Raw genomic sequence first — 57,671 nt, 5'->3', positions numbered from 1 at the left:
TCCTGTAGCAACTGTTGCTTTAAACGGAGCGAAAAATGCGGGAATCTTAGCGGCACAAATTATCGGAAGTTCTGATAAATGTGTGTTAGATAAAATCATCGCTTACAAAGAAGGATTGAAACAAGCTGTAATTAAAGCTTCTGAAGGATTGAAATAAAAAAAGAAAATCCCGTATTATTACTAATTCGGGATTTCTACTCACAATTAAGTGACAACTATAAAAAAATTCTACTCTCTCTTAATTCGGGGGAAAAAGGGATTTTCATCTTCATTTCGTCGACAAAATTATACACTTTATCGATAAAAACAAATTTTTATGGAACTTTTTTTAAAAAAATTTACAACAAATCACAATACTGCTCCTTTTTGTAAGATAAAACTTTCAGACTATAAAGTTGCTTTTGAAAAAACAATTGCATTAGCTAGAAATGAAATTAGCAATATCACAAACAATATTGAAGCACCTACTTTTCAAAACACCATCGAAGCTTTAGATTATTCAGGTGAACAATTGGATCGTTTATCGTCTATTTTCTTCAATTTGAATTCGGCTGAAACTTGTGATGAAATGCAAAAAATCGCACAGGAAGTTTCTCCTTTGTTGACCGAATTTAGCAATGATATTGCCTTAAACGAAGAGTTATTCAAAAGAGTTAAAGCCGTTTATGATCAAAAAGATATTTTGGAATTAACTACAGAGCAAGCTACTTTATTAGATAAAAAATTCAAAGGTTTTTCTAGAAATGGAGCATTACTTTCGGAAGAAGATAAATTAAAATTACGCGAAATTGATACCGAATTAGCAAAATTAAAATTGACTTTCGGAGAAAATGTTTTGGCAGAAACCAATAACTATCAATTACATATCATCAACGAAGCCGATTTAAAAGGTCTTCCTGATGGCACAAAAGAAATGGCGTCGAGTTTGGCCAAATCGAAAAATTTAGAAGGTTGGATTTTTACTTTAGATTTTCCAAGTTATTTACCTTTTGTAACGTATATCGAAAATCGTGAATTGCGAAAAGAAATTGCTATTGCTGCTGGAAAAAAATCGTTTCAAGATAATGAATTCGATAATAAAGAAAACGTAAAACGCATTGTCGAATTACGTCATAAACGTGCTAATTTATTGGGTTATCAATCGCATTCGCATTTTGTTTTGGAAGAACGAATGGCGCAAAATCCAGAAAAAGTACAATCGTTTTTGAATGATTTACTGGAAAAAGCAAAACCAGCAGCTCATAAAGAATTTGCTGAATTAACCGCTTTCGCGGCAGCATTAGACGGAATTGATCAATTAGAAAAATGGGATGGCGCATATTATTCGGAAAAATTAAAACAAAAATTATTCAGTTTGGATGATGAGTTGTTGAAACCGTATTTCAAATTAGAAAACGTCTTAAACGGTGCTTTCACCATTGCTGAAAAGTTATTCGGAATCACGTTCAAAGAAGTTTTTGATATTGACAAATATCACGAAGATGTGCAAACTTTTGAAGTGTTAGATTTCGAAGGCAAATTAGTGGCTATCTTCTACTCCGATTTCTTTCCAAGAAAAGGAAAACGAAACGGAGCTTGGATGACATCCTACAAACCACAATATATTAAGGACGGAATCAACGAACGCCCTCATGTTTCTATTGTTTGTAATTTCACACCACCAACCGAAACGAAACCATCATTATTAACTTTTAATGAAGTAACGACATTGTTTCACGAATTTGGGCACGCATTACACGGCATGTTAGCCAATACGACTTATCCTAGTTTATCCGGAACTTCGGTGTATTGGGATTTTGTGGAATTACCAAGTCAGGTAATGGAAAACTGGTGTTACGAACCTGAAGCGTTGGCATTGTTTGCAAAACATTACGAAACAGGTGAAATTATTCCGCAACAATATGTAGAAAAAATCAAAGAAAGCGCGAGTTTCTTAGAAGGAATGGCGACTTTAAGACAATTAAGTTTCGGAATTTTAGATATGACGTATCACGGGAAATCGCAAACTATTGCCGATGTAAAAGTTTTTGAAAAACAAGCTATGGAAATTGCATCTTTATATCCAGATGTGGAAGAAAATTGCATGAGTACTTCGTTTTCACATATTTTTCAAGGTGGTTATTCTTCGGGATATTATAGCTACAAATGGGCAGAAGTTTTAGATGCTGATGCGTTTGCCTATTTCCAAGAAAAAGGAATTTTCAATAAAGAAGTCGCAACCAAATTCAAAGACAACGTACTTTCAAAAGGTGGCACCGAATTACCAATGGAATTGTATAAAAAATTCAGAGGTCAAGAACCGAAAGTAGAGGCTTTGTTGAAGAGAGCTGGGTTGATTTAGATTATTGGAATTTTAGATATTTAGAAACCGAAACAAATCACTTCGGTTTCTTTTTACAACAAACTTTCATTTTTTTTTGAAACTTTAAAAACTTTGTTGTACATTTGTCTCATGGAATTCAAAGAAGCAAAAAATAAATTCGTTCAAACATGGGGAGCCTTAGGTTCTCAATGGGGCATTAACAAAACCATGGCACAGATTCATGCGTTGTTGATGGTTTCGCACGAACCCGTTTCTATGGAAGACATTATGGAAGAATTACAAATTTCGCGCGGTAATGCTTCTATGAATTTAAGAGCTTTGATGGATTGGGGCATCGTGTACAAAGAATACAAAGCAGGCGAAAGACGTGAATTTTTCACTGCCGAAAAAGATTTAGACGAATTAGCTGTAAAAATTTCGAGAGAACGTAGCAAACGCGAAATTAAACCCGCTTTGAAAATCTTAAAAGAAGTTTCTTCTATTCAATCAGATAACACAGCAGCGGAAAAACATTTCGTAAATCAAACTACAAAATTATACGATTTCGTCTTACAAGCCGACAATGTATTAGATAAAATCACAGAATACAAAGACAATTGGTTGGCACAATTGTTAGTAAAATTCATGAAGAAATAAAAAAATTTAACCTAAACTTTCATTTTTTTCTGAAAGTTTAAAATAATGGATACTTATGAGACAGCTTTCTTATTACCTAAATTTAATCCTTACAATTGTAGCTTTTATTATTGTTTTCATTGAAAATATTATTGGCTACAATTTAGATAGTAGCGTTGGATTCTTATTGATTCTTGGATTTTTTCAAGTATTTATATCATTTATATTAACTTTTTATGCTATTGCATATAACAGACTCTTGCTTATTTTCTACATACTTTATTGGTTTATTGTAACCCTGTTTTTTAAGTTTTTTATAGGTGATTTCTTCTATATGTGTCTTCTCATAGCAATTTATAATTTATATATAAATTATTGTAGTTTCTCAAATTCTAAATTTAATATTATAAAAGCATGAGTTTCCTAACCGCACAATGGAAAAACTTAGCATTATTCAATTATGAAATTGATGCTAAAATCTTAGAACAATATATCCCAAAAGGAACAGAGATAGATATTTGGAATGGAAAATGTTACATAAGTTTAGTCGGATTTATGTTTGAAAATGTAAAATTATTAGGATTAAAAATTCCGTTTCACATCAATTTTGAAGAAGTCAATTTGCGATTTTATGTAAAACGCTTTGAAAATGGTAAATGGAAACGCGGAGTAGTTTTTATTAAAGAAATTGTTCCAAAACCAGCGCTAACAATTGTAGCAAATACAATCTACAAGGAACATTATCAAACATTACAAATGAACCACTCAATTACAGAAAACAAACTAGAAAAAGTAGATTATGTTTATCAATGGAAAATTGAAAACAAGTGGAACACCATTTTAGTAGAAACTGAAAAAAATCCGATAGAAATTGAAGCGAACTCTGAGGCTGAATTTATAACCGAGCATTGTTTTGGCTACACGAAAGTAAACCAAGAAAAGACGTTTGAATATGAAGTTAAACATCCAAGATGGCAGCAATACGAAGTAACCAATCATTATTTAGATGTTGATTTCCACAAAACTTATGGTAAAAGGTTTGAATTTCTAAACAATCAAAAACCAATTTCAGTCATGCTTGCAGTTGGCTCTGAAATAAGTGTTGAAAATAAAAAACGAATAAAATCATGAACTATAATATCCCAAATTGTCTAATAATTCTAAGTGGAATTGGTCAAATATTTACAGCTTTAATTTACCCTTACATTCGCCATCAAGTTTTTGATTGGTATAACGATGTGAAACAACTAAAACCATTAAATCAAGAAATTGCAAAAACTTACGGAAGATATATACAAGGTTTAAATTTCTCTTTCGGATTAATTGCAATTGTATTTACTAATGAATTAAAAGAGCAATCTGCTTTGGCTGTGGCATTAACTGGATTAATAGCTGCCTATTGGGTTGGAAAAGTAGCCACACAAATTGCTTATTATCCAATGTATGATATTCCAAAAAGAAAACTATTCAAAGTTGGAAGCTATTTTATGAATACGCTATTTGTGCTTTTTGCAGTGGTGAATACTATTCTTTTTATTAATAATTTGATAAATCATTATAAATTATAAAATTATGAATTGGTCATATCTTATCAAACACTGGTTTTCAACATTACTTGTTGCGCCAATAATTTCAGATATAATAAATTACTATTATACCGATACCCGTACTTTGTTCAATCTAACTTCTGTCTATCCAATTACAGTAATATTTGGATTATTTTTTTCGCTACCAACTTATATAATACTTGGAATAATATATTACAAATTGGATAAAAAAAATACAAAACCTCTTTACATAAAACCCATATTACTGAGTATATGTACAATTGGAATTATTATATCATTCTCTATCGCTTTCAACAATAGAGAAGAAAACATCGCTCTATCTTATTCAATAACATCAATATTTTTTGGATTGATTTATAAAATAGAAAATAATGACACAAATAAAAATCTCAACAACAATTAACGCACCAATTGAAATTGTTTTCAACAATTGCAGAAATATCGATGTTCATCAATATTCAGCAAGTAAAACAAATGAAAAAGCAATTGAAGGAAGAACTTCAGGACTAATCAACAAAGGAGAAACTGTAACTTGGAAAGGAAAACACTTTGGTATTTATCTCAAACATCAAAGCATTATTACAAAAATGGATTTTCCAAACTATTTCGTTGACGAACAATTAAAAGGACATTTTAAAAGCTTCAAACATCAACATTTTTTTACCCAAAAAGAAAACCAAACTATAATGACAGATATTTTAGAATATAAAACGCCATTTGGATTTTTTGGTAAAATCTTCAATAGATTATTGTTAAAAAATCATTTAACTAAATTTATTCAAAATAGAAATAAAATAATAAAACAGATAACCGAAAAAGATAGCTACGCTAAAATATAACCCATTATCGCTTGTGTGGCTCCTTTATTCATTTGTACAAAAGTGCTACAAATATGCCCTTTTTCAAGTCGTTCGTCTTCGTTTTGGAGTAACAAATCAAAAACTTCATTAAGCTGGGTTTGATTTTGAATCGAAATACAACCTTCCATGTTAACCAAGGCCGTAGCTTCAGCAAAATGAGCATAATTTGGTCCAATGACAACAGGAACTCCAAAAGTTGCAGGTTCTAAAATATTGTGCACACCAGGATTTCCAAAACCTCCACCTACGTAGGCAATATCAGCATAAGAATATATTTTGGTTAAAATTCCAATTGTATCAATGACAAAAACAGAATAATTTGATACATCAACAGTATCTTTTTCAGAAAACAAGATCGTTTTTTTTGTAATTGCTTTTTTTAGCTCTTGTATTTGCTCTAATTTAATATTGTGTGGTGCTATAATAAATTTTACATTTTCAGCACTATTATTGATATAATCAATTAACAATTCTTCATCCTTAGGCCAAGAACTTCCAATTACAATTGTAGTTTTATCAGCTTTAAATTGTGCTATAAAATCCAGTGAATTATCGCGCTCTAAAATAGAAACTACTCTATCAAAACGAGTATCTCCAGAAACTTTCACATTGTTAAATCCAATGCTTTGCAATAGTGTTTTCGAACTTTCATTCTGCACAAAAAAGTAATCAAATGTTTTAAGTGCATTTCTATAAAATCCGCCATACCATTTAAAAAAAGCTTGGTTTTCTCGTAAAATTCCTGAAATCAGATATGTTTTTATTTGTTTTTTCTTAAGTTCATTTAAATAGTTTGGCCAATATTCATACTTAATAAAAAAAGCCATTTCTGGATGAACTATTCTTAAAAATTGCTTTGCATTCGAAATTGTATCCAAAGGCAAATAAACAGTAACATCTGCAAGGTTATTGTTTTTTCGCACCTCATAGCCTGAAGGTGAAAAAAAAGTAACTACAATTTTATGATTTGGATACTGTTGCTTGATAGCTTCAATTACAGGCAAACCCTGTTCATACTCTCCCAAAGACGCAGCGTGAAACCAAATTGTTCTATCAGTCGCTTGAATTTTATTTTCCAAGGTTTGAAAGACAGCCTTTCGTCCTTCAACAAAAAGTTTCATTTTAGGACTAAAAAGCGTAATAATTTTTAGCAATTGTGAAGCTAGAATTACAATTAAATTATATATTTGATTCATGCCAATATTTAAGGTTATAAAAGTACGATTGTTTCATCAAATAAAAAAAATATGAAATTGTTTTCAATAAAAATGGGGATTTTTGTAAGTGTATTTTTTATTGTAAATTTAGCAATAAAGAAATATTTGTTTGAAGAACAGCTAGATAGCAAAGCTGTTATATCAACACTAATAGGCACAATAATCGTAGGAATAGTCTATTATTTTTTAAACAGAAAAAAAACCACATCAAAAGATAATTAGTAATTTTGCAAACAGAAAATTTCAATCATGAGAAAATTACAAATGGTTGACTTAAAAAGTCAATACGAAAAAATAAAAGAAGAAGTAAATGCTTCTATTCAAGAAGTTTTAGACACAAACACTTATATCAATGGCCCTTTGGTACACCAATTTCAGGCTGATTTAGAAAAATATTTAGGTGTAAAACACGTAATTCCTTGTGCAAACGGAACTGATGCCTTACAAATTGCGATGATGGGATTGGATTTACAGCCAGGTGATGAAGTAATTACAGCTGATTTCACTTTTGCTGCTACGGTAGAAGTGATTGCTTTGTTGCAATTGACTCCTGTTTTAGTAGATGTTGACATGAACAACATGAACATTTCACTTGACGGAATTCGTAAAGCAATTACACCAAAAACAAAAGCAATTGTTCCAGTGCATTTGTTTGGTCGTGCTGCGAATATGGATGCAATTATGGAAATTGCCAAAGAACATAATTTATATGTTATCGAAGATAATGCACAAGCAATTGGTGCTGATTATACTTCAAAAGATGGTTCTAAAAAGAAAGTTGGAACAATTGGACATGTAGCAGCAACTTCATTTTTTCCATCAAAGAATTTAGGTTGTTATGGAGATGGAGGTGCGATTTTTACTAATGATGATGCTTTAGCTCACAAAATCAGAGGAATTGTCAACCACGGAATGTATGAAAGATACCATCACGATGTAGTAGGCGTAAATTCTCGTTTAGATAGTATTCAAGCAGGTGTTTTGAAAGCAAAATTACCGCATTTAGACACTTATAATAAAGCGCGTCAAGATGCAGCTAGAAAATATAGTTTGGCTTTAGCGCAAAATTCAAACATTTGGGCACCAACCATTTGTGAATCATGTGATTGTCATGTATTTCATCAATATGTAATCCGAATTTTAAATGGAAAACGCGATGGGTTATTGGAACATTTACAAGCTAAAGGAATTCCTTGTGCCATATATTATCCAATTCCGTTACACAGCCAAAAAGCATATGCTGATTCGAGATATAAAGAAGCAGATTTTCCCGTTACTAACCAATTAGTAAAAGAGGTAATTGCATTGCCAATGCACACAGAATTAGATGACGAACAAATTAAATTTATCACAGATTCTGTTTTAGAATACGTATAATAGTATTCAGTCTCAGTATTCAGTCTCAGTTACTGTCTACTGTGACTGTAGCTGAAAACTAAAAGATGAAAATATTAGTCACAGGAGGTTTAGGATTTATCGGCTCACACACGGTTGTAGAATTGCAAAATGAAGGCTTTGAAGTTGTAGCAATTGATAATCTTTCCAATTCATCAATTGATGTTTTAGATGGTATTGAACGCATTACCCAAAAAAAACCTTTATTTGAAAATATTGACTTGCGTGATAAATTAGCTGTTCAAGATTTTTTTAAAAAACACCAAGATATTGCTGGAGTAATTCATTTTGCTGCTTCAAAAGCGGTGGGAGAAAGTGTTGAAAATCCGTTATTATACTATGAAAACAACATCAATTCATTAGTATATTTATTGCAAGAGTTACAAAAAAAGCCAGAATCATATTTTATTTTCAGTTCGTCTTGTACGGTTTACGGTCAAGCCGAAAAAATGCCAATTACAGAAAATGCTCCTGTACAACAAGCGATGTCGCCGTATGGGAATACCAAACAAATTGGGGAAGAAATTATTACCGATGTTGCAAAAGTGAGTAATATTAATTCCATTTTACTGCGTTATTTTAATCCAATTGGCGCTCATGATTCAGCTGAAATTGGAGAATTACCTATAGGAGTTCCTCAAAATTTAATACCTTTCATTACACAGACAGCTTATGGATTAAGAGAGAAATTAGCTGTTTTTGGAAATGACTACCCAACAATCGATGGAACTGCTGTAAGAGATTACATTCATGTAGTTGATTTAGCAAAAGCGCATGTAGTTGCATTAAAACGTCTGCTCAACAAACAAAATACAGACAAAGTCGAAACCTTTAATTTAGGAACAGGAAAAGGGAGTTCAGTTTTAGAAGTAATCAAAGCTTTCGAAAAAGTTTCAGGTCAAAAATTAAATTATCAAATCGTAGGCAGACGCGAAGGTGACATCACTGAGGCCTATGCAAATACTGAAAAAGCGAATTCAATTCTTGGTTGGAAAACAGCATTGTCGCTCGAAGAAGCACTAGCTTCCGCTTGGAAATGGGAAAATAAGGTTAGAAACAAACAACAATAAGGCTATCCCCCAAAATATAGGAATGCTTTCTACCCAAAAATTCGAATAATATTTAGACCGATTTCTGTTTGAAAAATATATAAAAACAGCAATTAAACCCACAAAAAACACATCAATCCTAGTGAATTGATTTGTTACAAAAAATTCTAAAATTAAGAAAACTGTCAAAAAAGCAAATCCTACTAATTTTGTTTGCTTTACCCCTATTCGCTGAGGAATCGTTTGCAATGAAATCGCATCAAATTGCAAATCTACAATTTCAAAAACACACATTAGCGCATAAATCAAAACAAAGCGTTGCAATCCATATAAAAATAATTCTTGAGTAAATTCAAGCTTTGCATTCACTATAGGAAGCAAAAAAGTAATTATTGTCCAACTTAAAACAACTAAAAAAACTTTAAAACCAATCCAATTTCGCGCTGACTTTAGTTTTCCAAAAAAAGAAAATCCGTAAACTAACACTACCCCAAAAGCAAGAAAAGATAGTAATTTTGAGCTAATTTCTAGTTGCAAAAAGTAGAAAATTGATGCAAAAAATGAAATCAAACTTACTACAAAGATCAATTTCATTTTTATTGTTTTTTGTGTTTCATTTTGAATAAAAAATCGAAAGTACTTAATACAATTATAAGCAGTAATCGTTCCATAAAACCCAAAATAAGCGACAGACTCTTCATAAGAAATGTTTAATAACAGTATCGTTATTCTAATAAAAGCATAAGCAGCTAATGCCACATGAATACTACTATCAATATAAAAATCTATTATTTTCTTAAAAAGCATCATTCAACAAAATTAATCAATCTGTTAATAAGATACTGTTTTAGTTGATAAAATCACAAAATTTCACAATTTAAAAGCAAATTATTACAAGATTAATAATTACTTTTGTTGTCCAAAACAACACATAAAAACACTTATACATTTTATCAATAAATGAGAACAGACGCATTCGCTTTGAGACATTTAGGTCCACGTGAAACAGACTTAAATCACATGTTTAAAACCATTGGTGTAGACTCTTTAGACCAATTAATTTTTGAAACTATTCCTGATGATATTCGTTTAAAAAACGATTTAAATTTAGAAGCTCCAATGACAGAATATGAATATTTGAATCATATTCAAGAATTAGGCAAAAAAAATAAAGTTTTCAAATCCTATATTGGTTTAGGCTATCATCCAGCAATTGTTCCTGCTGTAATCCAAAGAAATATTTTTGAAAATCCAGGATGGTACACAGCTTACACACCATACCAAGCAGAAATCGCACAAGGTCGTTTAGAAGCAATTTTAAATTTTCAAACGACAGTTATGGAATTAACTGGAATGGAAATTGCAAATGCATCATTATTAGACGAAGGAACTGCCGCTGCTGAAGCAATGGCGTTATTACTAGATGTACGTTCTCGTGATCAGAAAAAAAATAATGTAAATAAATTTTTTGTTTCTGAAGAAATTTTACCACAAACACTTTCTGTATTACAAACGCGTGCTACACCTTTTGGAATTGAGTTAGTTGTTGGAAATCATGAAACTTTTGATTTCTCAAGTGACTTCTTTGGAGCTATGTTACAATATCCAGGAAAATATGGTCAAGTTTATGACTATGCTGGTTTTATCGCAAAAGCAAAAACAAACGAAATTAAAGTTGCCGTTGCAGCAGATATTTTATCATTAGTAAAACTGACTCCTCCAGGCGAAATGGGTGCTGATGTTGTAATAGGAACAACACAACGCTTTGGTATTCCAATGGGTTATGGTGGGCCTCATGCAGGATATTTTGCAACTAAAGAAGAATATAAACGCTCAATGCCAGGAAGAATCATCGGTGTTTCTATTGATGCAAATGGAAACCGCGCGTTGCGTATGGCATTAGGAACTCGCGAGCAACATATTAAACGCGAAAAAGCAACTTCTAACATTTGTACTGCTCAAGTTTTATTAGCAGTTATGGCCGGAATGTATGCTGTATATCACGGACCAAAAGGCTTACAATATATTGCCGATAAAGTACATGCTTCTGCAACAACAACAGCTGAAGCTTTAAACAAATTAGGTGTTTACCAAACAAACTCCGCTTTCTTCGATACAATTTTAGTAAAAGCTGATGCTAACAAGGTAAAAGCAATTGCTGAAAAACAAGAAGTGAATTTTTATTATGTTGATTCAGAAACAATTTCAATTGCTTTCAATGAAACTACTTCAGTTGCTGACATCAATCAAATTATAGCAATTTTTGCTGAGGCAACAGGTAAAAATACTGAATCAATCAATCAATTAGCTAAAGAATCAATTCTTTCCGAAAATTTAATTAGAAAATCATCTTTCTTACAACATGATGTATTTAACAACCATCATTCAGAAAGCCAATTGATGCGTTATATCAAAAAATTAGAGCGCAAAGATTTATCATTAAATCATTCGATGATTTCTTTAGGTTCTTGTACAATGAAATTAAATGCTGCTGCCGAAATGTTACCATTATCAATGGCAAACTGGAACAGCATTCACCCTTTTGCTCCTATTGAACAAGCTGAAGGTTATATTACAATGCTTAAAAAATTAGAGCAGCAACTAAATGTGGTTACTGGTTTTACTGGCACAACATTACAACCGAATTCTGGTGCTCAAGGTGAGTATGCAGGTTTAATGGCTATTCGTGCATATCATCAATATCGTGGTGACAATCACAGAACAGTTTGTTTAATTCCTTCCTCTGCTCATGGAACAAATCCAGCATCAGCCGCTATGGCAGGAATGGATATAATTGTAACAAAAACAACTCCAGAAGGAAATATTGACGTTGAAGATTTAAGAGCTAGAGCTATTGAGTTTAAAGATAAATTATCTTGTTTAATGGTAACTTATCCATCAACCCATGGCGTTTTTGAAAGCTCTATAATTGAAATTACAAACATTATTCACGAAAATGGTGGATTAGTATATATGGATGGTGCCAACATGAATGCCCAAGTTGGATTAACAAATCCTGCTACAATTGGTGCCGACGTTTGTCACTTAAACTTACACAAAACGTTCGCTATTCCTCATGGTGGTGGTGGACCTGGTGTTGGACCAATTTGTGTGAACGACAAATTAGTTCCGTTCTTACCAACAAATCCAGTAGTAAAAGTTGGTGGAGACAAAGCAATTACAGCTATTTCTTCAGCTCCATACGGATCAGCTTTAGTTTGTTTAATTTCTTATGGCTATATCTGTATGTTAGGCGCAGAAGGACTAACAAATGCAACAAAATATGCTATTCTAAATGCAAATTATATGAAAGCCCGTTTACAAGAACATTATCCAGTTTTATATTCTGGAGAAATGGGACGTGCTGCTCACGAAATGATTTTAGATTGTCGTGCATTTGAAGATAACGGCATTAAAGTAACTGACATTGCTAAACGTTTAATGGATTATGGATTCCACGCTCCTACAGTATCTTTTCCTGTAGCTGGAACCTTAATGATTGAACCAACAGAATCAGAAGATTTAGCAGAATTAGATCGTTTTTGTGATGCTTTGATTGCGATTCGTAAAGAAATTGCCGCTTCATCTAAAGAAGATGCTCAAAATATATTAAAAAATGCACCGCATACTTTAGCAATGGTAACTGCTAATGAGTGGACTTATCCTTATACTAGAGAGCAAGCCGCATACCCATTAGAATACATTGCTGAGAATAAATTTTGGCCTACTGTTCGTCGTGTTGACGAAGCATATGGCGATAGAAATTTAGTTTGTTCATGTGCTCCTATTGAAGCTTATATGTAATTTATAAGCAAAATTAAAAAACTCCAAAAAAGGTTTCAGGTTTATAACTTGAAACCTTTTGTTTTAAAATGACATTTATCAATAATACACACATTTGAAAATTGTAACTTTGAACTTTATTCTCAAGTAAATGAACGATATAGAAACACGAGAAGACATTTTATTGATCATGCAAAAGTTTTATGATAAACTATTAGCCGATGATGCAATTAATTTTTTCTTCACCAAAATAACAACAGTTGACCAACATTTAGAGGAACATTTTGAAACATTAGCCACATTTTGGGAACAATCCTTGTTTTTAAAAGGTGGTTATTACAACAATATGTTTTCAATTCACAAAGAAATACATGAAAAATCGGCTTTTACAAAAGAACATTATACTATTTGGTTGAATTATTTTTATGCAACAATAGATACGTATTTTGCAGGAAAAAATGCAGAGCAAATGAAAACACAAGCACTAAGCATGGCAACTATAATGCAAATAAAATTTACATAAAAAAGCAATAAAAAAGTCAATTTCGTAATTTTTTAACCATAAATTGACAATTCGATAATTACTTCAAACAATTGAGTTGTTTTTATCTTATGTTAAGAAATAATTAATAATTTCGTTACACTAACTAATATGTTATGAATATAAAAATAACTGGTTCTGGAAGTTATATTCCAACTGAAACAATATCCAATATTGATTTTGCAAAGCACTCATTTTTAAATGATGATGGAACTCCATTTCCTTATCCAAATGATGTTGTTGCTGAAAAATTTTTAGAAATTACAGGAATTAGAGAACGAAAATATGTTTCCGATGATTTATGCACGTCTGACATTGCTTTCATTGCCGCAAAAAAAGCCATTGAAGATGCTAAAATAGATCCCGAAACATTAGATTATATTATACTTGCGCACAACTTTGGTGATGTAAAAAAAGGAGCCATTCAATCTGATATTTTACCAAGTTTAGCAACTCGTGTAAAACATCATTTAAGAATTAAAAACCCAAAATGTGTTGCCTATGATATCCTTTTTGGTTGCCCTGGATGGGTTGAAGGAGTAATCCAAGCTTATGCCTTTATTAAAGCTGGTATGGCAAAAAAATGTTTAGTTATAGGTGCCGAAACCCTGTCAAGAGTAGTCGATATGCACGATAGAGATTCTATGATTTATTCTGATGGAGCTGGAGCCACAATAGTTGAAGCAACAGAAGAAGAAGGTGGAATATTAGCACACGAAACAGCTACTTTTACTTATGATGAAGCTTATTATTTATTCTTCGGAAATTCATTCAATAAAGATCATGATCCTGATGTTCGTTACATCAAGATGCACGGTAGAAAAATTTATGAGTTTGCGCTAAGTCAAGTTCCAAAAGCAATGGCTGCCTGCATCGAAAAAAGCGGCGTTGATATTAGTAAAGTTAAAAAAGTATTGATTCATCAAGCCAATGAAAAAATGGATGAAGCTATTATTCATCGCTTTTTTAAACAATACAAACAAACTCCACCCGAGGGTGTTATGCCGATGAGTATTCATAAATTAGGAAATTCAAGTGTAGCTACTGTTCCAACACTTTTTGATTTGATGATTAAAGGTCAATTAGAAAATCAAAGCCTTGAAAAAGGTGATGTTATTTTATTTGCTTCAGTAGGCTCAGGCATGAATATTAATGCGATTGTTTATCAAATGTAATCTTTTTGTTTCAAGTTTGAGGTTTCAGGTTTCAAGTTAAATCACTAATTTTACCAACTGTTTTCAACTTGAAACTTTAAACTTGAAACAAAATTTACAATGTACGAAAAAACATATCCTAGCAAGCGATTCAATATTACTTTAGATTTTCTAAAAAAACACATCAAAACTTCCGAAACTATTTTTGATTTAGGTGTACCAAATCCTTTTTCAAAAATCATGGTAGATAATGGCTATACCGTTATCAATACAAAAGGAGAAGACATTGATAACGACCAATCGACGCTTCAAAATGAGAGTTATGAAGTGTTTACAGCTTTTGAAATTTTCGAACATTTATTGAATCCTTATACGGTTTTGCAAAATGTAAAATGCGATAAAATTTTAATTTCTATTCCATTGCGATTATGGTTTTCTCCAGCATATAGAAGCAAAACAGATATGTGGGATAGACATTATCATGAATTTGAAGATTGGCAATTAGATTGGTTATTAGAAAAAACAGGATTTAAAATTATTGATAGTACAAAATTTACGCATCCAGTAAAGAAGATTGGTTTTAGACCTCTATTAAGATGGTTTACACCAAGATATTATTTAGTTTATGCAGAAAGAAAGTGATTAGTAATTAGTGAATAGTAATTAGTCAAATGCGATACTACATAATTATACCAACTTACAACGAGGAAAAATTCATTTCATTAACACTACAATCGTTAGTAGAACAAACTGTTTTACCAACAAAAATTGTAGTCGTGAACGATAATTCTACCGATAAAACTCCTGAAATTGTTTTAGCTTTCACCGAAAAGCATCCTTTTATTACTTTAGTAAACAAAAAATCAGATAATGTTCATTTACCTGGAAGTAAAGTAATTCAAGCATTTCATGAAGGAGAAAAACACATCGATGACAATTACGACATCATTGTAAAAGTTGATGCTGATTTAATTTTTCCAGCAAATTATTTCGAAACTATTATTAAACATTTCAAATCTGATGAAACAATTGGAATGGTTGGAGGATTTTGTTATATCGAAAAGAACGGTGACTGGGTTTTAGAGAATTTAACCGATAAAGACCATATTCGTGGTGCTTTAAAAGCATATCGTGCAGCAACTTTCAAACAAATTGGAGGCTTAAAACCAGCTATGGGATGGGATACTGTTGATGAATTACTTTGCAAATTCTATAACTGGAAAGTAGTTACAGACGAAAGTCTACATGTAAAACACCTTAAACCAACAGGCGCCAGCTACAACAAAGCTGCAAGATACAAACAAGGCGAAGCATTTTATAGTTTAGGTTATGGATTCCTAATCACTACAATTTCATCATTAAAACTAGCCATGCGCAAAGGAAAACCTCTACTATTTATCGATTATTTAATGGGCTTTTGGAAAGCAAAATCATCCGGAAAACCTTTATTTGTAACCCATGAACAAGCTAAGTTTTTCAGAAAATACCGTTGGAAAAAAATGAAAGAAAAATTATTCTAAAATTATATATTTACAAAAAACACTATTTTTGTTATTGTCTTAATGTATGAATTACAACCATTAAACAATAATTTAAACTTTTAAACTAAATTTATGAAAGCATACGTATTCCCAGGACAAGGAGCACAATTTACTGGAATGGGCAAAGATTTATATGAAAATTCAGCTGTAGCCAAAGAATTATTTGAAAAAGCTAACGAAATATTAGGTTTTCGAATTACAGATGTTATGTTTGAAGGAACAGCTGAAGAACTAAAAGAAACTAAGGTTACACAACCAGCCGTTTTTTTACATTCAGTAATTTTAGCCAAAACATTAGAAGATTTTAAACCAGAAATGGTTGCTGGACATTCATTAGGAGAATTTTCAGCGTTAGTTGCTAATGGTACTTTATCTTTTGAAGACGGATTAAAACTAGTTTCTCAAAGAGCTATGGCAATGCAAAAAGCTTGCGAAATCAAACCTTCTACAATGGCAGCTGTTTTAAATTTAGACGACAATATTGTAGAAGATATATGTGCTTCAATCGATGGTGTTGTGGTGGCGGCAAACTATAACTGCCCTGGACAATTAGTAATTTCGGGAGAATATAAAGCGGTAGAATTAGCTTGTGAAAAAATGAAAGAAGCTGGTGCAAAACGCGCATTAATTTTACCCGTTGGAGGAGCTTTTCATTCACCAATGATGGAACCAGCAAGAGAAGAATTAGCAGCAGCTATTGAAGCAACTACTTTTTCAACTCCTATTTGCCCAGTATATCAAAATGTAACTGCTAGTGCTGTTTCAGATGCAAATGAAATCAAGAAAAATTTAATTATTCAATTAACAGCTCCAGTAAAGTGGACACAATCTGTAAATCAAATGATTGCTGATGGCGCTACAAGCTTTACAGAAGTTGGACCAGGAAAAGTATTAGTAGGTTTAGTAAATAAAATCAACAAAGAAGTAGCAACTATTTCTGCATAATCTTGGATAACCGGGATACTATTTTGGCATTTATTTTGTATTAACCCTAGAAACAAAACTATTTTATATGAAAAGAATAATTTTATCACTTGCCATTGCTGTATTAGTAATGTCTTGTAAAGAAGAAACTAAAGAAAAAGTAAAAGAAGCTTCAAAAGCAGTAGGTGCCGACATAAAACAAGCTGCTGACTCTGCAAAAGTAAAAGCAAAGAAAGTACTAGACTCATCAAAAGTAGGCGAAAAAGCAAAAGAAATTGTAGCTAAAGGCGCTGAAAAAGTTGAAGAAGGCGCTAAAAAAGTAAAAGAATCTGCTAAAAAATAATTCTAAATCCTCATGAAAAACATGAGGATTTTTTTATTCCTCTACGTGTAGAACAAAATCTACAAAAATTGTATCTTGCAATCGATTTTAAATGCATTATGAAAAATAACAACTACATCATGAAATTTTTAAGAGTTCTACTTATTTTATTTGTTCTTCCAACATTTGCTCAACAAGGAGGCATGTGGATTCCTAGCATGTTAAAAGGAATGAACGAATCTGAAATGAAAACACTCGGCATGAAATTATCTGCCGAAGAAGTGTATTCTGTAAACCAGTCTAGTTTAAAAGATGCTATCGTTCACTTTGACGGCGGTTGCACATCTGAAATTATTTCTCCAAAAGGATTAATGCTAACTAATCATCATTGTGGTTATGATGCTATCCAAAGTCATTCCACAGTAGAACACGATTATTTACAAGATGGATTTTGGGCAAAAAACAATGCTGAAGAATTACCAAATCCTGGTATGGTTGCTACACTTATTGTAAGCATTCATGATGTAACAAACGCTGTTTTGGAAGATGTTCTATCATCAAAATCTGAAGCAGAAAAACAAAAGAAAATTCAAGAAAATATAGCTAAAATTCAAGCTTCTTTTCCAAAAGAAAAATGGCAAGAAAACAGAATTAAAGTATTCTACGAAGGAAATCAATATTTATTATTTGTTACCGAAACATTTAAAGACATTCGATTGGTAGGAACGCCTCCATCATCTATTGGAAAATTTGGCTCTGATACTGACAACTGGGTTTGGCCACGTCATACAGGTGATTTCTCACTTTTCAGAATTTATGCCAACAAAGACAACAAACCTGCAGAATATGCCGCAGATAATATTCCATATACACCAAAACACTTTTTACCAATATCTTTAGATGGAATTAGTGAAAATGATTTTACATTGGTTTTTGGTTTTCCAGGAAGAACTCAGGAATACTTGCCTTCACACGCAGTTGAACAAATTGTAACTACCTTAAATCCAGCAAAAATTGAAATTCGTGACGCCGCTTTGAAAGTACAAGATGGCTTCATGCGAAAAGACAAAGCAATTAAAATCCAATACGCTTCAAAATATGCTAGTGTTGCTAACTATTGGAAAAAATGGATTGGAGAAAGCAAAGGATTAAAAAAATCAAATGCTGTAGCATTAAAACAAAATTTTGAAAAACAATTTTCAGAAAAAGTAATTGCTCAAGGAAAACAAAATGAGTATGGTAGCTTATTGACCGATTTTGATAAAAATTACAAAGCCATCAATGATTATGCGCTTGCTAGAGATTATTTTGTAGAAGTCGTTTTAAGAAATACAGAATTATTAAGTTTAGGATTTAAAATATACCAATTAGAGCAAGTATACAAAACAAAAGGGGAACAAGCTTTTACCGATCGTAAAAATAACTTTATAAAAGAATCTGAAGGATTTTATAAAGATTTTAGCGCTAAAGTAGATGAAAAAGTTTTTGAACAATTAATTGCTTTATACGGAACAAAATCTCCATTGGCACCTGAAGTATTAAAAAACAAAGATTATAAAGCTTTGACTACTGAAGTATATTCAAAATCAAAACTAACTTCTTATAACACACTTAAAAAGTTATTTGAAGGTGATTCAAAAACAATTTTCAAAAAACTTAACAAAGACAAAGGCTATTTATTAGTTAAAGAATTAGCAGATAATTTCTACAAAAACATTTCACCTAAGTATGATGAAATCAACTTACAAATAGCAGCATTACAACGCAACTATATGAAAGCTCAATTAGAACTTTTCCCTAATGCACGCTTTTTTCCAGATGCAAATAGCACCTTACGTGTAACCTATGGAAAAGTAAAAGGGTACAATCCAAGTGACGCCGTTTATTATGAACCAGTAACTCATTTAGACGGAATTGTTGAAAAATATGTACCTGGAGATTATGAATTTGACGTTCCAGCTAAATTATTAGAATTAGAAAAAAACAAAGATTACGGAATCTATGCAGATGCATCAGGAAAAATGCCAGTATGTTTCATTGGAACAAACCACACAACTGGAGGAAATTCTGGAAGTCCTGCTATAGATGCAAACGGAAATTTAATTGGATTAAATTTTGACAGAGTATGGGAAGGCACAATGAGTGATATCAATTATGACCCTGAAATATGCAGAAACATTATGGTTGACGCTAGATATGTACTATTCATAATTGACAAATTTGCAGGCGCAAGTCACTTATTAGACGAGATGAAATTAGTTCATCCTAAAAAACAGACAGCCAAATAATTACAAAAAAAATATCAAAACAATAGTTTGGCACGAGATTTGAAATATAGCATTTCGGAATCCAAAGAAAAAAAATTAAAAAAATTTGTCTAAAAATATTTTGACATGTTAAAAAATTTATATCTTTGCTCCGAATTAATAATTAACCTTTATAATTTAGTAAGATGAAAAAAGTTGTTTTAAGTTTAGCAATCGTTGCTGCAATGTTCGTTTCTTGTAAAGAAAATGCTGCTGAAACTACAGAAGCTGTAGATTCAACTGTAGTTGAAACTCCTGCTGTTGAAGAAGCTCCTGCTGCTGATTCTACTGCTGTTGATAGCGCTGCTGCACCTGCTGCTGAAGCTGCTGCACCTGCTGCTGAAGCTGCACCTGCTAAGTAATTTATTGCTGACAGAAAAAATTAAGCTCCACAAGGTGGGGCTTTTTTTAAATAATATAAAAAAAGCAGAATAGTGAAAGTCTATTCAAAACAAAATTTTAACCTTTTATAATTAAAAAAATGAAAAAAGTTGTATTAAGTTTAGCAGTTGTTGCTGCTATGTTCGTTTCTTGTAAAGAAGCTGCTGAAAACACTGAAGCTGCTGCTGACTCAACTGTTGTTGAAGCTCCTGCTGCTGATTCTACTGCTGTAACTGCTGATTCTACTGCTGTTGATAGCGCTGCTGCACCTGCTGCTGAAGCTGCTGCACCTGCTGCTGAAGCTGCACCTGCTAAATAATTAGCTACTCACAGAAAAAAATAAAACCCTGCAATGCAGGGTTTTTTTATTATTACAAATTTCCAAATATATCTTCAGCAGATGAAAAATCCAAGAATTCTGCTTTATCTGCATACTTAATTATTTCATCTATTCCTTTTTGAAGTAATAATTGCGTTGTATATCTTCTACTCACTGCGATTTCATGCTCATCTAATATCAATCTAAAGAAAAACTTACCGCTAGAAGATTTAAAACGCATAAAAACACATCTATCCAGAGAACTTTTAAGTAGTTCTATTTGATCTTCACATTCAAACCGCAATTCAAAATCGTTACTTGTAAAAATCGTTTTGCCTTTTCTAGAAACAAATTCATATTTATAAGCTCCGCTTAATCGTTGTGCGATTACAAATGTACCCATAGATTGATAATTTTAATAAAGAATTCTTTAAAGATAATAGAAAAATCTAGACTAAGTATCTATAAACAAAAAAAGCTCCAAACATAGTTTGAAGCTTTTTGTACTCAAGGCGGGACTTGAACCCGCACGGGCATTACTACCCACTGGATTTTAAGTCCAGCGTGTCTACCAATTCCACCACTCGAGCAAATATTTTTGGTAGTAGAGCGAAAAACGGGGTTCGAACCCGCGACCTCGACCTTGGCAAGGTCGCGCTCTACCAACTGAGCTATTTTCGCGTTTCGTTTCGTTATCTCTTAAAGAACGTCGCCATACTTGTTCCGTATTGCGAGTGCAAATATAGCACATATTTTCATTATTGCAAGTACTTTTGAAATAAAAATTAAATCTTTTTTATAACCTTTTGATAACTAATAATTTATTTTTAAAATTATTTTTTTACCAACATTCGTTTTATTTCGTTTAGCTTCATTAATGCTTCCACAGGCGTTAATGTATTGATGTCGATATTCATAATTTCTTCTTTAATATCTTCTAAAAGCGGGTCGTCTAAATTAAAGAAACTCAGTTGCAACTCATCATTTGCCGATTTAATTCCAGATAATTCTTCGCTGGAATGTCTTTTTTCTAATTGCTTTAATAGTTTCTGTGCTTTTTGAATTACAATTTGAGGCATTCCTGCCATTTTTGCTACGTGAATACCAAAACTGTGCGCGCTTCCGCCTTTCACTAATTTACGAATGAATAAAACCGTATCTTTTAATTCCTTTACCGAAACATTGAAATTCTGAATTCTGTCAAACGTAACTTCCATTTCGTTTAATTCATGATAATGCGTAGCAAAAAGCGTTTTCGGTTTGTTTGGGTGTTCGTGCAAATATTCTGAAATCGCCCAAGCAATCGAAATTCCGTCATAGGTTGAAGTTCCTCTTCCAATTTCATCTAATAACACCAAACTTCTCTCGGAAATATTATTCAAAATCGAAGCGGTTTCGTTCATTTCCACCATAAAAGTAGATTCGCCCATCGAAATATTATCGCTCGCCCCTACTCTAGTAAAAATTTTATCCACCACACCCATTCTAACGCTTTCTGCTGGAACAAAACTCCCCATTTGCGCCATTAACACAATCAAAGCCGTTTGACGCAAAATAGCCGATTTCCCCGACATATTTGGACCAGTAATCATGATGATTTGCTGGGTTTCTCTATCTAAATAAACATCATTAGAAATATACGGCACACCAACAGGCAATTGCTTTTCAATTACAGGATGACGACCTTCTTTGATTTCCAAATCAAAACTATCATCTAAATCAGGACAAACGTATTTGTTATCAATCGCTAATTGCGTGAAAGAAGTCAAACAATCTAATTGCGCAATTAAATTCGCATTCAACTGAACGTGTTTGATGTAAGTTGCAATCCAATTCACCAATTGCTCAAACAACTGCGTTTCTAACTGATGAATCTTTTCCTCAGCACCTAAAATCTTCGATTCGTATTCTTTAAGTTCTTCCGTAATATAACGCTCAGCATTCACAAGAGTTTGCTTACGAATCCATTCGGCAGGAACTTTATCTTTATGCGTATTTCGAACTTCGATATAATAACCAAAAACGTTATTAAACGAAACTTTCAACGAAGGAATACCAGAAGCAGCGCTTTCTCTTTGCTCTAATTCTTCTAAATATCCTTTTCCTGTTGATGAAATCGCTCGTAATTCATCTAACTCAGAATGAACTCCAACCGCAATTGCATTTCCTTTATTCACACTTACTGGAGCGTCTTCTTGAATGGTTGTTTTGATTTTTTCTCTCAACAATTCACAAGCGTGCAAACTATCACCAATCACTCGCAAAGCTTCATTATCGCTACCTAAAGCCAAAGTCTTAATCGGAATAATGGCATCTAATGAATCTTTTAGAAAATTAACTTCTCTTGGAGAAATTTTCCCTGTGGCAACCTTCGATATCAAACGTTCTAAATCAGAAATTTGCTTGATTTGATATTGAATTTGTTGTAAAACTTCTGGATTAGTTTTTAGATACGAAATCACCTCATGGCGACTTCTAATTTTTGAAATATCTTTCAAAGGAAGTGCCAACCAACGTTTCAACAACCTTGCACCCATTGGCGAAAGTGTTTTATCAATTACATCTAAAAGCGTTACTGCATTGGGATTATAACTGTGATATAATTCTAAATTTCGAATCGTAAATTTATCCATCCAAACGTAAGCATCTTCGGCTATACGTTGAATATTTGTGATATGTTGAATCTTGTTATGTTGTGTTTCTGACAAATAATACAAAATCGCACCCGAAGCAATCAAACCCTCCGTTAATTCTTCCACACCAAAACCTTTTAGTGAATTGGTTTGAAAGTGTTTCGTCAAACTTTCTAAAGCATAATCCTCTTTATACACCCAATCTTCCAAAAAGAACGTATGAAAATCATCTCCAAAAACCGAGTTAAACTGATTTTTAAACTGTTTCGGAATTAAAATTTCACTCGGACGGAAGTTTTGCAATAGTTTATCAATATATTCTTCATTGCCTTGCGAAACTAAAAATTCACCTGTTGAAACATCTAAAAACGAAACCCCAACTGTTTTCTTTCCAAAATGAACTGATGCTAAAAAGTTGTTCGACTTCGATTGCAACACCTCATCATTCATCGAGACTCCAGGCGTAACCAACTCTGTAACGCCACGTTTTACGATGGTTTTAGTCATTTTTGGATCTTCTAATTGATCGCAAATTGCCACTCGAAGTCCGGCTTTAACTAACTTAGGTAAATACGTATTAATGGAATGATGTGGAAATCCTGCCAACGCAGTTTCAGTTTCAGAACCAGCGCCACGTTTTGTCAAAGTAATCCCTAAAATTCCGGCTGCTCTAACTGCATCTTCTCCAAAAGTTTCATAAAAATCGCCCACACGAAACAACAAACAAGCATCGGGATATTTGTTTTTTATCTCGTTGTATTGCTTCATCAAAGGTGTTTCCTTGGGTGCTTTATCGGGAGTTGCTGCAGATTTCTTAGCCACAATTTCAAATTTTAAGTATGATTGCGAAGGTAAGAAAATCAATAACAATTTCAAGGGCAAGGGCAAGAACAATTTTTAAGTTCAAATGCAATTTCAAGTTCAAGTTCAAATATTAACGTAAAGAGGCAAAGTTTTTCGCAAAGTTTGCAAAGACTTTAATGAACTTAAATGACTTACATGTTTAAAAATTGACATATCGACTAATTGCCTAATTGCCACATTATATCTATTTTTGTCCCATGAGAAAATTAGCCAACGCAGAATTAGAACGCAAAAACATTAAAGAGTTTAAAGAAGCTCAAAAAACACCAATAATCGTAATTTTAGACGACATTAGAAGTTTGCACAATATTGGTTCGGTTTTTAGAACTTCGGATGCTTTTTTGATTGAAAAGATTTATTTGTGTGGTATTACGGCTACTCCGCCCAACAAAGAAATTCACAAAACAGCTCTTGGCGCTACTGAAACTGTGACTTGGGAATATGCAAAAGACGTTTTAGAAGTGGTGAATCAATTGAAATCAGAAAATGCAAAAGTGTATTCGGTGGAACAAACTGAAAATGCGATTATGTTGGATAATTTTCAACCAGAAACCAATACAAAATATGCCTTAATTTTTGGTAACGAAGTAAAAGGGGTTTCGCAAGAAGCCATTAATTTAAGTGATGGTGTAATTGAAATTCCGCAATTGGGAAGTAAACATTCTTTGAATATTTCGGTGAGTGTAGGGATTGTGATTTGGGATTTGTTTCAAAAAATAATCACAAAAAAATAGTTTTTTAAATTTATCGTTTGCGGTATCTTTACAGAATGATTGCTATTAAAAAATTATTCTTAATCCTACTCTTGTTATCAGGTTTTGTTTATTCGCAAAATATCGCTCCAGTTTTAACCGCTACTGGAAATCAAATATATTGCCCTCAAAGTTCGTTGCCAATAGTTACAAATATGTCAATTATTGACCCCGATGATATTGGAATTCAAGCAATGTATGTTCAAATATCTTCGGGATATGTTTTAGGACAAGACACTTTAACTTTAACAGGCGTTCATCCAACAATAACCACATCTTGGAACGCAACAGAAGGGAAGTTAACATTAAGTGGTGTCAGTGGAAATCCTACTTACTTTGAATTTACTGCCGCTATTGAAGCAATTGTCTTTTCCAATACTTCAATAAACCCAAGTGGTCAACGTGTATTTTCAATTACAGTTGGGCAAGCCAATTACTTAGAGTCAACAGATCATTACTATCAATACATCCCAAATACTGGAATTAGTTGGCTAAATGCAAAAAATGCTGCTGCTTCCTCAACTTATTATGGACTACAAGGTTATTTGGCAACGATAACATCTATGGATGAAGTTCAAATTTCTGGAATTCAAGCTTCTGGAGCAGGATGGATTGGAGGAACTGATGAAGAAACCGAAGGGGTATGGAAATGGGCTTCAGGACCCGAAATAGGAACTGTTTTTTGGAATGGAGGTATAAATGGAAGCACTCCTAACTTTTCTTTTTGGAATACCAACGAACCAAACAATCAAGGGGAAGAAGATTATGCACATGTTACCGCTCCGGGCGTTGGTCAAGCTGGCTCATGGAATGATTTAAGTTTAACAGGTGCTACTAGTGGAAATTATCAACCTAAAGGCTATATTGTAGAATATGGAGGCATGCCTGGAGATCCTGTCTTACATATTTCGACTACTGCTACAATTACAATTCCCCAAATTACAAGCTTTACAAATGCATCAAATTGTGGAAATGGAACTGTAACACTACAAGCTTCAGCTAATATAGGAAACGTTAATTGGTATGCTAATTCAACTGGAGGAAGCCCTATTTTTACAGGAAACACATTTACAACCCCTACCCTAAACACCACCACTAACTATTATGTAGACACATTCCCAATGGGTTGTTCAACTGGAACAAGAACAATGATTACAGCTACAATAAACGAAATACCTACCACCTCTTTCACACAACCTATTCCTATTTGTCAAAATACAAATACAACAATAAATGCCACTTCAACCATTGGAACAATCAATTGGTATGATTCTCTAACAAGTACAACACCCTTATTCATTGGAAATTCTTTTACTACCCCAACTTTAAATACAACAACTACCTATTATTTTGAAGCAAACAATAATGGGTGTCTTTCAAATAGAACTGCGGTTACCATTACTATCCTTCCTATTCCAATAGTAAATGATGATACTATATCTTTTTGTGAAGGTACTTTTACGCAATTGCAATCTGAAATTAATAGTGCGACTTATTTGTGGTCAACTGGTGAAACAACCCAAAATATAACTATCGTTGCAGCAGGAAATTATTCGGTTGTAATAACTAATAGTTTAGGTTGTAGTGCCACAAAGAATTTTTTAGTAACTACTAACCCAATTCCTGAAATAGACTCCGTCAAGGTGCAAATAGATGGAATTACCATTAACACTATAAATTCGGGAAATTTTCTCTATTCTATTGATGGTACAAATTTTTCATCATCTAACTTTTTTTCAATAATAAATGGCGGATTATACAATGCTTATGTAAAAGACATCTACGAGTGTGGTATTGATATTCAATCTTTTGTATTTATTTCAACACCTACATTTTTTACTCCAAACAATGATGGAAACAATGATTCTTGGTTTGTAAAAGGCACTCAGTTTTTTCCAAATGCAAAAACTTACATTTTTGATAGATATGGAAAACTGCTAACAACGCTACACACAAACAACCTTGTATGGGATGGAAGTTTTAATAATGAAAGAATGCCTGCTGCGGATTATTGGTTTTCAACTGAAATACCAGAAACGAATCAAATCATCAAAGGTCATTTTTCACTATTACGCTAATTTATTTTTTCATGTATTTTTTCCAACAAAAAAACATAATCTTCTTGTTTTTTTACGAAATCTAAATCTGAAACATCTATAATCAACACATTCAAATCGGTTTGAGTTTTGATATAATCTAAGTAGCCTTGATTGATTTTTTCTAAATAATCCGCTGGAATTTCTTGCTCGTAACTTCTGCCTCGTTTTTTGATGTTTCCCAATAATCTTTCTGTGTTTTGATACAAATACACGTACAAATCAGGCTTTGGCATTTCTTTATGTATGATGTCAAACATCGTTTTGTACAAACGAAACTCATCCTCTTGAAGCGTTACTTTTGCGAAAATCAAGGATTTAAAAATGTGATAATCAGCCACCACAAAATCCTTAAACAAATCAAATTGTGCTAAATCATCGGATAATTGTTGGTATCTATCCGCTAAAAATGACATTTCTAATGGAAACGCGTAACGACTTTGGTCTTTGTAAAATTTTGGCAAAAAAGGATTGTCAGCAAATCGCTCTAAGACTAATTTTGCATTACAATCTTCAGCTAATTTTGATGCTAATGTGGTTTTTCCTGCGCCAATATTTCCTTCAATGGCTATGTAATTGAATTGTTGTAATTCTAACTGTTCAATTGGCGAAACGATTGACTTTAAAACTTTTATTTCGCTTTTATCTTCTGTTTGAGCAAACAATTGGGTGACAGATTTTTTCAATATTGGATGTTCCCAATTCAACCCTAAATCTAACATAGGTTGCAACACAAACTTCCTATTTTGCATTAAAGGATGAGGAACTTGCAACGTTTCTGTAGAGATAATTTCTTCATCAAAAGCGACGATATCTACATCAATAATTCGAGCTTGATAACCTAGTTCATTTCCACGAACTCTTCCTAACTTTTTTTCAACCTTTAAAACCTGATTCAAAATTTTTTGAGCTGATTTTGAGGTATGAATTAAAATTGTACAGTTATAAAAAGGTTCGCTTTCAAAACCCCAAGCTGGCGTTTCATAAATTTTAGAAACCTTTACAACTGTTGCTACTTCATTATGAATCAAATCAATACAAGACTGAATCGTTTCTAATCGATTGCCTTGATTGCTTCCTAAAGATAAAACTACTTGATGTTGACTCATATTGGCAAAATAACAAACTATTTTAGACTTATAATTTACCTTTTCGGTTTTTTTATGAACATGTAACAATTTTATTCATTTTACTACTTATAGTTAATTAATAAATAAATTGAAATGAGATTTTTAGGAAATGTATTAGCAACTATTGTTGGGATATTTATTTTTTGCATGATTTTCTTCTTCGGAATAATCATAATCGGCGCTATTGCAGGAAGTGGTGAAGATACAGTAAAGGTGAAAGAAAATTCAGTGATTGAATTAGACTTATCAAAAGTATCATTAGACTATGCTGGAAAAACAAATTATAAAGACTTCAATTATTTTGAAGCACACCATGATGGTGTTACTGATATTTTAAATGCAATAGAAGCAGCAAAAAAGGATGATAAAATCAAAGGAATTTCAATTTTAAACAATCAATCACAATTAGGTTTAGCACAAAGCAAATCGGTTCGTGATAAACTGGAAGAGTTCAAAAAATCAGGAAAATTTGTATATGCCTATGCAAACTATTACTCACAAGGTGAATATTATTTGAATTCTGTAGCAGACCAAGTGTATTTAAATCCTGTTGGAGAAGTAGATTTCAAAGGATTATCTTCAGAAATTTTATACATGAAAGATTTACAAGAAAAATCTGGTGTTAAGTTTGAAGTGATTCGCCATGGAAAATATAAAAGTGCTGTGGAACCTTTCTTAGCTCAAGAAATGAGTCCAGAAAATCGCGAGCAAATGACCGTTTTGTTGAATTCCGTTTGGGGAACAATTGTTTCAGACATCGCAAAAAGCAGAAACTTAACAATTGCTCAACTTGATGCCATTGCAAATACATTAGGTGCAAGAACACCAGAATTAGCTTTAGCAAATAAATTAGTTGATAAAGTAGCTTATGAAGACGAATATCATAATGCAATTAGAACAAAATTAAAAGTTGATAAAAAAGAAAAATACAACATTGTAAGCATCACAGATTATGCTAAAACAGCAGCAACATCTGTTGAAGATTATTCAAAAGATGATATTATTGCTGTAATTTATGCACAAGGTGAAATTGCTGGTGGCGAAGGTGATGTAAACGTTATTGGTGAAGGCTCAATCAAACGTTCATTAGAAGAAGCACGTAATGATGATGACGTGAAAGCTATTGTATTACGCGTAAATAGTCCTGGCGGAAGTGCTTTAACATCGGAACTAATTTGGAGAGAAATTGAAATTACTAAAAAGGTTAAGCCAGTTGTTGTTTCTATGGGTAATTATGCTGCTTCTGGCGGATATTATATTTCAGCCAATGCAGATAGAATCTTTGCCGAATCAAATACAATTACTGGTTCTATAGGCGTTTTTGGAATGTTGCCAAACATGAACCAATTAGGAAAAAACATTGGAATTAATGCAGAACAAGTTCAAACTCATGCCAATGCAAGTGGCTATAGTGTTTTTGAGCCAATAAACGAAAACTTCAAAGGATATGTTTTAGAAAGTATTGAAAAAACATACGCCACTTTCTTAAAACGTGTAGCTGATGGCAGAAAAATGACAACGGCTCAAGTAGACGCCATTGCTCAAGGAAGAGTATGGACTGGAGTTGACGCACACAAATTAGGTTTAGTAGATGAAATTGGCGGCTTAGAAGATGCCATTAAATATGCTGCTAAATTGGGAAAAACCACATCATACAGAACAGAAAACTTTCCTGAATATGAAAAGAACTTTGATGATTTACTAGCAAATTTCACCGGAATGGCAATGTTTAAAACTAAAGAACAACTATTAAAAGAACAATTAGGTGAAGAAGGTTTCCAAATGTTAGAACAAATCAAACGTGTAAAAAGCAGAAAAGGTATTCAAGCAATGATGCCTTATGAAATCAGTATCAAGTAATTAAAACCATAAATTATTTCTAATCCCAAAAGCATTTTGTTTTTGGGATTTTTTTTAAGTTTCACATAAAATTAGTACATATTTATATAATTGGTATTAATTTTGTGTCATACAATTCGTCCTACACTTCAAAAAATACAATTATGTTGAAAAAAATCTTAAAAGGAACTGGAATATTCCTATTAGTAACCATCATAGCATTGGCAGCAGCACCATTTTTGTTCAAAGACAAGATAAAAGCAATGATTGCTAAAACATTGAATGAAAACGTAAATGCAACCATAGCCTTTGAAGATGTTGATTTAAGTCTTTTCAAAAGTTTCCCTCAAGCAAATGTTACAATTGATAAATTAAGCATTATAACAAAAGCTCCATTTGAAAACGACACCCTTTTATATGCTGGAGAGACAAATTTAACCATGAGCGTTAAAGAACTTTTTAAAGGTGATGGTGAAGCTATGAATTTAGAAAGTTTTAGCACTATTGATGGAATTGTAAACATCATTTTTAATAAAGATGGCGTTGGTAATTTTGACATCGCACTTAAAGAAGCAGAAGAGAAAAAATCTACTGATAGCAAACCTTTTGCCTTAAACATTCAAAACTATGAAGTTGAAAATTTAAAATTCACTTACATCGACGAAGGTTCAAAAATGAAAATGGTTTTAGACAGCATTAATCATGAAGGAAAAGGAAATTTTGCGGCTCAAAAATTAGATTTGGAAACAAAAACTACTGCAAAACTTTCTTTTGATATGGACAAAATGAACTACATGAACAATGTAGCCATTTCATTAGATGCCATTTTAGGAATCGATTTAGAAAAAAGTAAATATGAATTCAAAGACAATAAAGCCTTAATTAATCAATTACCATTAGAATTCAACGGATTTATCCAAATGGTGGAAGCTGGTCAAACCTATGATTTAACTTTTAAGACACCAACTTCCGATTTTAAAAATTTCTTGGGATTAATTCCAGCTGCCTATTCTGGAGATATCAACAAAGTAAAAACAACAGGACAATTTTCAGTTGATGGAAAAGTAAAAGGCAATTTAACCGAAACTACAATTCCAGCTTTTGATGTGAAAATTGCTTCAAACAACGCTTCATTCCAATATCCAGATTTACCAAAATCGGTTAAAAATATCGTAATTGACACACACATAGTGAACGAAACAGGTTTAATGAACGACACTTATGTTAATTTACATAATTTATCATTTGCTATTGATCAAGATGTTTTCAATGCTAAAGCAACCGTTAAAAACATTGCAGAAAATGCACTTGTTGATGCCGAATTAAAAGGAACTATCAACTTAGCAAATGTTACCAAAGCCTATCCAGTGAAGTTAGACAAACCATTAACCGGAATTTTAAAAGCTGATGTTAAGACAAAATTTGACATGAAATCGGTAGAAGCAAGTCAATATCAAAACATTCAAAATTCTGGAATTGTTAGTTTAACCGGTTTCAATTATGAAGGTCCAGAAATGGCAAAACCATTCAAAATTAATCAAGCAGCAGTTGCATTCAATCCTAGTCAAATTCGTCTAAATCAATTTGATGCAAAAACTGGAACTTCTGATTTACAAGTCACCGGAACTTTAGATAACTTTTATGGTTTTGTATTCAAAAATCAAATTCTAAAAGGGAATTTTACCATGAATGCCAATAAAATAGTTGTTTCCGATTTTATGGCTCCAACTACGACCACTAATAGCGAAGGCAAGAAAACAACAGAAGCTGTAAAAATTCCTTCTTTTTTAGATTGTAGTATTACGGCAAAAGCTAAAACGGTCATTTATGATAATTTAAACCTGCAAAATGTCTCTGGAAATATGGTTATTAGAGATGAAGCTGTATCATTAAATAATTTAAAAATGGGTATTTTTGGAGGAAACATTGGATTAACTGGAACGGTTTCAACCAAAGGCAAAACACCAACATTTAATATGAATTTAGGCTTAGACAAAGTCAATATTGCGGAATCATTTACGCAATTAGATATGCTAAAATCTATTGCTCCAATTGCGGGTGTGGTTAATGGAAAAATAAATTCTACCATAAAACTTTCGGGAGATTTACAACAAGATATGACACCTAATTTAAAAACGATTTCAGGGGATTTATTTGGGCAATTATTATCTACAACAGTAAATGAAAAAAACTCAGAATTACTAACACAATTGAGTTCTAAAGTTAAGTTTATTGATATGAGCAAGGTAAATTTGAACGATGTAAAAGCGGCATTATCATTTAAAGATGGAAAAGTAAACGTTAAACCATTTGATATAAAATATCAAGATATTACAGTAAATGTAGGCGGAACACACGGTTTTGACCAAACCATGAATTACAATTTAAAATTTGATGTTCCTGCAAAATATATGGGAACCGAAGTCAATAATTTAATTACAAAGCTCACTCCAGCAGATCAAAAGAAAATTGAAAATGTTCCTGTAAATGCGGTACTTGGAGGCAACTTCAAACAACCAAAAATCACTACCGATATGAAGCAAGCTTCTACTAACTTGGCCACTCAACTAGTAAAAATGCAAAAAGACAAATACATTAATCAAGGAACTAATGCCTTAAATAATTTAATTAACGGTACAAAAGGAAATAATTCCACAACAAATGCGACTGCAGCGGATACTATCAAAAAAGGAACTCCAAAAGAGGAAATAAAAAATACCGTTAAAACAAAAGCAACAGACGCTTTGAATGGCTTGCTTAAAAAGAAGAAAAAAGAATAATTTAATACTTATTGTAAAAGAAAACCCTTTCAAATTGAAAGGGTTTTCTTTTATAAGCTCATTTTTACCACATAGCCTTCATAGGTTCTCACATTAAAAACAGTTCCATCTTCAAAGAGCAAGTATTGCCCTTTTATTCCTGTTAATGTTCCGGTAAAATTTGGTGTTTTATCTAAATTCAAACTGCTTACTTTTTTAGGATAATTTAACACCGGAAAATCTAATTGGATAATTTTTTCATCTTTTGGAAAATAATCTTTTACCTCATTTGGCAACCAATCAAATACTTTATTGCGTTCTGCAATTAAATCCATGTTAGGAACTTCATTTTTTAGCATTTTTTGCCAATTGGTTTTATCTGCAAAATGATTTTTCAATGCCACCTCAGTAATTCCAGCTAAATATCTGTTCGGAACTTCTACAATTGGAATTGCTTGAACAGCACCTTGGTCTATCCAACGAGTTGGTACTTGTGTTTTTCGGGTTACGCCTACTTTTACTTCACTGGATAAAGCTAAATAAACAACATGAGGTTGCAATTGTACGCGCTTTTCATACGCCAAATCTCTATCTTCAATATCTAGATGTGCGGTACTTAATTCGGGTTTCATAATCCAATCGCCTACCGCTGGGCTACTCATAAAACAATCGTAACAAAAACCTTGACGAAAAATTTTCTTTGCTTTTCCACAATTTAAACATTGGTAACCTTGAAATTCAATTTCGAGATTTTTCCCTAAAAGCTGATTAAGATTCAAAAAACTGTTCTCAAAAACCAAGTAATACTGAATTGGGTTACTTAATTCTGTTTGCATTTTTGAAAGTGTGCCTTGATATATCATTTCGTGTAAAGATTTTCTTTTTTGCTCGATTATTTAAAAAAAATGCTATTTTTGGTAAAGTTATTATTCCCTTTTAATAATTCAAAATTAGAACTAACTAAATGCCATTACAAATCATAAATTCTTTTGCGACTTGGATTTTAAAAAAGCGAATTCATCAAATGGAATTGTTTTTAAAATACCCACATGAAGTTCAAGAAGAATTACTTTTCAGCCTAATAAAATCTGCCGAAAACACTCAAATAGGTAAGAAATATGACTTTTCTTCTATGAAAAGCTACACAACTTTTAGCGAAAGAATTCCTGTTTCTACCTACGAAGATTTAGAACCTTTAATTGAATTAACTCGAAAAGGAGAACAGAATGTTTTTTGGAATTCTAATATTAAATGGTTTGCTAAATCTAGCGGAACTACCAATGCGAAGAGCAAGTTTATTCCTGTAAGTTCAGAAGCTCTAGAAAATTGTCATTACAAAGCTAGTAAAGATTTATTGTGCTTGTATTTAAATAACAACGAAGATTCACAACTTTTTATAGGGAAAAGTCTACGTCTTGGTGGAAGTAAACAATTGTATGAAGATAATAATACTTTTTTTGGTGATTTATCTGCTATTTTGATTGACAATATGCCTATTTGGGCTGAATTTAGTTCAACTCCAAGTAGTAAAATATCATTAATGGGCGATTGGGAAACAAAACTTCCTGCAATTATTAATGAAACAATTAATGAAAACGTTACCAGTTTGGCAGGTGTTCCAAGTTGGATGTTAGTTTTACTTCAAAAAGCTTTAGAAACAACTGGAAAATCAAATCTATTAGAACTATGGCCAAATGCTGAAGTTTATTTTCATGGTGGCGTAAGTTTTGAACCTTATAAAGAGCAATACAAAAAATTATTCCCAAAAGATAATTTTAAGTACTACGAAATTTACAATGCTTCTGAAGGATTTTTTGCCATTCAGGATCAAAATAATTCTGACGAGTTATTGTTGATGTTAGATTATGGCATTTTTTATGAATTTATTCCAATGGACACTTTTGGCACATTGAACCAACGTATTATTCGACTAAATCAGGTTGAGTTGAATAAAAATTATGCCTTAGTTATTACTACAAATTCAGGTTTATGGCGTTATTTAATAGGAGACACTATTCGATTTACATCCTTAAACCCATATAGAGTTAAAGTTTCAGGAAGAACTAAACATCATATTAATGTTTTTGGTGAAGAATTAATGGTAGAAAATACAGATGTTGCCATAGCCAAAACGTGTGCTATGTTTGACTGTGAAATTGTTGATTATACCGTAGCGCCTATTTTTATGAGCGATAAACAAAAAGGAGCTCATGAATGGATAATTGAATTTAAAAATCCTCCAGAAAATATCGAAAAATTTGGTTTAGTGTTAGATGAAAATATTCAAGCACTGAATTCTGACTATGAAGCCAAGCGATACAACAATATGACTTTAAATCCGTTAGTATTAAATGTTGCTCGAACAAATCTTTTTTATGACTGGTTAAAAAAAGAAGATAAACTTGGTGGACAACACAAAATTCCAAGATTATCAAACGAGCGAAATTATTTAGAAAGCTTACTTAATTTATAAAAAATAAAATGAAAAAAACAGTAATTATCTTACTCATCATAATTGTTATAATTTCATCATTTTCATGTGGTCCCAGACGTTATAAGTGTGGTCCATACAGAAGATGTGAATTCAACAAAAATTCAACAAAACAAGAAATTTATAAAGATATTCACAAAACACATATCGTATAATTTTACTTTTTAAAAAAATATCTAAAATTTAATCGATTTCATTTGTCATGAAATCGATTTTTTTTGCAGTTTATCGAATTTTATGATAATTATTATACAAAAGATTTTTTATCTGAAATATAGTCTTAATTTTGCACTCGTTTTTAAGAAAACATTAACCTACTATTAATTAAGTATTTAATTTTATGAATTTCCCTAAAATACTAACTTTATTTTTACTTATTGGAACTTTTACTGCATACTCACAAGAACCTAAACGCTCTGAAGGATTAGACTCAATTATCAATGTAATTAATAAATCTACTAAAGGTTTAAACTTTTTAATCAACGATACGGGGATTAATTCCGAATTGAATGAAGTTGGAACATCGTTTTTTAAAAACAAGTATATTATTTTGTCTAACAAAAAACATAGACATGCTGAAATTACTGTTAATCCAGCAACGAATGAACCAAACAACAACTTATACTGTGTAGATATTAAAGATGATGGCAGCTTATCATTTCCATTACTTTTTTCTCAGGCCTTGAATTCAGACAAAAATGAAGGTTCGTTAGGTTTTTCACCTGACCAAAGAACAATTTATTTCACACAAGAAAATCCAGAAAACCCACAACTTTTCACACTTCACAAAGCTGAATTAAATGAAAAAGACGCAAAAAAGTGGACGAATATAACTAATTTAAACGCCGTACCTGCAAATTACTCTGTAGAAACTCCTAGCGTTTCTCCTGATGGAAAGAAAATCTATATAGCATCAAATATTCCTGGTGGTTTTGGTGGTTTTGATATTTATGAAGCACCAATATTAGAAAATGGAACTATAGGACAATTGGTTAATTTAGGACCAACTATCAATACGGCAACGGATGAAAAATATCCTTTTATATCTTCTGATAATAAATATTTATATTTTTCATCAAAAGGTCATACAAACATTGGTGGATATGACGTTTTTAGATCTGCTAAAGTTAATAACACTTTTTTACCTGCTTTAAATTTAGGTACTGATTTGAACTCTAGAAGAGATGATGTTGCTTTTGTAATGACATCTCCATCTAAAGGGTATATTTCTACTGATAAACACGCCGCTGGAAATTTTGATATTTTAAAATTTGATATCAAAACACAAGAAAATCAATATAATGATTATACGGTTGTTGAAGAATTATCTAGTATTGCTTTACCAAATGCAAAAATTGTTGTTAAAAACGAATTTGGAGATATTATTGCTAACACAAAAACTGACGATAAAGGTAAAGTAAGATTGCAGTTGGAGCCATTATCTCAATACACAACTACAATTGAGAAAGATGGTTATGAACCTAAAACTACTCAAATTTCTACTGGCGACACAAACAAAACACTTACATTAAAACAGAAAAAAGCAGTTGTTACCGAAGATGCGATTGTTATTGAAAACATATACTTTGATTTTGATAAAGCTAGCATCAAACAAGAATCTACATTGTCTTTAAATAAAATTGTTGAGGTTTTAAATAACAATCCAGAAATGTCAATTGTAATTAATGCTCATACTGATAATAAAGGTACTGCTGATTACAACCAAAAACTTTCTGAAAGAAGAGCAAAATCTTCATACCAATATTTAATCAATAAAGGAATTGCCGCTTCTAGATTATCATATAAAGGTTTTGGAGAAAGTCAATTATTAAACAAATGCGACAAATGTTCTGCCGAACAAGACCAAACAAACCGAAGAGTCGAATTTAAAATTATTAAATAACACAATTAATCACAACTATAAAAAACTCTCTAAACAAAAATGAAAAAATTCTCTCTAGTTTTAGCCGTTGCAACTGTATTATTATTAACCTCATGTTCTGGAGGTTGGAGTTGTCAAAAAAGATATGTTCACGCTAAACAAGTAAAAACACTCGAGCAAAAGAAAAATGCTTAAATATAAAAAGGTCGCCAATTGGTGACCTTTTTATTTATATGAATATTGTAATAACTAAGAAACTGCTTTTAAGCGTTGTAATAAATTTTTACTTAAGCTACTTTCGGCATATTCTTTCGTTACTTGTAAATGCTTCTCTTCAGAACTAGGCAATTCATACATTGCATCTGTTAAAATAGCCTCACATAACGAACGTAAACCTCTTGCTCCTAATTTGTATTCTAAAGCTTTTTCAACAATATAATTTAAAGCCTCTTCTTCAACATCAAGAGTTACCTCATCCATTTCAAACAATTTTTTATATTGCTTAATTAAGGCGTTTTTAGGCTCTGTTAAAATTGCTCTTAATGTTTCTGCATCCAAAGGATCCATGTGTGTTAGAACTGGTAAACGCCCAATAATTTCTGGTATTAATCCAAAATCTTTTACGTCTTTTGGAATTAAATATTGCAACAAATTATCTTTATCAATTTGGTCAGTTCCGATAGATGAACTATAACCCACTGCTTGTCTATTCAAACGTTTTGAAATGATTCTTTCAATTCCGTCAAAAGCACCACCTGCGATAAATAAGATATTTTGAGTATTTACCTCAACAAATTTTTGGTCGGGATGTTTTCTTCCTCCTTTTGGTGGCACGTTTACAACCGTTCCTTCTAATAATTTCAGCAAAGCTTGTTGTACTCCTTCTCCCGAAACATCACGAGTTATCGATGGATTATCGCTTTTACGAGCAATTTTATCTATTTCGTCAATAAATACAATTCCTCTTTCAGCTTTAGCTACATCATAATCGGCAGCTTGTAGTAAACGTGTCAAAATACTTTCAACATCTTCTCCTACATAACCCGCTTCGGTTAAAACAGTTGCATCCACAATAGCCAAAGGAACATTCAACATCTTAGCAATAGTTTTTGCTACTAATGTTTTACCTGTTCCGGTTTGCCCTACCATTAAGATGTTACTTTTTTCAATCTCAACTTCGTCTTCTAATTGAACTTGCATCAAACGTTTGTAGTGATTGTATACTGCTACACTCATTACTTTTTTCGTTTGCTCTTGTCCAATAACATAATCATCTAAAAACGCACGAATTTCTTTTGGTTTTAAAAGAACCAAATCGGCAACCAAGTTGGAATTACCTGATTGTTTTAATTCTTCTAACACAATTCCGTGAGCTTGTTCGATACACTTGTCGCAAATATGCGCATTAATCCCTGCAATTAATAAATTGGTTTCAGGCTTTTTCCTTCCGCAGAATGAACACTCTAATACTTCTTTAGCCATTTTTTAGTGATTAGTGAAAAGTGATTAGTAAGTAGCTTTTCACTATTTACTAATCACTAATTACTTTTTAAATTATCTTGTTAAAACTTCATCAATCATTCCATACTCTTTTGCTTCGGCAGCAATCATCCAATAATCTCTTTCGCTGTCTTTGTAAACTTTATCGTAAGGTTGTTTTGAATGTTGTGAAATGATTTGATATAATTCTTCTTTTAATTTCAACATTTCTTTCAAGTTGATTTCCATATCTGTTGCTACTCCTTGTGCACCTCCAGATGGTTGGTGAATCATAACTCTTGAATGTGGTAATGCCGAACGTTTTCCTTCTGCCCCAGCACATAATAAAACCGCTCCCATTGAAGCCGCCATTCCTGTACAAATTGTAGCTACATCAGGCTTTACGAATTGCATGGTATCATAAATTCCTAATCCTGCATACACACTTCCTCCAGGCGAATTGATATAAATACTGATGTCTTTAGAAGCATCAACACTTTCTAAAAATAACAATTGTGCTTGAATTATGTTGGCTACATAATCATCAACTCCTGTTCCTAAGAAAATGATTCTATCCATCATTAAACGAGAGAAAACATCCATTGAAGCTACATTCATTTGGCGTTCTTCGATGATATAAGGAGTCATACTTCCTACTATTTTATCATAATATAAGCTGTTTACTCCGTGATGCTTAGTCGCATATTTTTTAAATTCTTTTCCGTAGTTCATATTTTTTTGTTTAAATGTTTAAGTGTTTAAAAGTTTAAATGGATTGAACTAAAAAACAGTATAATTTTAAAAGGTTATCTTTATTTATGAAACTAAATGTCTTCAATAAAAAAGCGCCAAAACTAGTTTGACGCTCAAAGATAATTATTTTTTGTGAGAAATTATTCTCCGTACATTTCTTTGATAAATTGCTCGTAATTTACTTCTTTTGATTTAGCTTTTACTTTTTCTTTGTAAAGACCTAACATTTTTTCGCTCATTACTTGCTCTGATAAACGTTTTACCTCATCTTGGTTTGACATTACACGAGCAACAATTCCATTAATTTCATCTTCTGATGGATTTAATTGACCAAATTGTGCCATTTGTTTTTTGATTAACTCAGCTGTATGTGCTTTTAAATCTTCAAAAGTGATTTGCAAATTATTCTCAGCCATTACTTTGCCTTCGATTAATTGAAAACGCAATCCTTTTTCTGCTTTAGCAAATTCTTCTTCAGCTTGCTCATCAGTAAGAGGCGTTTCAGTTACTGTTTTAATCCATTTTTTTAAGAATGTTTCTGGCAAATCAAATTTTGTGCTTTCTATTAAGAAATCAGTCACATCATTTAAGAATTTTTGATCAGCTTGCTGTGCAAATTGCGCTTCAGCATCTTCTTTAATTTTTGCTTTTAAATCTTCTACTGAAGCAATAACTCCAGGTCCGAATAATTTATCAAATAATTCTTGATTTAATTCAGCTTTTTCTACTGCGTTGATTTCTTCAATTGTAAAATCAACTGTGATATCTAATCCATGAACATCATCATGAGCTACTTTCAAATAATCCATTAATTTATGATCGTCGTCAAACAACCCTTTTGTTCCAACAGCAACTACATCACCTACTTTTTTACCTACAAATGATTTAGCCACTTTTTTATCTGCAAAAATATCTAATGCAAAATTTGCTGGTGCATTAATTCCTTTTTCTTCATTTGTAAAAGTTCCTCTAACTTCATAGTCCGCTTTTACTTCAGCTTGAGAAATTAATTTCCCGTATTGTTTTTGAATACGTTCTACTTGATCATTCAACATTTTATCATCAGCAATAACATTGAATTTAATAACATTGTTTTTTGCCGTTAAGTCAACTGAAAATTGAGGAGCTAAACCTAATTCAAACTCAAAAGATAAATTTTCATTGTCCCAATTGAAATCTTCTGTCATTTTTGGAAGTGGATTTCCAAGAATATCTAATTTTTCTGTGGTTAAATAATCATTTAAAGAAGCTTGTAAAATTTTATTTACTTCGTCTAACAAAACAGCTTTTCCATATTGTTTTTGAATTAAACTCATTGGAACTGCTCCTTTTCTAAATCCAGAAATAGCTGCATTTTTTCTATAATCTGCTAATACTTTTTCTACTTTATCCGAATAATCTTCTTTTGTAATTGCTATTGTAATAATAGCGTTTAATGCATCAACTTGTGCTTTTGTAATGTTCATTATCTCTTTATTTAAATACCATAAAAATTGGGTTGCAAAATTATAGAATTTTTACAACCCAAACAAGTTTTTAATTTATTGAAATTCAATTCGCTATAAAATTAATCTTTACTAACAAATATTTTGTTCAATATTGATTGACTGATTGATAATAATACGCTGAAAATTAAGGCTGTCAAAAACCCATTTACATGAAATTCTGCAATAAAATAATCACAAATTAAAATAATTGCCGCATTTATTACTAGTAGAAATAATCCTAAAGTAATTAATGTTACTGGAATAGTAAGAAAAACTAAAATAGGCTTTAAAAAAGTATTTAAAAACCCTAATACTACTGCAACCAATAATGCCGAAGTTATATTGTCAACATCCACACCTGGTAAAAAGTAAGCTAAAGCAAATACTATAATAGTACTGATTAATAATTTGATTATAAAATTCATCTGTTTTTATTTATAGATTTAAAATTACAAAAAAAGGCACCAAAAATGATGCCTTTCTTATTAAAATATGATTTATTTTTAATTTGAACCTACTATGTTAATTCCAGGGAAATTATTTACATAATGTAAAGGTAAGTTCGCGTTGTAATGTTCGTTAATTACTTTGATAATTTCATTTGCAATTACAGCATATCCACGAGCGTTTGGATGAACACCATCTAAAGAAAATAATACTTTGTTTTCAGTTGCAACACCACTAAAATAATTGGCAGTATAGATTTGACCTGTCTCAATTTGTAAACCACTTACTAATTGATTCATAATTGCGTTCATATCAGCAACCGCTAAATTATTAGCTGAAGCAATAGAAACAATAGTACTATTAAAAGCTGCTGTAGCACTTGCAACTTTAGCTTTTTCATTAGCCGTTAAAACCCATTTGTTAGCCATTGGGTAAGAAACTCCATTGATATTAATTAAAGTAGATGGAGCAGAAGCATTTGGAGTACCAATTACTGAAGATGCAGGTAAAACAACTAAATCAGCTGCTGTAGCTTGACGTGCTTTTCCAAAAACAGCTCCAAAAGCAGCTGCTGTTGGAGCACCTAATGTTGGTGTTAATGCTCCAGTAATTTGAGCCGATCTATCTGTAGCATCAGCGTCATAAATTAATATTGGATTTGCTGAAGTAGCTGATAATGGATTTATACGATTTGGCTCACCATAAGCAGTAAAAATACCATCTAAAGGCCCATATAACTGTGCATTTAATGCGTTAATATTTGTTGAACCACCTAAAGCTGTTGGCGATAATGGCGCATAAGGAACAGTAGTAAAATATGGAATTGATGTTACACTAGGAATTGTACATACTACACCTTTAGCACCATTTGATGTTAAAGTAGTGATTATTTGATTATAAACATTCGCATATACATTTGAGTTAGTAATGTCATTACCTCCATAAGTTGTTGGATTCAAATTTCCTGTTGCATTGTGATCATCTGCTGGAGTCATTCCGTCAGATTTTGCACCACCGTTAGTAGCATAAGCTAAAACATCATTAGCACCAATCCAATTGGTAAAGAAAGTTGGGTTTTTTGTCATTGCATCACCTAGAACAGTAGCTGTTGGAGAAGTTGCATGTCTAACAAAATATGGATTAGCTTGCCCTAATGCAACTCCAGCCACGTTACCATAACCAGAAGCTAATAAATGGAACGATTTAGCCCCAGGAACTCCCATGTTATTATAAGCAGTAGCTTGTAAATTTGAAACTTCAATTGTAGAAGTCCCTGCAATATTTTCTGGTCGACTTTGTGAAGCATCAATAACTAAACGTGTTGTTCCTATTGGCATTCCTCCCAACATTAATCCTCCTAAATTATTAACATCATCCGCATATGATGGTTGAGTAAATGCTCCTCCACCAACTAATGCAAATTGTTGTGCTAATAAATTTGGGTAAGAATTTATTTGACTCCCTCTTGAAACGGTACCATCCATATAACCAGCAGTTAATGAATTTCCAATAGCAACATAGCTTGTAAAATCGGCATCACCTGCTGTATAATTTGCATCTACTGCATTTTCAAATTCTGGCTCACATGATGCAAAACCAGCCGCTATAATAGCTAAATATATAAATTTATTTTTCATCTTTCTTTTTTATTAAAAATTAGAAACCATATGTAATACCAATACCTGGAGAGAATACAACTGATTTATAAGTTCCTCCAAAATCAGGATTAGGTTGTCCTGAAATAGGATCTGTTGAATAGTTGTATGAATTATCAATCTCGTCAAAGTGTAAATACAAGAATGAGAAATCAACTCCTAATTTACTATTCACTTGATATGTTAAACCTCCTGTATATCCCATAGAATCATTTCTAGGTGTTTCTGGTGCAAAGTATCCATCTTGAACTGGACTTTCATCAAAATACATACCTGCTCTGAAAGTAAATTTGTCATTTGCTTTATATTGCGTACCAAATCTATAAGTACTTGAGTTTTGATAGTTTCTTGGATTTAAAGATTCTGTTCCATTAGCAAATTTAACATCTAAAGCTTTGTAAACGCTCCACATTGTTCTATTATAATCAAATGCAACTAACCATTTATTTGTTACTTCATATGACAACCCAACAGTCAATTCTGCTGGCAATGGCAAATCAGCATCAAATTTAGTGTTTGCAAGAGGGTTAAAAGAAGGAGTGTCATTATATGTTGCATCACCATCTCTAGCCTCCATAATAATTTCTGAACGGTAATTCATCCCCAATCTTAATTTATCTGTTGGATTAAACATGAACCCTGCAGTATATCCCCATGCAGTAATTCCTTTTGCATCTAAAGTAACATCTGTTGGATTACCTTCAGAATCAGAAAGCAATGGATTCATAGATAAATTTCTGTTGAAGTTTACAGCTCCTGTTGCATAGATTGGTCCACCGCCAATACTAAAGTGCTCACCAACTCTAATAGAGATAGATGGTTGTACAAAAATAGCTTGTAAATCAATATTATTTACTAAATGTGCTCCTTCCCAGTCTTGATCCCATTCTACAGAACTTCCATATGGTGTATAAACTGCTAAACCTGCCGTAAACCAATCGTTGATTTTGTATGTTGCATAAACACTAAATGGAGTTCCCATGTTTTCTGTTGAAGCTTCCCAATTGTATTGCGAATTTTGGAATTTAGTTTTTGCAAACAATGCATTACCACCTACAGACAAATTAAATTTTTTATCTAAATAAGCCATACCAGCTGGGTTGAAAAACGCAACTTCAGCACTATTTACTACAGCAACACCTGTGTGTCCCATAGCCAATTGTTTTTGACCTTGAATACTAACTCGATATCCTCCTGCAAATGCAGTTGAGCCAGCTAAAGCCAATAATGTTAAAGAAAGTAATTTTCTCATAATGTAATTAGTGTTAGTTTTTTTCTGAATTTATAAAAATCAATAGTTCAAAATTAAGACAAAATATGAATTTTACAATTTTTTTAACTAAAAAATTATGCGTGCATAATTTTTTAGCATTTTTATTTCATAAATCGCATTACATGCTCATAAAAATCTTTTGGGTTTTCGGCATGCAACCAATGACCTGCATTTTTAATCGTATGAATTTCAGCTGTAGGGAAATGATGATAAATTGTTTCAAAATCATTGTCTAAAATATAATCCGATTTATCACCTCTCAAAAACAAGGTCGGTTTTAAAAATTGATTATCAAAAGGAAGTGCCGTTCCAATAGTTTCAATTTTTTCATTAAAAACGTTTAAATTGAATCTAAAAGCTAATTGCTCAGGCGTTTTCCAATATAAATTTTTTAATAAAAATTGACGTGTACCAAAATCTTTAATGTATTTTGACAATTCTTCTTCAACATCACCTCGGCTTGGTTTTTTAGAAAAATCAATTGCATTTAATCCTGCTAAAATAGTTTGGTGATGCGGAGCGTAATATTTTGGCCCTATATCGGCCACTATTAATTTAGAAACCAATTCTGGATAGGTAGTTGCTAACAGCATAGCTACTTTTCCTCCCATAGAATGCCCTAGTATTGCACAACTTGTTAGTTGATGATAATTGCAATATTGCTTAACATCTTCTACCATAACTTCATAACTAAATTCATCCGCATGAAAACTTTTTCCATGATTTCGCAAGTCTATTGCATGTATTTGAAAACCTTGTAATGCAAATTGTGACCCAAGTGATTTCCAATTGTCAGACATTCCTAAAAAACCATGAATAATTATCATTGGCTTTCCTTCTCCTTCTATTCTTGAATGCAACATGTTTTACTTTAATTTTTGAAGATACATATTCACTACGTTTTCTAATCCTAAATATAAAGATTCAGATATCAAAGCATGGCCAATTGAGACTTCTAATAAATTAGGAATGTTTTCCTTGAAAAATTTGATATTATCTAAACTCAAATCATGTCCGGCATTTATTCCAAGCTCTAACTCATTAGCTTTAATAGCTGCTTTTATAAAAGGTTCGATTCCTTTTTCATTACCTAAACCATATTCGTGAGCATACGATTCTGTGTATAACTCGATACGTTCTGTACCAGTTTCTTTTGCTCCTTCAATCATTTTTTCATCTGCATCTACAAAAATAGAAGTTCGGATTCCGTTTCTTTGAAATTCTTGAATTACTTCTGTCAAATATGATTTATGTGTTATTGTATCCCAACCTGCATTAGATGTCAAAGCTCCAATAGCATCAGGAACCAGCGTAACTTGTGTTGGCTTACATTCCAAAACTAAATCAATAAAATTATGTTGTGGATTTCCTTCTATATTATATTCTGTATAAACAATTGATTTTAAATCACGAGCGTCTTGATAACGAATATGACGTTCATCAGGGCGCGGATGAATTGTGATTCCTTGTGCTCCAAATTGCTGAATATCTTTTGCAACCTTTAATAAATCAGGCACATTTCCACCTCTTGAATTACGTAAAGTTGCTATTTTATTAATATTAACCGATAATTTTGTCATGTGTTCTATTTTATTTTAGCAAAAATACAAAGTATAAATTAGGTAACATGTGGTATTTTTTGATTATTTTGCGGTTGAATTAGACACCAATCAAAATGAATAGTTTAGACAGCTACATTAATAACGAGATAAAACCCATAAAACATACTGATTCTATTGCGGAAGCACAAGATGTTTTTGCAGATTTTCCATACACTCACTTCCCAGTAACAGAAGATGGTATTTATATTGGATGCGTAAGCAAAGAAGCCATTGAATTTCTAAATCCTGACGCTATTATTAACGATAGTAGATTTCATTTTGAACGATTTTTCGTTCGATCTACAATGATTTGGCTTGATGTTTTGGAAGTTTTTGCTAAAAATGAAGCAAATTTATTGCCTGTTTTAGACGAAAAAAATAATTATTTAGGCTATTATGAATTAGAAGATGTTATTCGATTTTTGCATGAAACTCCATTTTTAAAAGAAGAAGGCGGGATTATTATCGTAGAAAAAGAAGTAGATAAATTTTCAATGAGTCAAGTTACACAAATCATAGAAAGTAACAATGCAAAAATCTTAGGATTATTTATTTCTAACATAGCAAATAACAAAGTTGAAATTACCGTAAAAATTAGTCAAAGTGGCTTGAATGATATTATTCAAACATTTAGAAGATATGAATATGAAATTATTTCTGAACATCAAGAAGATTCCTATTTGAATAGCCTAAAAGAGCGTTCAGACTACTTAGACAAATATCTTAACATATAAAAGAGAAATATGAAAATAGCTATTTTCGGACAATATTATCAAAACAACACTGCTGAAATTGTTACAAAAGTTGTTCAATTTTTAGAAGCTAAATCTATTTCAATTGCTTTTGAAAATTCGTTTTTAAAAATATTACAAGAAAAAAACATTATCACAAATGAGTATCCAAGTTATTCAAATTATACTGAACTCGATAGCGATTTTGAAGCATTAATAAGCATTGGTGGCGATGGAACCATCTTAAAAGCAGCCACCTTTATAAGAGATAAGAACATTCCAATCATAGGGATTAATGCTGGAAGATTAGGGTTTTTAGCAACCGTTCAATTTGAAAATATTGAAACATTATTACAAAAAGTATTAATTAAAGATTATATCATTTCAAAAAGAAGTTTGTTAAGTGTAAAAACAAATCCAGAATATCAAAATTTCAAAGATTTAGACTTCGCATTAAACGAAGTTACAGTAGCCCGAAAAGATACCACTTCGATGATAACAATTGAAACCTCATTAAATGGTGAATATTTAACTTCTTATTGGGCAGATGGCTTGATTGTTTCAACACCAACAGGTTCAACAGGCTATTCATTAAGTTGTGGCGGTCCAGTTTTAACACCAGAAGTTGCTAGTTTTGTGGTTACACCAATGGCACCTCATAACTTAAATGCACGACCATTGGTAATTACTGATGACACAGAAATTGAATTAAAAATTTCTGGAAGAGAAGAACAATTTCTAATTTCATTAGATTCAAGGATCGCGGCGGTTTCCAAAGAAACAACTGTCTACATCAGAAAAGCGCCGTTCACAATTTCAATCATAGAATTCAAAGAAGAAACTTTTTTAAATACAATTAGAAAAAAACTACTTTGGGGAGCCGATAAAAGAAATTAATGATTCTACATATCAATTTCTGATTTTTAGCGTTTTAAAAATTCAACAAGATGTAACAAAAAAATCCTTTATAATAGGGTTAAGAAGTCAATATTGTTATATTTGCAAACTATTTCAAAAAATGAGACGCTTTTTAATTTACATAAGCTTGATTTTCTGCACCTTGAATGCCTACTCACAAATCAATGAGTTAGGTGTTTTTGTAGGTGGAATTAATTATATTGGTGATGTGGGTCCAACGGATTATATAGCGCCAAATGAGCCAGCAATTGGAATAATTTATAAATGGAATAGAAGCGCGCGTCATGCTTGGCGATTTTCCTATTACCAAGGAAGTTTAAAATCAAAAGATATTGACAGCGATGTTCCAAGTAGAAATTTAAGAGGAAATTCATTTGAAAATCAAATTAAAGAATTTTCTGCTGGAATGGAATTCAATTTTATGGATTTTGATTTGCATGATGGTAAAAAGAAGGTAACTCCTTATGTTTTTACTGGAGTGAATTATTTCATTTATGATGAGATATATATTTTAAATAACGAAAGTGAAAAAGATTATCAAAGCAGCACGTTTGCAATTCCAATGATAGTTGGTGTAAAAGCACGTTTGTTTAATAATTTCATATTGGGAGCAGAAATTGGAGCCCGTTATACTTTTACAGATAATTTAGACGGGAGTAATCCTGAAAATGATAATTTTGAAACCTTGCGTTTTGGCAATTTAGATAGTAAAGATTGGTATGTGTTTACAGGTTTAACACTAACATATACCTTTGGTCAAAACCCATGTTTTTGCGCAGAATAAAATGGAATTAGTACAACAAATAAATACAGCAACTTTGCCTCAACATTTAGCCATTATTATGGATGGAAATGGTAGATGGGCAAAACAAAAAGGTCTTTTACGTGCTTTAGGTCATGAAAGTGGCACTAAATCCGTGAGAACAACTGTAGAATCTTGTGCTAAACTTGGTGTCAAAAACCTTACCCTTTATGCGTTTTCAACCGAAAATTGGAATCGTCCAAAATTAGAAGTTGATACACTAATGAAGCTTTTAATTTCCTCTTTAAAGAAAGAAATTAAAACTTTACAATCAAATAACATCAAATTGAACGCAATAGGAAATTTAACAAATTTACCCTCTAACGTTCAAAAAGAATTACAAGAAGTAATTCAAAAAACTGCCGAAAACACTCGAATGACACTTACTTTAGCCCTTAGTTATGGTGCTAGAGAAGAACTAATTCAAGCTGTTAAAAAAATCAGTAACAAAGTTAAAAATAATATAATTTCTGAAGAGGCTATTGACGAATCAATTATTAATCAGCATCTTTACACACACAATTTACCCGATGTAGATTTAGTAATAAGAACAAGTGGCGAACATAGAATAAGTAATTTCCTATTATGGCAAATAGCTTATGCCGAGTTTTATTTTACAGATGTGCTTTGGCCAGATTTTTCAGAAGACCATTTATATGAAGCAATTATTAGTTATCAGAAAAGAGAACGCCGATTTGGAAAAACAAGCGAACAAATTATACCGTAAAAAAATGTTTAAAAAAGGATTACAACTACTTTCAATTTTTATTTTAATAAATAGCAGTTCAATTTTTGCTCAAGAGACCAAATTGGAGAGCGGAAAAGAATACATACTAGCCAAAATTGATGTTACTGGAAAAATTAGCTATAACGAGCAAACTGTAACTACTTTTACTGGTCTTGAAAAAGGACAATCAATTATGGTTCCTGGAGAGGATATCAGTGCGGCTATAAAAAAATTATGGAAGTTAGGTTTGTTTTCGGACGTTAATTTTTATGTGAATAAAATTGAAGGAGATAGTATCTTTTTAGAATTAAACATCAATGAACTTCCAAAACTGGGTGATGTTAAAATCCAAGGTGTAAAAAAAGGAAAAGCCGAAGAATTAATCAAAGAGGCCGACCTTAAAAAAGGGAAAATTGTTAATGAAAATTTATTAACTACGACTAAAAACTATTTCGAAAATAAATATAGAAAAGATGGTTATTATAATACAAAAGTAGCCATAAGTACGGTTCAAGATTCTGCTTTTTCTGATGTAAAAATGGTTGTAAATATTGACAAAGGTGATAAAGTAAAGGTTAAGAGTATTGATTTTGATGGTAATTCTCAAATTACTGATGCTTCGCTTAAAAAAACATTTAAAAATACTAAACAACGTAATCCTATTAGAATCTTCAAAAAATCTAAATACATTAAAGACAAATACAAAGAAGATTTAGTTGCTGTAATAGACAAATACAAAGAAAAAGGATATAGAGATGCGCGAATTCTATCAGATTCAGTTACCTATGACAAGAATAGCAATACTATTGCAATTAAAGTTAAATTAGAAGAAGGTAGAAAATACTATTTTGGAGATATTCGTTATTTAGGGAATACCGTATACACAGACCGTCAATTAAATGCACTTTTAGGAATCAAAAAAGGAGATGTTTACAACGGAACCATTTTACAAAAAAGAATTGCAGACCAGTCAAAACCAGACGGAGAAGATATTACTAATTTATACCAAAACAACGGATATTTATTTTCAAACATCAATCCAGTTGAAGTTAGAACAGTTAACGACACTATTGATTTTGAAATCAGAATTACAGAAGGTCCAATTGCTTATTTTAATAAAATTACCGTTGTTGGAAATGACAAAACAAATGACCACGTAATTTACAGAGAATTAAGAACAAAACCAGGTCAAAAATATAGCAAAGAAGATTTAATCCGCTCTATTCGTGAAATCGGACAATTAGGATTCTTCGATCCTGAAGCAATTAAACCTGATTTTAAAAATGTTGACCCTCAAGCTGGAACAGTTGATATAGAATATAAAGTTGTTGAAAAAGGAGCTAGTCAAATTGAACTTCAAGGAGGTTATGGCGGTGGTGGTTTCATTGGAACTTTAGGATTATCTTTTAATAACTTCTCAGCTAAAAATATATTTAAGAAAGATGCCTACAAACCACTTCCAATGGGTGATGGACAAAAAATGTCCCTACGTTTACAAGGAAGTTCTTATTTTCAAACCTATAGTTTATCTTTTTCTGAACCATGGTTTGGCGGTAAAAAACCTATAAGTTTTTCAACATCATTATCACACAGTAAACAATTCTTATACAACTACTCAACAAGAGATGTAACTAGAGATCAAAGTTTCAATATCACTTCATTATCTGTTGGTATTGCAAAACGTTTAACAGTGCCAGATGATTATTTTGTATTATCTCAAGCAGTTTCATTCCAATATTATGACTTAAATAATTACAACACTGGGTTATTTACTTTCGGGAATGGTGCATCAAGAAATTTAGCATACACGATAGGTTTATCTAGAAACAGTAAAGGGATTAACCCAATTTACCCAACTCAGGGTTCTGAATTTAGTATTTCTGGAAAATTCACTTTACCATACTCTTTGTTTAATGGAATTGATTATGGAAATTTAAAAAATCTTGACGAATACAAAACAAGAGCTACTGAAGATGGTTTTGCTCCAGATGGAAGTAACTACCCTGCAGGCACTTACTTAGGCGAAGATGGTTATCCAGTTACAGATCCAGCTGATGCAGCTGTAGACCAAGCAAAAGTTGACCAAAAGAAATACAACTGGTTAGAATATTATAAAATCAAATTCAAAGCAGACTGGTATACTCGCGTTTATGACAAATTAGTCCTTCGTTCATTAGGAGAATTTGGATATATGGGAGCGTATAACAACGACAGAGGATTGGTTCCATTTGAGCGTTTTTATTTAGGAGGTGATGGATTAGCAAACTATTCATTAGATGGTAGAGAAACTATTCAATTAAGAGGATATCCAAACAATTCATTATCATCAACTGATGGTGGAACGGTATATAACAAATTCTCATTAGAATTACGTTACCCAATTACACTAAATCAATCTGCTTCAATTTATGCCTTAAGTTTCTTAGAAGCTGGAGCAGCATTTGACGAATTTAAAGATTACAATCCGTTCAAATTACAACGTTCTGCCGGAGTTGGATTACGTGTATTCATGCCTGCTTTTGGTTTATTAGGTATAGATTTTGCGCATGGATTTGATGCAATTCCTGGTGAAACAGTTAAAAGTGGCTGGCAAACACACTTTATCATTGGACAACAATTTTAAAGATAGTTAATAGTTTTTTATTAAATTCGTAAAAATATTTTGATATTTGTTACGTTTGAAAAGTATCAAGTATTTCACTTGGTACTTTATTCATAAAAAACAACACATTTATATATGAAAAGAATACTCTTATTTATTGCTTTTATTTCAATTTTTGCCAATGCTCAAACCGCAAGAGGTGTGAAAATTGGCTATATTGATATGGAATATATTTTAGAAAAAGTTCCAGATTATGCAGATGCAATCAACCAATTAGAGCAAAAAGCTCAAAAATGGAAGCAAGAAATTGAAACCAAAAGAAATGAATTAAACACCTTAAAAGAAAACTTAAAAACAGAACGTGTTCTTTTAACCAAAGAACTAATAGAAGAACGCGAAGAAGAAATTGCATACTTCGAGAAAGAACTTTTAGATTATCAAGAAAAACGTTTTGGTCCAAAAGGTGATTTAATCATACAAAAATCTGTCTTAGTAAAACCAATTCAAGATCAAATTTTTACTATTGTACAAGATGTAGCTGAGCAAAGAAAATATGATTTTATATTTGACAAATCATCCGATTTAACGATGTTATTTGCAGCTCAAAAATATGACATCAGTGATTATGTTGTAAAAAAATTAACTTCTTCTCAAAAAAGAGAAGAAATGAGTAAAAAGCAATTAAAAGCTTTAGAAGCAAAAGAAGCTTTAGAAGAATCAATTGAAGATAATCCAGCGGTTGCAGAAAGACAAAAGATATTAGACGATAAAAAAGCCGCTAGAGAAAAACTAATTGAAGAAAGACAAAAAGCTATCGCAGATAAAAAAGCAGTAGCAGCAGAAAAACGCCAAAAAATGCTTGATGAACGCGAAGCAAAAAAAAATGGCACAGTAATTGAAAAAGAATCTACAGAAGATCAGAACAAAACAACAACTCCAGATTCAGATAAAGATAAAACAACTGAAAATGGTAACGTAGAAAAAAAACTAACTCCTGAAGAAACAAGACAAAAAGCAATTGACGACAGAAATAAAAAAATAGAAGAGCGTAAAAAAGCTTTAGAAGAAAAAAAGAAAAAATTAGCCGCAGATAAAGAAGCTGCAAAAAAAGCTAAGGAAGAAAAAACAGAAACAGAGAAAAAAGAATAATTAACACCTAAATTAAAATCAAAAAATGAAACAATTAAAATCATTAGTAATCGCAGTTGTACTTTTTATAGGAGCTCAAGCTTCAGCACAAACTAAAGTAGCTCATATTGATGTTCAAGCATTAATGACTTCTATGCCAGATATGAAAACTGCTCAAGAACAATTGAAGAAAATTCAAGAAACTTATGACAAAGATTACAAAAATATGGTAACAGAATACCAAACTAAATTGCAAAAATATGAACAAGAATCTGCTACTGCTGGTGATGCATTAAATGAAACACGTTCAAAAGAAATGCAAGATATGGGTGCTCGTATTCAACAATTCCAACAAACAGCTCAAAAAGAATTAGGTCAAAAAGAATTAGACTTAATCAAACCTATCATGGAAAAAGCACAAGCTGCGGTGAAAAAAGTAGCTAAAGCAAAAGGAATCAATTATGTATTAGATTCAACAACTGGTAGTGGAGTTATTGTTGCTGATGGACCAGATTTATTAGCTGATGTTAAAAAAGAATTAGGTTTCTAATTAATTCAAATAGTAACTATAAAAACTGCTCAATCTAACGTTAGATTGAGCAGTTTTTTTTATTTTTGTTTTAATGAAAAACACAAATCCAATAGGTTTATTTGATTCTGGTATAGGGGGAACTTCAATTTGGAAAGAAGTTCACGCCTTGTTACCTCATGAAAACACCATTTACTTAGCTGATAGTAAAAATGCTCCTTATGGATTAAAATCGAAAGAAGAAATCATTTCCTTAAGTTGCAAAAACACAGAATTTCTTTTGGAACAAAATTGCAAACTTATAGTTGTAGCTTGCAATACAGCAACAACAAATGCAATTAAAGAATTAAGATCAAAGTATGACATTCCATTCATAGGTATTGAGCCCGCAATCAAACCTGCAGCAATTCAAAGCAAAACACATACAATAGGAATTCTTGCAACAAAAGGCACATTGAACAGTGAATTGTTTCATAAAAACGTATCAAACCATCCAGATGTCAAAATAATTGAACAAATAGGACATGGATTAGTTCAACTAATAGAGAATGGTGATATTAATACTCCAGAAATGAGAGAATTATTAGAAAGTTATTTATATCCAATGGTTGAAAAAAATATTGATTATTTAGTACTTGGATGCAGTCATTATCCATATTTAATTCCAGAAATTAAAAAAATAATTCCATCAAGCATTAAGATTATTGATTCAGGAGAAGCAGTTGCAAAACAAACCAAAAAGATACTAGAAGAACATAATCTCATGAATGATTCAAAAGAACTGTCTTCTCAACTATTTTACACCAATAGCAATCCAAAAGTTTTAGAGAACATTCTAAATAATAAAGAAAAAGTATTTTTTAAGGCTTTTTAAAACTATTCTTCCGTTTTAAACCAACTCGAATACATTACATAATTATTGGATATTCTTTCGATTTCGCCAGCAAAATCACTTTGGTCAATATCTTTAACTTTTTTTGCAGGAACACCAGCATAAATACACCCAGATTCAACGACAGTATTTTGAGTAATTACTGAACCTGCTGCAACTATCGAATTACTTTCAATAATACAATTATCCATAACTATCGCTCCCATACCAATTAAAACATTATCTTTAATTGTACAACCATGAACGATTGCATTATGACCAATTGAAACATTATTACCAATAACCGTCGGATGTTTTTGATAAGTACAATGAATTACTGCTCCATCTTGAATATTAACCTTATTCCCTATAGAAATGGAATTTACATCGCCTCTAACCACTGCATTAAACCATACACTACAGTTTGCTCCAAAAACAACATCACCAACAATAGTTACATTTTCAGCGACATAACAATCTTGAGGAATTTGTGGATACTTTCCGTTTACTTCTTTTATTAACATAATCACTTTTAAAAAAAATGTCCCGATAAATCGGGACACAAATATACTATTTTATAAATTTAATTTACAGCAGGACAATTACAATCCCACTCTTTATCTTTACAGAATACATTGATTCCTAAGGTAATTTGATGAAAACCACCATCATCAAATTTAACATCACCCATTATATGAGAATAAGTATATGAAAACATAAATTTGTCATAATTTAAACCTATAATTGGAGTTACCCATTGTAATTTTTGTTCTTCTAAACCACTTCCACTTACATATTGAGCTCCATCAAAACTTCTTCTGTATGACAATCCACCCCATAATTTTCCAAATTCTAACTCTTTATATACTTTCAAATTTAAGTCAATAGCTTTTTCTTTAGTTTCAGAAGTATATTGAAACATAAATGAAGGCTCAAACAATAAATTACTATCATCTCCAAAAACAGCACCAGCACTCCATAAATACTTACTCAAATTATCCGACTCAAATCCTTCTGAATACAGCTCTCTTCTTTGACTAGCCAAAAAATTCTTAATTGTAAAATGAGTAAAGAAATCCATATAGTGATAAGAAACTCCTAAATCAACATTAAAATATGAATCTTTTTGAATTACCCCTGGAACAATTACAGGATCAAAACCCGTAAATTCAGAACCATCCAATGTACTTTGAACAAAAGCAGCACTTAAACCAAAAGACAATTGATTCAAATCCAATGTTCCTCTAGAAAATCTCAAATGATGAGCATAAGTTAACTTTCCTCCTCTTTGCGAATGATAACCATTTTTATCATTAAAAAGAATCATCCCTACTCCTGATGTTCCATCTTCATCTAAAGATGTATTAAAACTTAAAGTTTGTAAAGCTGGCGCATCTTCTTGACCGAACCATTGTTGGCGACCTGTAAGTCTAATTTTACCACAATTTGAAGCTCCAGCCATAGATGGGTGGATTAAATAATAATTATCTGATAAGTAATCAGAATAAACTGCAACACCCTCTTGCGAGTAAGTAAATTGTGCTACTAAAAATGCTAAAATAAAATAACTCTTTTTAAAATTCATCGTAGGTTTATCGTTTTAATGAAAATGCGATTTATTGTTTTAATATACAACTTTTTAAAAAATCATTATTGCGGTTTTACAACCACAATAATGATTTTTAAGCTTATTGGTCAAAGATATAAATTTTTGTGTTTCAAATACATCTTTATTCCTAAATATTCTTTATCTTTTTAATGAAAAATGCGCTTTAAACTGTTTTGCAGCACCATTTTCCGTATAGTCAATTGTAAACCAGTAATCTGTTGATGGTAATTGTTGGTTGTTAAATGTTCCATCCCAACCATCACTGCCTATTGATGGGCTGATTTGTTTGATTAATTTTCCGTATCTATCAAAAATGTACAGCTTCGCATCTGCTTGGTCCATACCCACAATATTCCATGTGTCATTTTCTCCATCTCCATTTGGTGTAAAATATTTTGGATAATCAATCACCAATACTGTTTGTGTGATAAATGTACATCCTTCTGTGTCTACCACTGTTACAGTATGTGTTCCTGCACTTACTCCTGTAAATACATTTGATGGTTGTAATGCACCTTCATCCAGTTGATACAATAAAGTACCTGTTCCTCCTGCTACAGCAACTGTAATAGTCGCATTATCTGTAAAGGCATTGGTTACTGTTGTTGTAAATGAATCTGCTGGATAAACAAAACCAACCGTCGCAAATTCTTCCGCTGAAACACACGTAGTAGTTGTGTTTGTTACAATTACTGAATAAACCCCTACTTCATCTGCAATATGTGTTGGTCCGTTTGCTGCTGGAATCAACACACCATCTAAATACCAATCAAAGCTATAACCTATTGCTGATAATCCTGTGTCTAATGTATAAGTTTGATATACTTCTCCTGTAGCTTGTACGATACACAATGTACCATCTTCCAATACTGGTTGCGGTAATGGATTTACATTTACTGTAATGTCAATTGGTGAACCATAACAACCATTTAATACTGGAACTACTGAATAAACTACTGTTCCTCCTAATACTGATGTTAAGGTTTGACCAATATTTGAACCTGTGCCATCACTTGCTCCAGAAACGTTTGTTGCAACTACAATCCACTCAAAGTCTGTTCCTGGTATTGAAGCACTTAAATTAATATTGGTAGTTTCTCCACTACAAATTGTAATTGGTGAAATTGTTCCAAAGAATTCCGGACGTGGTTTAACATCTATTTGTACTGTTACAGAAGCGCCTGTACAACCATTTAAACTTGGTGTAATGGTATAAACTACATTTCCTCCTACTGATGGATTACTTGTTGTTAATACTTGATCAATACTTGAACCCGTACCATTACTTGCTCCATTTACTCCTGTTGAAACCACCGTCCATGTGTAAGTTACTCCCGAAATAGCACTTGTCATATCAACATGAGCTGTATCTCCTGAACAAATCTCAGTACTTGTTGCTACTGCTACAACATCTGGAATTGGGTTTACTGTAATTTCTATTTGTTGAGAATCTCCTGCACATCCACTTGTGAAAAATGGTGTTACATTATAAGTAACCGTACCAATATTCAATGGATTAGTTAAATCTAACAATTGATTAATCGTGTTTCCTGTTCCACTTACTACCTGAGTACCATCTAAATTATAAGATATAACATTCCAACTAAAAGTAGTTCCTGGTACTGTACTTGTTAATGTTAATGCAGTTGTATCTCCATCACAATAAGTCGCATTTCCTGAAATGATTACATCTGGTTTTGGAGAAACATCAACCTGAACTGTGATTGGCGCACCTACACATCCATTAGCTGTTGGCGTAATCGTATAAATAACATTTCCATAAGCACCTCCTACTGTGGTAAGTGTTTGGCTAATATTATTTCCTGAACCAGCACTTGCTCCCGTAACATTTGTTTGTGTTACTGTCCATGAATAAGTAGTATTCGTTACTGTACTATTTAAAGCAATATTTGTTGTCGAAGCAGAACAAATAGTATCCGATGATGGTGTTGCTGTTACAACTGGTGGTTGATTCACTGTTATTGTTACACTTCCACTTGCGGTGTTGTTACAAACTGGTGTTGTTGCACTTGCTACACTTACTAAATTATATGTCGAGTTTGCTGTCAATACCGGTGTAATTACACTCGCATTTCCTGTTGCGTCTAATAAAATAGTTTGGTTCGCTCCTGAATCAACTGTATAGGTTATCGTTGCATTTGGCGTTCCTGTGAAACTAACCACAGTAGTTGCGCCTGAACAAATTGTTGTTGCTCCTGATATAGCAGCTGTTGGTAATGGTAATACCGTAACTACTGCACTTCCTGATGCGGTGTTAGTACAAGCTGGTGTTGTTGTTGCTGTTACACTTACTA

General features: G+C 32.1%; 50 protein-coding genes and 2 tRNA genes (1 of these 52 running past the window's edge). 33 read left to right on the top strand and 19 right to left on the bottom strand.

What is annotated here, in order from left to right:
- The 6 genes from purE to G4L40_RS06625 all read left to right on the top strand — a co-directional run.
- On the top strand, positions 1-157 hold the 3' portion of the coding sequence (purE, locus tag G4L40_RS06650) for a 5-(carboxyamino)imidazole ribonucleotide mutase (protein WP_166236426.1). Its footprint begins 326 nt before the window's first position; only the last 157 of its 483 coding nucleotides appear in the window; the start codon falls outside the window, past its left edge; its stop codon occupies positions 155-157.
- Positions 158-316: 159 nt separating this feature from the next.
- Positions 317-2,341 (top strand): M3 family metallopeptidase, encoded by a 2,025-nt coding sequence (locus G4L40_RS06645; protein WP_166236425.1) that lies wholly within the window; start codon positions 317-319, stop codon positions 2,339-2,341.
- Between the two features lie 111 nt (positions 2,342-2,452).
- On the top strand, positions 2,453-2,959 hold the full coding sequence (locus G4L40_RS06640; RefSeq protein ID WP_166236424.1) for a GbsR/MarR family transcriptional regulator: 507 nt from the start codon (positions 2,453-2,455) through the stop codon (positions 2,957-2,959).
- A 393-nt stretch (positions 2,960-3,352) separates the two neighbouring features.
- Positions 3,353-4,069, top strand: a complete 717-nt coding sequence (locus G4L40_RS06635; protein ID WP_166236423.1) for a YqjF family protein — start codon at positions 3,353-3,355, stop codon at positions 4,067-4,069.
- On the top strand, positions 4,066-4,506 hold the full coding sequence (locus G4L40_RS06630; protein WP_166236422.1) for a hypothetical protein: 441 nt from the start codon (positions 4,066-4,068) through the stop codon (positions 4,504-4,506). The genes G4L40_RS06635 and G4L40_RS06630 overlap by 4 nt, the downstream gene beginning before the upstream one ends.
- A gap of 371 nt (positions 4,507-4,877) precedes the next feature.
- A complete protein-coding gene (locus tag G4L40_RS06625; protein WP_166236421.1) occupies positions 4,878-5,345 on the top strand; it encodes an SRPBCC family protein in 468 nt (155 codons plus the stop codon).
- On the opposite strand, the gene G4L40_RS06620 is transcribed toward G4L40_RS06625, so the two are convergent.
- Positions 5,330-6,562 (bottom strand): 3-deoxy-D-manno-octulosonic acid transferase, encoded by a 1,233-nt coding sequence (locus G4L40_RS06620; protein ID WP_166236420.1) that lies wholly within the window; start codon positions 6,560-6,562, stop codon positions 5,330-5,332. The genes G4L40_RS06625 and G4L40_RS06620 overlap by 16 nt on opposite strands.
- Positions 6,563-6,832: 270 nt before the next feature.
- Here G4L40_RS06620 and G4L40_RS06615 point away from each other — a divergent pair, with 270 nt between their 5' ends.
- Positions 6,833-7,960 (top strand): DegT/DnrJ/EryC1/StrS family aminotransferase, encoded by a 1,128-nt coding sequence (locus tag G4L40_RS06615; RefSeq protein WP_166236419.1) that lies wholly within the window; start codon positions 6,833-6,835, stop codon positions 7,958-7,960.
- Positions 7,961-8,025: 65 nt separating this feature from the next.
- A complete protein-coding gene (galE, locus tag G4L40_RS06610) occupies positions 8,026-9,048 on the top strand; it encodes a UDP-glucose 4-epimerase GalE (RefSeq protein ID WP_166236418.1) in 1,023 nt (340 codons plus the stop codon).
- On the opposite strand, the gene G4L40_RS06605 is transcribed toward galE, so the two are convergent.
- Positions 8,998-9,837: a UbiA prenyltransferase family protein gene (locus G4L40_RS06605; RefSeq protein ID WP_166236417.1), complete on the bottom strand. Its 840-nt coding sequence runs from the start codon at positions 9,835-9,837 to the stop codon at positions 8,998-9,000. The genes galE and G4L40_RS06605 overlap by 51 nt on opposite strands.
- Before the next feature lie 150 nt (positions 9,838-9,987).
- On the opposite strand from G4L40_RS06605, the gene gcvP reads away from it, so the two are divergent.
- From gcvP to G4L40_RS06555, 10 genes are all read left to right on the top strand, one after another.
- Entirely contained in the window at positions 9,988-12,831 is a 2,844-nt protein-coding gene (gene gcvP / locus G4L40_RS06600) for an aminomethyl-transferring glycine dehydrogenase (RefSeq protein WP_166236416.1), read from the top strand.
- A 130-nt stretch (positions 12,832-12,961) separates the two neighbouring features.
- On the top strand, positions 12,962-13,333 hold the full coding sequence (locus G4L40_RS06595; protein ID WP_166236415.1) for a group III truncated hemoglobin: 372 nt from the start codon (positions 12,962-12,964) through the stop codon (positions 13,331-13,333).
- Positions 13,334-13,467: 134 nt separating this feature from the next.
- Positions 13,468-14,526, top strand: coding sequence for a 3-oxoacyl-ACP synthase III family protein (locus G4L40_RS06590; RefSeq protein ID WP_166236414.1), 1,059 nt, complete (start codon positions 13,468-13,470; stop codon positions 14,524-14,526).
- A 99-nt stretch (positions 14,527-14,625) separates the two neighbouring features.
- On the top strand, positions 14,626-15,147 hold the full coding sequence (locus G4L40_RS06585; protein WP_166236413.1) for a methyltransferase: 522 nt from the start codon (positions 14,626-14,628) through the stop codon (positions 15,145-15,147).
- Positions 15,148-15,176: 29 nt separating this feature from the next.
- Positions 15,177-16,025 (top strand): glycosyltransferase, encoded by an 849-nt coding sequence (locus G4L40_RS06580; RefSeq protein WP_166236412.1) that lies wholly within the window; start codon positions 15,177-15,179, stop codon positions 16,023-16,025.
- Positions 16,026-16,118: 93 nt separating this feature from the next.
- On the top strand, positions 16,119-16,991 hold the full coding sequence (gene fabD, locus G4L40_RS06575; RefSeq protein ID WP_166236411.1) for an ACP S-malonyltransferase: 873 nt from the start codon (positions 16,119-16,121) through the stop codon (positions 16,989-16,991).
- 67 nt (positions 16,992-17,058) lie between these two features.
- On the top strand, positions 17,059-17,313 hold the full coding sequence (locus G4L40_RS06570; RefSeq protein WP_166236410.1) for a hypothetical protein: 255 nt from the start codon (positions 17,059-17,061) through the stop codon (positions 17,311-17,313).
- Positions 17,314-17,432: 119 nt separating this feature from the next.
- The gene (locus G4L40_RS06565; RefSeq protein ID WP_166236621.1) at positions 17,433-19,580 is read left to right on the top strand and encodes a S46 family peptidase; all 2,148 of its coding nucleotides are present in this window, start codon (positions 17,433-17,435) and stop codon (positions 19,578-19,580) included.
- Positions 19,581-19,744: 164 nt separating this feature from the next.
- Positions 19,745-19,960, top strand: coding sequence for a hypothetical protein (locus G4L40_RS06560; protein WP_166236409.1), 216 nt, complete (start codon positions 19,745-19,747; stop codon positions 19,958-19,960).
- 119 nt (positions 19,961-20,079) lie between these two features.
- Positions 20,080-20,298, top strand: a complete 219-nt coding sequence (locus G4L40_RS06555) for a hypothetical protein (RefSeq protein ID WP_166236408.1) — start codon at positions 20,080-20,082, stop codon at positions 20,296-20,298.
- Between the two features lie 52 nt (positions 20,299-20,350).
- Here the strand turns inward: G4L40_RS06555 and G4L40_RS06550 are convergent, their stop codons facing one another.
- The 4 genes from G4L40_RS06550 to mutS form a co-directional block, all read right to left on the bottom strand.
- Positions 20,351-20,701: a YegP family protein gene (locus G4L40_RS06550; protein ID WP_166236407.1), complete on the bottom strand. Its 351-nt coding sequence runs from the start codon at positions 20,699-20,701 to the stop codon at positions 20,351-20,353.
- Between the two features lie 101 nt (positions 20,702-20,802).
- Positions 20,803-20,888 (bottom strand) — tRNA-Leu (locus G4L40_RS06545).
- An 18-nt stretch (positions 20,889-20,906) separates the two neighbouring features.
- Positions 20,907-20,979 (bottom strand) — tRNA-Gly (locus G4L40_RS06540).
- Positions 20,980-21,131: 152 nt separating this feature from the next.
- A complete protein-coding gene (gene mutS, locus G4L40_RS06535) occupies positions 21,132-23,699 on the bottom strand; it encodes a DNA mismatch repair protein MutS (RefSeq protein WP_166236620.1) in 2,568 nt (855 codons plus the stop codon).
- Between the two features lie 293 nt (positions 23,700-23,992).
- Between mutS and G4L40_RS06530 the strand changes: the two genes are divergently transcribed.
- Complete coding sequence (locus G4L40_RS06530) at positions 23,993-24,529, top strand: RNA methyltransferase (protein ID WP_166236406.1); 537 nt, start codon at positions 23,993-23,995, stop codon at positions 24,527-24,529.
- Between the two features lie 35 nt (positions 24,530-24,564).
- Positions 24,565-26,625: an Ig-like domain-containing protein gene (locus G4L40_RS06525; protein WP_166236405.1), complete on the top strand. Its 2,061-nt coding sequence runs from the start codon at positions 24,565-24,567 to the stop codon at positions 26,623-26,625.
- Here G4L40_RS06525 and folK read toward each other — a convergent pair.
- Entirely contained in the window at positions 26,622-27,752 is a 1,131-nt protein-coding gene (folK, locus tag G4L40_RS06520) for a 2-amino-4-hydroxy-6-hydroxymethyldihydropteridine diphosphokinase (protein ID WP_166236404.1), read from the bottom strand. The genes G4L40_RS06525 and folK overlap by 4 nt on opposite strands.
- A gap of 114 nt (positions 27,753-27,866) precedes the next feature.
- On the opposite strand from folK, the gene sppA reads away from it, so the two are divergent.
- Together sppA and G4L40_RS06510 are read left to right on the top strand one after the other, a co-directional pair.
- Positions 27,867-29,633, top strand: coding sequence for a signal peptide peptidase SppA (sppA, locus tag G4L40_RS06515; protein WP_166236403.1), 1,767 nt, complete (start codon positions 27,867-27,869; stop codon positions 29,631-29,633).
- A 143-nt stretch (positions 29,634-29,776) separates the two neighbouring features.
- Positions 29,777-32,392 (top strand): AsmA family protein, encoded by a 2,616-nt coding sequence (locus G4L40_RS06510; protein ID WP_166236402.1) that lies wholly within the window; start codon positions 29,777-29,779, stop codon positions 32,390-32,392.
- A gap of 50 nt (positions 32,393-32,442) precedes the next feature.
- Here G4L40_RS06510 and G4L40_RS06505 read toward each other — a convergent pair whose 3' ends face one another.
- Positions 32,443-33,234: a DUF2797 domain-containing protein gene (locus G4L40_RS06505; protein WP_166236401.1), complete on the bottom strand. Its 792-nt coding sequence runs from the start codon at positions 33,232-33,234 to the stop codon at positions 32,443-32,445.
- Between the two features lie 101 nt (positions 33,235-33,335).
- Here G4L40_RS06505 and G4L40_RS06500 point away from each other — a divergent pair, with 101 nt between their 5' ends.
- From G4L40_RS06500 to G4L40_RS13085, 3 genes are all read left to right on the top strand, one after another.
- The gene (locus G4L40_RS06500) at positions 33,336-34,844 is read left to right on the top strand and encodes a GH3 auxin-responsive promoter family protein (RefSeq protein WP_166236400.1); all 1,509 of its coding nucleotides are present in this window, start codon (positions 33,336-33,338) and stop codon (positions 34,842-34,844) included.
- Positions 34,845-35,202: 358 nt separating this feature from the next.
- Positions 35,203-36,765, top strand: a complete 1,563-nt coding sequence (locus tag G4L40_RS06495) for an OmpA family protein (protein WP_166236399.1) — start codon at positions 35,203-35,205, stop codon at positions 36,763-36,765.
- 39 nt (positions 36,766-36,804) lie between these two features.
- A complete protein-coding gene (locus G4L40_RS13085; RefSeq protein WP_262886060.1) occupies positions 36,805-36,939 on the top strand; it encodes a hypothetical protein in 135 nt (44 codons plus the stop codon).
- Between the two features lie 54 nt (positions 36,940-36,993).
- Here G4L40_RS13085 and clpX read toward each other — a convergent pair whose 3' ends face one another.
- From clpX to G4L40_RS06455, 8 genes are all read right to left on the bottom strand, one after another.
- Positions 36,994-38,226 carry an ATP-dependent Clp protease ATP-binding subunit ClpX gene (clpX, locus tag G4L40_RS06490; protein ID WP_166236398.1) on the bottom strand — a complete coding sequence of 411 codons (1,233 nt, stop codon included), beginning with the start codon at positions 38,224-38,226 and terminating at the stop codon, positions 36,994-36,996.
- A 72-nt stretch (positions 38,227-38,298) separates the two neighbouring features.
- Complete coding sequence (clpP, locus tag G4L40_RS06485) at positions 38,299-38,955, bottom strand: ATP-dependent Clp endopeptidase proteolytic subunit ClpP (RefSeq protein ID WP_166236397.1); 657 nt, start codon at positions 38,953-38,955, stop codon at positions 38,299-38,301.
- 161 nt (positions 38,956-39,116) lie between these two features.
- Positions 39,117-40,442 carry a trigger factor gene (tig, locus tag G4L40_RS06480; RefSeq protein WP_166236396.1) on the bottom strand — a complete coding sequence of 442 codons (1,326 nt, stop codon included), beginning with the start codon at positions 40,440-40,442 and terminating at the stop codon, positions 39,117-39,119.
- A 101-nt stretch (positions 40,443-40,543) separates the two neighbouring features.
- Complete coding sequence (locus G4L40_RS06475; RefSeq protein ID WP_166236395.1) at positions 40,544-40,888, bottom strand: phage holin family protein; 345 nt, start codon at positions 40,886-40,888, stop codon at positions 40,544-40,546.
- A gap of 78 nt (positions 40,889-40,966) precedes the next feature.
- Complete coding sequence (locus tag G4L40_RS06470) at positions 40,967-42,547, bottom strand: SGNH/GDSL hydrolase family protein (RefSeq protein WP_166236394.1); 1,581 nt, start codon at positions 42,545-42,547, stop codon at positions 40,967-40,969.
- A gap of 19 nt (positions 42,548-42,566) precedes the next feature.
- Positions 42,567-43,817: an OmpP1/FadL family transporter gene (locus tag G4L40_RS06465; RefSeq protein WP_207785341.1), complete on the bottom strand. Its 1,251-nt coding sequence runs from the start codon at positions 43,815-43,817 to the stop codon at positions 42,567-42,569.
- 122 nt (positions 43,818-43,939) lie between these two features.
- Positions 43,940-44,701, bottom strand: coding sequence for an alpha/beta fold hydrolase (locus G4L40_RS06460; protein ID WP_166236393.1), 762 nt, complete (start codon positions 44,699-44,701; stop codon positions 43,940-43,942).
- 3 nt (positions 44,702-44,704) lie between these two features.
- Positions 44,705-45,418 carry a pyridoxine 5'-phosphate synthase gene (locus tag G4L40_RS06455; protein ID WP_166236392.1) on the bottom strand — a complete coding sequence of 238 codons (714 nt, stop codon included), beginning with the start codon at positions 45,416-45,418 and terminating at the stop codon, positions 44,705-44,707.
- Positions 45,419-45,513: 95 nt separating this feature from the next.
- Here G4L40_RS06455 and G4L40_RS06450 point away from each other — a divergent pair, with 95 nt between their 5' ends.
- The 8 genes from G4L40_RS06450 to murI all read left to right on the top strand — a co-directional run bounded on the left by G4L40_RS06450 (position 45,514) and on the right by murI (position 53,750).
- Positions 45,514-46,173 (top strand): CBS domain-containing protein, encoded by a 660-nt coding sequence (locus G4L40_RS06450; RefSeq protein ID WP_166236391.1) that lies wholly within the window; start codon positions 45,514-45,516, stop codon positions 46,171-46,173.
- A 9-nt stretch (positions 46,174-46,182) separates the two neighbouring features.
- The gene (locus G4L40_RS06445; protein WP_166236390.1) at positions 46,183-47,067 is read left to right on the top strand and encodes an NAD kinase; all 885 of its coding nucleotides are present in this window, start codon (positions 46,183-46,185) and stop codon (positions 47,065-47,067) included.
- A 121-nt stretch (positions 47,068-47,188) separates the two neighbouring features.
- Entirely contained in the window at positions 47,189-47,872 is a 684-nt protein-coding gene (porG, locus tag G4L40_RS06440; protein ID WP_166236389.1) for a type IX secretion system protein PorG, read from the top strand.
- A 1-nt stretch (position 47,873) separates the two neighbouring features.
- Entirely contained in the window at positions 47,874-48,617 is a 744-nt protein-coding gene (locus G4L40_RS06435; RefSeq protein ID WP_166236388.1) for an isoprenyl transferase, read from the top strand.
- Entirely contained in the window at positions 48,547-51,240 is a 2,694-nt protein-coding gene (gene bamA, locus G4L40_RS06430; RefSeq protein ID WP_166236387.1) for an outer membrane protein assembly factor BamA, read from the top strand. The genes G4L40_RS06435 and bamA overlap by 71 nt, the downstream gene beginning before the upstream one ends.
- Before the next feature lie 114 nt (positions 51,241-51,354).
- Entirely contained in the window at positions 51,355-52,368 is a 1,014-nt protein-coding gene (locus G4L40_RS06425; RefSeq protein WP_166236386.1) for an OmpH family outer membrane protein, read from the top strand.
- Between the two features lie 25 nt (positions 52,369-52,393).
- Complete coding sequence (locus G4L40_RS06420) at positions 52,394-52,897, top strand: OmpH family outer membrane protein (protein ID WP_166236385.1); 504 nt, start codon at positions 52,394-52,396, stop codon at positions 52,895-52,897.
- A gap of 73 nt (positions 52,898-52,970) precedes the next feature.
- Positions 52,971-53,750, top strand: a complete 780-nt coding sequence (gene murI, locus G4L40_RS06415) for a glutamate racemase (RefSeq protein ID WP_166236384.1) — start codon at positions 52,971-52,973, stop codon at positions 53,748-53,750.
- Between the two features lie 2 nt (positions 53,751-53,752).
- Here murI and G4L40_RS06410 read toward each other — a convergent pair whose 3' ends face one another.
- From G4L40_RS06410 to G4L40_RS06400, 3 genes are all read right to left on the bottom strand, one after another.
- On the bottom strand, positions 53,753-54,271 hold the full coding sequence (locus G4L40_RS06410; protein ID WP_166236383.1) for a gamma carbonic anhydrase family protein: 519 nt from the start codon (positions 54,269-54,271) through the stop codon (positions 53,753-53,755).
- Between the two features lie 59 nt (positions 54,272-54,330).
- Positions 54,331-55,332 (bottom strand): PorP/SprF family type IX secretion system membrane protein, encoded by a 1,002-nt coding sequence (locus tag G4L40_RS06405; RefSeq protein WP_166236382.1) that lies wholly within the window; start codon positions 55,330-55,332, stop codon positions 54,331-54,333.
- Between the two features lie 162 nt (positions 55,333-55,494).
- On the bottom strand, positions 55,495-57,671 hold a 2,177-nt coding region (locus G4L40_RS06400), incomplete at its 5' end, for a PKD-like domain-containing protein (RefSeq protein ID WP_166236381.1).

The sequence above is a fragment of the Flavobacterium celericrescens genome (assembly GCF_011392075.1).
Taxonomy (GTDB): Bacteria; Bacteroidota; Bacteroidia; order Flavobacteriales; family Flavobacteriaceae; genus Flavobacterium; species Flavobacterium celericrescens.
The sequence above is the reverse complement of the archived record's forward strand: the minus strand, read 5'-3'. Positions and strand labels throughout refer to the sequence as shown.

Excerpts from the sequence above, each read along its gene's own strand:
- G4L40_RS06565 (WP_166236621.1), top strand. The coding sequence starts at position 17,433 with ATGAAATTTTTAAGAGTTCTACTTATTTTATTTGTTCTTCCAACATTT.
- G4L40_RS06460 (WP_166236393.1), bottom strand. The coding sequence starts at position 44,701 with ATGTTGCATTCAAGAATAGAAGGAGAAGGAAAGCCAATGATAATTATT.
- G4L40_RS06595 (WP_166236415.1), top strand. The coding sequence starts at position 12,962 with ATGAACGATATAGAAACACGAGAAGACATTTTATTGATCATGCAAAAG.
- G4L40_RS06635 (WP_166236423.1), top strand. The coding sequence starts at position 3,353 with ATGAGTTTCCTAACCGCACAATGGAAAAACTTAGCATTATTCAATTAT.
- G4L40_RS06475 (WP_166236395.1), bottom strand. The coding sequence starts at position 40,888 with ATGAATTTTATAATCAAATTATTAATCAGTACTATTATAGTATTTGCT.
- fabD (WP_166236411.1), top strand. The coding sequence starts at position 16,119 with ATGAAAGCATACGTATTCCCAGGACAAGGAGCACAATTTACTGGAATG.
- G4L40_RS06630 (WP_166236422.1), top strand. The coding sequence starts at position 4,066 with ATGAACTATAATATCCCAAATTGTCTAATAATTCTAAGTGGAATTGGT.
- G4L40_RS06450 (WP_166236391.1), top strand. The coding sequence starts at position 45,514 with ATGAATAGTTTAGACAGCTACATTAATAACGAGATAAAACCCATAAAA.
- folK (WP_166236404.1), bottom strand. The coding sequence starts at position 27,752 with ATGAGTCAACATCAAGTAGTTTTATCTTTAGGAAGCAATCAAGGCAAT.
- clpX (WP_166236398.1), bottom strand. The coding sequence starts at position 38,226 with ATGGCTAAAGAAGTATTAGAGTGTTCATTCTGCGGAAGGAAAAAGCCT.
- G4L40_RS06620 (WP_166236420.1), bottom strand. The coding sequence starts at position 6,562 with ATGAATCAAATATATAATTTAATTGTAATTCTAGCTTCACAATTGCTA.
- G4L40_RS06505 (WP_166236401.1), bottom strand. The coding sequence starts at position 33,234 with ATGATATATCAAGGCACACTTTCAAAAATGCAAACAGAATTAAGTAAC.
- G4L40_RS06590 (WP_166236414.1), top strand. The coding sequence starts at position 13,468 with ATGAATATAAAAATAACTGGTTCTGGAAGTTATATTCCAACTGAAACA.
- G4L40_RS06500 (WP_166236400.1), top strand. The coding sequence starts at position 33,336 with ATGCCATTACAAATCATAAATTCTTTTGCGACTTGGATTTTAAAAAAG.
- G4L40_RS06570 (WP_166236410.1), top strand. The coding sequence starts at position 17,059 with ATGAAAAGAATAATTTTATCACTTGCCATTGCTGTATTAGTAATGTCT.
- porG (WP_166236389.1), top strand. The coding sequence starts at position 47,189 with ATGAGACGCTTTTTAATTTACATAAGCTTGATTTTCTGCACCTTGAAT.
- G4L40_RS06615 (WP_166236419.1), top strand. The coding sequence starts at position 6,833 with ATGAGAAAATTACAAATGGTTGACTTAAAAAGTCAATACGAAAAAATA.
- G4L40_RS06455 (WP_166236392.1), bottom strand. The coding sequence starts at position 45,418 with ATGACAAAATTATCGGTTAATATTAATAAAATAGCAACTTTACGTAAT.
- G4L40_RS06435 (WP_166236388.1), top strand. The coding sequence starts at position 47,874 with ATGGAATTAGTACAACAAATAAATACAGCAACTTTGCCTCAACATTTA.
- G4L40_RS06495 (WP_166236399.1), top strand. The coding sequence starts at position 35,203 with ATGAATTTCCCTAAAATACTAACTTTATTTTTACTTATTGGAACTTTT.
- G4L40_RS06560 (WP_166236409.1), top strand. The coding sequence starts at position 19,745 with ATGAAAAAAGTTGTTTTAAGTTTAGCAATCGTTGCTGCAATGTTCGTT.
- bamA (WP_166236387.1), top strand. The coding sequence starts at position 48,547 with ATGAAGCAATTATTAGTTATCAGAAAAGAGAACGCCGATTTGGAAAAA.
- G4L40_RS06405 (WP_166236382.1), bottom strand. The coding sequence starts at position 55,332 with ATGAATTTTAAAAAGAGTTATTTTATTTTAGCATTTTTAGTAGCACAA.
- G4L40_RS06585 (WP_166236413.1), top strand. The coding sequence starts at position 14,626 with ATGTACGAAAAAACATATCCTAGCAAGCGATTCAATATTACTTTAGAT.
- G4L40_RS06470 (WP_166236394.1), bottom strand. The coding sequence starts at position 42,547 with ATGAAAAATAAATTTATATATTTAGCTATTATAGCGGCTGGTTTTGCA.
- sppA (WP_166236403.1), top strand. The coding sequence starts at position 27,867 with ATGAGATTTTTAGGAAATGTATTAGCAACTATTGTTGGGATATTTATT.
- G4L40_RS06555 (WP_166236408.1), top strand. The coding sequence starts at position 20,080 with ATGAAAAAAGTTGTATTAAGTTTAGCAGTTGTTGCTGCTATGTTCGTT.
- G4L40_RS06645 (WP_166236425.1), top strand. The coding sequence starts at position 317 with ATGGAACTTTTTTTAAAAAAATTTACAACAAATCACAATACTGCTCCT.
- G4L40_RS06445 (WP_166236390.1), top strand. The coding sequence starts at position 46,183 with ATGAAAATAGCTATTTTCGGACAATATTATCAAAACAACACTGCTGAA.
- tig (WP_166236396.1), bottom strand. The coding sequence starts at position 40,442 with ATGAACATTACAAAAGCACAAGTTGATGCATTAAACGCTATTATTACA.
- G4L40_RS06420 (WP_166236385.1), top strand. The coding sequence starts at position 52,394 with ATGAAACAATTAAAATCATTAGTAATCGCAGTTGTACTTTTTATAGGA.
- G4L40_RS06605 (WP_166236417.1), bottom strand. The coding sequence starts at position 9,837 with ATGATGCTTTTTAAGAAAATAATAGATTTTTATATTGATAGTAGTATT.
- gcvP (WP_166236416.1), top strand. The coding sequence starts at position 9,988 with ATGAGAACAGACGCATTCGCTTTGAGACATTTAGGTCCACGTGAAACA.
- G4L40_RS06580 (WP_166236412.1), top strand. The coding sequence starts at position 15,177 with ATGCGATACTACATAATTATACCAACTTACAACGAGGAAAAATTCATT.
- G4L40_RS06410 (WP_166236383.1), bottom strand. The coding sequence starts at position 54,271 with ATGTTAATAAAAGAAGTAAACGGAAAGTATCCACAAATTCCTCAAGAT.
- G4L40_RS06625 (WP_166236421.1), top strand. The coding sequence starts at position 4,878 with ATGACACAAATAAAAATCTCAACAACAATTAACGCACCAATTGAAATT.
- mutS (WP_166236620.1), bottom strand. The coding sequence starts at position 23,699 with ATGAAGCAATACAACGAGATAAAAAACAAATATCCCGATGCTTGTTTG.
- G4L40_RS06530 (WP_166236406.1), top strand. The coding sequence starts at position 23,993 with ATGAGAAAATTAGCCAACGCAGAATTAGAACGCAAAAACATTAAAGAG.
- G4L40_RS06425 (WP_166236386.1), top strand. The coding sequence starts at position 51,355 with ATGAAAAGAATACTCTTATTTATTGCTTTTATTTCAATTTTTGCCAAT.
- galE (WP_166236418.1), top strand. The coding sequence starts at position 8,026 with ATGAAAATATTAGTCACAGGAGGTTTAGGATTTATCGGCTCACACACG.
- murI (WP_166236384.1), top strand. The coding sequence starts at position 52,971 with ATGAAAAACACAAATCCAATAGGTTTATTTGATTCTGGTATAGGGGGA.
- G4L40_RS06465 (WP_207785341.1), bottom strand. The coding sequence starts at position 43,817 with ATGAGAAAATTACTTTCTTTAACATTATTGGCTTTAGCTGGCTCAACT.
- G4L40_RS13085 (WP_262886060.1), top strand. The coding sequence starts at position 36,805 with ATGAAAAAATTCTCTCTAGTTTTAGCCGTTGCAACTGTATTATTATTA.
- clpP (WP_166236397.1), bottom strand. The coding sequence starts at position 38,955 with ATGAACTACGGAAAAGAATTTAAAAAATATGCGACTAAGCATCACGGA.
- G4L40_RS06550 (WP_166236407.1), bottom strand. The coding sequence starts at position 20,701 with ATGGGTACATTTGTAATCGCACAACGATTAAGCGGAGCTTATAAATAT.
- G4L40_RS06525 (WP_166236405.1), top strand. The coding sequence starts at position 24,565 with ATGATTGCTATTAAAAAATTATTCTTAATCCTACTCTTGTTATCAGGT.
- G4L40_RS06640 (WP_166236424.1), top strand. The coding sequence starts at position 2,453 with ATGGAATTCAAAGAAGCAAAAAATAAATTCGTTCAAACATGGGGAGCC.
- G4L40_RS06510 (WP_166236402.1), top strand. The coding sequence starts at position 29,777 with ATGTTGAAAAAAATCTTAAAAGGAACTGGAATATTCCTATTAGTAACC.